We start from the raw sequence: 57671 nt of genomic DNA on the forward strand, positions 1-57671 counted from the left end.
GGATCACGGATTATCCAATTCAAAAATAATAGACAAAATGAGCCGAGATCGAAAGTCGGCTTTTTTGTCGTGTAAACTCGATATTTTTACTTATTTTTCCACTTAATAATTGCACAAAAACTAAAGGATTTTGCTTCTCTATTATCGAATACAATATGAATAACAGAGGCACGAGAAAGGGTGATCTTACCCGAAACTTGATGTCGATGTTTTCCAGTAAGATTCCCCAGTCCGTTTCGTGTTTAATGTTAAATAGGAGTATTCTATTTCATTGCTCACGAGCTACATCTTTAGTTCTTCATTTAACATTCACCTCTGTAAGTCAGTCAAGGCAATTCTACACCGCATCATCTCTATCTGAGGCTTCACAATCAAACAAGTTCAACTGCAATAAGACTCATCCGGTTACACATCTGTACAGCATGCTCCTAATCATGACAACAGTGTCCACACAACAGAATATCGATTATGGGCTCTGAAATGAATCAGAACGAATGCACGTGGAGGAGGCTGTAATGATGGCGAAAAAAGAAGTTGTAGCGATGCTACTTGCCGGAGGGCAAGGGAAGAGGTTAAAAGGATTAACGAAATCACTGGCTAAGCCGGCAGTATATTTTGGCGGTACGTACCGAATTATTGATTTTCCGCTAAGTAACTGCTCTAACTCGGGTATTGATACAGTGGGCGTATTAACTCAATATGAACCACTTGTCCTGCACTCCTATATTGGTATCGGCAGTGACTGGGATCTGGACCGTAAAAATGGCGGAGTATACGTACTTCCTCCCCATGAACGTGAAGACGGAAGCAGTTGGTACCGTGGTACAGCAGATGCCATCTTCCGTAACCTGAACTTTATTGAACAATTCGATCCTGAGCACGTGCTCATTCTGTCAGGGGATCATATCTATAAGATGGACTACGAAAAAATGCTCCAGTATCACAAAGATAAAGATGCGGATTGCACCATTTCGGTCATTGATGTCTCATTGGAAGAAGCCAGCCGATTCGGGGTGCTGAACACCAATGATGACTATAGCATCTATGAATTTGAAGAAAAACCTCCTGAACCCAAGAGCACACTCGCTTCCATGGGTATCTATCTCTTCAAGTGGGATGTACTGAAACGTTTCCTGATCCAGGATGAACAACAGGCGTCCACCTCCTATGACTTTGGTAAAGATATTATTCCTTTATTGCTTGAAAACGAAAAATCCTTATATGCATACCCATTTGAAGGTTACTGGAAAGACGTAGGTACCATTCGCAGTCTGTGGGAATCCAATATGGACCTGTTGGACGAAGACACACCGTTTAATCTGAATGATCCGGACTGGCGTATCTTTACACGTAATCCGAACCAACCTGCACAATACATCTCACCTTCGGCGAAGGTTCGCAATTGTATTATTAGTGAAGGCAGTATTGTGCACGGCGAGGTCAACCATTCCGTCCTCTTCTACGGGGTAGACGTTGGGGAGAACAGCGCTGTTATCGATTCGGTCATCATGCCAAGAGTGAAAATCGGGCAAAATGTGCGCATTTACCGAGCTATTATCGCAGAAGGATTGGTTATTCCTGATGGAACACAGATTTCGCCTGCACCGGAAGATGAGAGTGATATATTGCTCGTGGATCAGGAAGAACTGGAACGTCAGCTTCGCCAAGGAATAACCAGCAAGGCCTAATTGAAGTCAAAAGGACGGTGCATGCGATGAAACAATTGATCGGAGTTATTAACCTTGACCATGAACTTGAGGAATTGAAGGAATTGACGTACTTTCGCTGCGGAGCCGCGGTGCCTTATGCCGGGCGTTACCGTCTGATCGATTTTGTTCTATCCAACATGATGAATGCAGGAATTGAGAGTATTGGTGTATTTGTTAGACGAAAATATCGCTCGTTGATGGACCATCTTGGTGATGGGAAGCCTTGGGATCTGGATCGTAAGCATGGGGGCATGTTTATTTTGCCACCAGACTGGAACGATCCAACAGACACATCACAGGGGGATTTGCAGCATTTTCATAATAATTTGGACTTTTTCCACAGAGGTGCAGGACAGTATGTTGTGCATGCAGGTAGTCGCCATGTGACCAAAGCAGACCTTCAGGATGTCTACAGGTATCACATCAGCAAAGGAGCGGACGTTACACTGGTCTGCAAAAAAGTGGATCAACTGCTGCCTGAGCATGACGCCTGTGTCAAAGTTGACCATGACGGGGACGGTAATGTGGTGGACATTCACCAAAGCGCTAATCACCCGAATATATATACAGAAATTTTCATCATGGAAAAAGAATTGTTCTTGCGCCAGGTGCAGCGCTGCATTGATCATGGCGAGAGCCATTTCTTCCGGGATGTGATTCAAAAAAATCCGGATGGATTGAATATCGCTGCGTACGCATATGATGGCTATCACGCAGTCATCAATTCTATTGACAGTTATTATCGCAACAGTATGGATCTGCTGAACACAGGGCAATATGAACAACTGTTCAAGGAAGATCCGATCCAAACCAAAATCAAATATGAAGCGCCTGCCAAATACCTGGATACCGCGAATGTTAAACATTCGCTCCTTGCCAACGGTTGCATTGTGGGTGGAGAGGTGGAGGACAGTATTCTGTTCCGTGGTGTACAGGTGGCCAAAGGTGCCAAAATCAAAGGTTCCATTATCATGCAGAAATGTTACATTGGTGAAGGGACAGTGCTTGAGAACGTCATTTTGGATAAAGACGTGAAGTTGACCGGAGGACAGACGCTGATCGGTGACCGGTCGAATCCATACATTTTAGCGAAAAGCACTATTATCTAAAGCCCGCACGTAACCGATATCTTCTATAAATATATATAAAATAAAAATCCTGTAGGATGGATTTAAGGTTCGTAGACGAAAGTTGTTTGGTAAAGAGCGTAGCAGTAAGTGAAGGGGACGAAATCGATTCTGAAGAAGCGTAGCGGGCGCCTTTATCCCTGTATTTTCACATCTAAATAATAAATTCAAGAAAATACAGGGATAACAGCGATCAAAAGAACGATTCGTAACCGTAACGTGCGCATGCTCAAACCAAAATGTTGAGTGTATGAACCGCCATCATCCTGCAGGATTTCCCCGGGAGGAACCTACTTTTGTTTGACAACAAAGAAACGTTCAAGAGTATCTTTACACGGAATTTGGTCAGCAAATTGGGCAAACCGATTGAAGAAGCCACACAGGAAGACGTGTACCATGTACTGGGAAGCATGATCCGTGAATATGCAGGACAGGATTGGGCAGCGTCGAATCAGGGGTTCAAGCAGCGCCAGGATAAACAGGTCTATTACTTCTCGCTGGAATTCCTGATTGGACGTCTGCTCGGCAACAATCTGCTGAATGTAAACGAGTTGGAACTCGTCCGTGATAGTCTGGCGGAGCTGGGTTTTTCCTTGGAAGAGGTAGAAGAACAGGAGGCGGATGCAGGACTCGGTAACGGAGGTCTGGGACGACTCGCTGCCTGTTTCCTGGATTCACTCGCATCACTCGGATATGCAGGACATGGTTGTGGCATTCGGTACAAATACGGTTTGTTTGAGCAAAAAATCATCAATGGCAATCAGGTAGAGCTACCCGACAATTGGCTGGATAAGGGCAATGAATGGGAAGTCCGCCGTCCAGACAAAAAAGTGGAAGTGCAGTTCTGGGGCCGGGTAGAAGCTCACGAGCAAGATGGGGAATATCAATTTGTTACCAAAGATGCCGAAGCGGTTGTAGCCATTCCCTATGACGTGCCTGTCATCGGTTATGGTCAAACGCATGTGAACACATTGCGGCTATGGAGTGCTGAACCGAAGCGTGAGACTTCACTTGACACCCCATCGAACTACTACGGTTATCTGGATTATAGCCGTTCCGTTGAATCGATCTCCGAATTCCTGTATCCGGATGATTCCCAGTACGAGGGAAAGCTGCTGCGATTGAAGCAGCAATACTTCATGTGTTCAGCAGGCGTACAGAGTGCCTTGCGTACGTTTAACAAGCTGGAGCTACCGTATGATCGTTTGCCAGATAAAGTGGCCTTCCACATTAATGACACACATCCAACTTTGGTTATACCGGAACTGATGCGCATCCTGATTGATGTGAAGGGTTATGGCTGGGATGAAGCATGGGACATCACAACGCGTACTGTATCGTATACCAATCATACAACACTGAGTGAGGCGCTTGAGAAATGGCCTGTAGCCATGATCAGCAAGCTGCTGCCGCGGATCTACATGATCATTGAAGAGATCAATAAACGCTTCTGTGGCATGCTGCTGGATCGGCATCCTGGAGATCAGGATCGTATAGGGCATCTGGCGATTGTTGCGAATGATCAGGTTCGGATGGCGCATCTGGCCATTGTAGGCAGTCATAGCGTGAATGGTGTTGCTGCATTGCATACCGAGATTTTGAAAGAGCGCGAGATGGCTCCGTTCTATGCACTGTATCCAGAGCGTTTCAATAACAAAACCAATGGGATTACCCATCGCCGCTGGCTGATGCATGCCAATCCTAAACTGTCGGATCTGATTACGGATACCATCGGTAACGAATGGATTACAGAGCCGGGCAAGCTGGACCAGTTAGCTGGCTTTGCGGATAGTGCATCATTCCAGGAGCAGTTCCGTTTGATTAAGCGGGATAACAAAGAGCGGCTTGCTGCGTATATTCTGGACCATACCGGGACATCAGTGAACCCCGATTCCATTTTTGATGTACAGGTGAAGAGACTGCATGGGTACAAAAGGCAGCTGTTAAACATTCTGCATGTCATGCATCTGTATAATCGACTTAAGAATGATGCTTCATTTGATATGGTACCGCGTACGTTCATCTTTGGTGCCAAGGCAGCGCCGAGTTATTATTTTGCCAAGAAAATTATCAAGCTGATCAATACCGTCGCTGATACGGTGAATCGGGATGCGGCCGTGAATGACCGCTTGAAGGTATTTTTCCTCGAGAACTATTCCGTCTCTCTTGCAGAGAAAATCATTCCTGCTGCGGATGTTAGTGAACAGATCTCAACCGCAGGTAAGGAAGCGTCCGGTACGGGCAACATGAAGTTTATGATGAACGGTGCTTTGACGATTGGCACGATGGATGGAGCCAACGTGGAGATGGCAGAGCAAGTTGGAGAGGAAAATATGTTCATCTATGGTCTGCGTGCAGACGAAGTGCTTGAGTACTATCGTTCCGGCAGCTATCGTCCGAATGAGATTGTGCAGCATGATGAACGCATTCGCGAGGTCGTGGAGCAATTGGTGCATCCAGGTGCATTCTGTTATCGTGACGGGGAGTTCTGGGATATTTATGACTCACTGCTTGCCCATGGTGACGAATACTTTGTATTGCGTGATTTTGCTGCTTATGCAGACGCGCATGCTGCCATTGACCAGGCGTATCGGGATATTCCGGGCTGGACTCGAAAAGCGATATTAAATACGGCGCATTCCGGTATATTCTCCAGTGACCGTACCATTAGTGAGTATGCCACAGATATCTGGGGTATTCATCCCGTGTCCGGAAATTGGAAAGGTTGAGCATAGATTTCTAGACAAATAGGTCCCCTTGTTCACAAGAGTGATCTCTACTGGTTAATCAACCAGCAGAGTTAAACATCTCCTTGTGGAACAAGGGGATTTTGGCATACAGTGTTTCATAGTATCATTCAACTTGAAGAGAACCGCAACTCGCGTATCTTTCATCGAACAAGTTCGCACTCAAAATCAAAAAAAAGATCTGATTCTCAGTCATACTACATAAGAAATCGTTTGATATTTCGAATGAGATAGGGGACACGATGTTATGGATCATTACACACGAATTCAGCTTGCGATTGAGTATCTGGAGCAGCATTTGCAGGATGATTTTAATATCAGAGAGACGTCTGCTGCTGCGAGCTTTTCGGCGTTTCATTTTCAGCGTTTATTTCAGGCGATCACCGGATTCACTGTACTGGAATATGTGCGCAGACGAAGATTAACGGAAGCTGCCGGGATGCTGCGGGGCTCGTCGGAAGGCATATTGGATATTGCGATGAACTTTGGCTATCGATCTCAGGAGGCGTTTACCCGTGCATTTTCAGCCTACTTTGGAATGACACCCGCGAAGCTGCGCAAGTTGGAAGCGGATCAGTTGTCTCTTTTGAAGATGCAACAGAGCATTGATTTCAATGATTATCGAACTTCGCTTAATGGAACATTCCATATGAACACACCCCGTCTGGTCACACGGGAACCGAACTGGATTGCCGGCTATGAATATAAGACCAACCTGAATGACAATCAGCATTATGCTGAAATACCTGGATTTTATCACGATTTTGGTGTGGAACAGAGATTCATGGCGATCCCGGAGAGGACACGCCCTGATATGGCTTATGGTGTGGCTTGTCATTTCGAAGAGGATGGAGCATTTTCTTTTATTGTGGGTGAAGAGAGCAGTGGAGCATCTCAGGTGCTTGAACCCGGTTTTACCTCGATTGAAATTCCGGGAGGATTGTATGCAGAGTTCACCGTGGAAGGCTCAGGGCAGGATATCAGGAAAATGATCTATGGCAGTTGGCTGCCACAGTCGAACTATGAACGGAGGGAAGGACCAGACTTTGAAGTGACGGATGTCTGGAAATCAACTCCTGAACAATTGGACATGAAGATCTATATCCCGTTAAAATAGACCTACCGCTTCGCGGAAAACAAGGTCGGAGGATAGAGGGAATGAACGAAAAGTCGTGGCTCCACTCCAAGTGGATACCTGCAACGGTTGGTTTCATGGCAGTGTTATACGTATTGATTATGGGCAATTTACTGTTTGTCAGTGGACGAACGCAAGGCTTGTATTATCAATATAATCTCGTCCCCTTTGAGACCATTCGGCCACTTCTATTGGAGAGGGAGAGGTACCATACAGATGCCTGGGTCAAGAATTTGTTCGGCAATATCGTATTGTTCATTCCACTGGGCATCTGGATTCCCTGGTTGTTTCGGAGGTGTCGTTCGTTCCTGATCTTCACATCCACAGTTGTTTTGCTTCTGCTTGGTGTTGAAGTCATCCAATTGATTACACGTTTAGGTTCGTTCGATGTGGATGACATTATTCTGAACACAGTCGGTGCCTGGATTGGTTACGCCGGATTTAAGCTATTCTTATTATCACCAGGAAAGACTCGGAATTGAGCCGCAGATCGCGGTCCATGACCGAGTCTTTTTGCATAAGAACCCTTTCATATGTTTACAAGGGAATCATTTCGGATAAAACATATTAACGGCTTATTTATATCGTATACAGAGATTATATATATAAATTGAACTACATTTACACGAAACGGAGAGGACAGAAATAACCTGAAGAAGCGAACGCGTTCGCCTAAAAGCTTTCTGAAAGAAAGCTGCATCGGAAGCATAGGCTATACCTGGATTTTCCCCTTATTGGGGTAATTCATAAAATCTGGGGATAACAGCGATTGGATGGTTGTTCTCTCATCGGAGTGTCCAGTGTAAATATCCTTTAGTTCAATTTATATAGTACAAAGATGAAAGCGAGGTGGGCGATATCGTTTGGTGGAAAGAGAGTGTGGTATACCAGATTTACCCGAACAGCTTCAAGGATTTGGACGGAGACGGATATGGCGACTTGCAGGGGATATGTGAGAAGCTCGATTATTTAGAGAATTTGGGCGTGGATGTGATCTGGCTCTGTCCCATCTATGATTCACCAGGACATGATAACGGATACGATATACGTGATTATTACGCCATTCTGCGCAAGTATGGCACGATGGAGGATTTTGATCGACTCTTGGCAGAGGCACATAGGCGTGGTCTCAAGATCATGATGGATCTGGTGTTGAATCATACGTCGGATGAACATGCCTGGTTTGCCGAATCGCGGTCGTCAAAGATTAATCCGAAGCGGGATTATTATATTTGGCGTTCAGGCAAAAATGGCCAGGTGCCGAATAATTGGGAATCCTATTTTGGAGGTTCAGTGTGGAAGCATGATGCCGAAACGAATGAGTATTATCTTCATCTATACTCGGAACAGCAACCCGACCTCAACTGGAACAATGAACAGATGGCGGAAGAGATGTATGAGATGGTTCATTGGTGGCTGGAAAAAGGGGTAGACGGATTCCGTTTCGATGCAGTGGCGCATATCGCCAAGGCAGAGGGGCTGCCAAGTGCCCACAATCCGGACAATCTGCCAGTGGTTCCGGCATATCAGCTCTTTTCCAACCTGGAACAAGTCCATTCGATTCTGAAAAAGCTGAATAACATGATCCTGAAACCATACGGACCTATGACGGTTGGCGAGACTTCGGGACTTGGGCCTGAGCAAGCGCTGGCTTATGTGGGGACTGATCGTGATGAACTTAATATGGTATTCCAGTTTGAGCATATGTTCATCGATGCCAAATCTTCCGGAATTGGTAAGTGGAACTACAAGGAATGGAAATTGACTGATCTCAAAGAAATCATGAGCCGGTGGCAAACGGTTTTGCATGGTAGAGGCTGGAACGCCAATTATATGGGCAATCATGATCAGCCACGCCCGGTCTCCCGTTTTGGTGATGACGGTAAATATCGAGTGCGTTCTGCTCAGATGCTGGCCACGTGGATGCTTACACTTGAAGGAACACCTTATATCTACCAGGGAGAAGAGATCGGCATGACCAATGTCGCTTTTCCGAATATCGAGCAATACCGGGATATTGAGACGAAAAATTATTATAATCATTACATTGGTCAAGGTAAGTCGAAGCATGAAGTCATGCAGGCGATTTGGCTGAAGAGTCGCGATAATGCCCGTACGCCAATGCAATGGGATGATACGGAACACGCTGGATTTACCCAAGGTCAGCCCTGGATACAGGTGAATGATAATTATCCTGAGATTAACGTAGCTGATGCCGAAAGTGATCCACAATCCATTTTGCATTATTACAGAAAGCTGATTGCACTTCGCAAACAACATAAAGTGCTGATCTATGGCGCGTATGAACTACTGCTGCCGGATGATCCGGATATCTATGCCTATACACGAACGCTGGATGATGAGCAGATGTTGGTCATTCTGAATTTCCGTGGGCATGAGCCTGAGATGGAGTGGCCTGAAGGGTGGGATGCGGAGCATGCCAAGCTGATCATCAGCAATGTCAGCAGACGTTATTCTACCGATGAAGGTGCCATTCAGCTTCAACCATATGAAGCAAGGGTATATCGTAGGAAGCAGTGAGACGGAAGTTATCCATTTTTGCGTTGGTGAAGAGCTATGACTTATAATCAATAGTGGTTTCAAAATAATAAAAACTATGTCGGGAGGAATCCGAGTTGTTAAATATTACGTTCCATGGTCACTCCAGTGTACAGCTGGGCACAGAAGAAAAGTCACTGATCATTGATCCCTTCCTGCGTGGCAACGAGCTTGCCGTCACGAAGCCTGAAGATATCAAGACCGATGTTGTATTGTTGACACATGCACATATGGATCACATCCTCGATGCTGAACCTATCGCCAAAGCGAATAACGCCAAAGTTGTGGCTATTGTGGAATTGGCTACATATATGTCCTGGAAAGGTCTGGATACACTCGGCATGAATATGGGCGGAACGGTGGATCTTGGCTTTGCTCAAGCCAAAATGATTCAGGCGTTCCATACTTCCGGGATTGTGCTGGAAGAAGAACAACGGATTATGTATGCAGGTTTGCCTGCTGGATATATCATTACTATTGGTGGTAAAACGATTTTGCATGCAGGAGACACGAGTCTCTTCGGGGATATGAAAATGATTGGTGATCGTCATGACATTGATGTAGCTTTCTTGCCGATCGGTGGACATTTCACCATGGGACCTGAGGATGCACTGCAAGCGGCCGAATGGTTCAATGCCAAACTGACGATTCCGGTTCATTATGATACATTCCCGGTGATTCGTCAGGATGCGGAACACTTCGTGCAACAGCTGGCTGCAAAAGGGTTGGAAGGGCGTGTGTTGGCCCCGGGAGATTCTCTTACCCTGTAAACCACATTTAACCCCTGTTCAATAATAATTGTATTTTTGGATAAAGACGAATATCACGTCAAGATAACTGACGCGATATTCGTCTTTTTTCGGTTTCAGGTTCAATTTTCACCAATAGAGTTGGTACAAATGACAAAAACATTGAAATTCCATTGTTGAACTCTGGTGTGGAATGATATAAAAAGTTACACGGAAACCAAACGGAAATCCGAATTGACCGCAAACAGGGGGAGCGTTCATGTCATTTGTGAAATCACTATTTTTTCAAATTATTGTCGCGGTAATCATCGGGATTGGGGTAGGCATCCTGTGGCCGGATCTGGGCAGCTTGCTGCAACCGCTCGGAACAGGGTTCATCAAATTGATCAAAATGATCATCGCACCATTGATATTCATGGTGATTGTCACAGGCATTGCCAAGATCGGGGATCTGAAGTCGGTAGGTCGTATCGGACTGAAAGCCATCGTGTGGTTCGAGATTGCAACTACAGTGGCGTTGGTGCTTGGATTGGGGACAGCCAATCTGCTTCGCCCAGGTGCCGGAATGAACGTAGACCCTTCAACCATAGACGCGAGTGGCATTGAAGCGAAAACCAATGGCTCCGAGTTACCGCACACGGTCGACTTTATCATGAATATTATTCCGACAAGTGTTGTGGATGCCTTCGCACAGAATGCACTTCTGCAGGTACTGCTCGTAGCGTGCCTGTTCGGTGTTGCGCTAGCAGCAACGGAGAGTAAAGCAAAAGAAAATGTACTGACGCTGATTGAGAACTTGCTCGGCATTGTGTTCCGCATCATCGGTTATATCATGAAACTTGCACCGATTGGTGCATTTGGAGCCATGGCCTACACGGTAGGAGCCTATGGGGCTTCCACATTGTCGTCCTTTGGTCTGTTGATTCTGGCCTGTTACGGTGCAGCGCTGTTGTTTCTCATCATGTTGGCACTCGCTGCCTGGTGGATCACCGGGCTGAATTTCCTGCAATTTGTGAAGTATACCCGTGCTGAAGTTATGCTGGCGATTGGAACAGGATCATCGGAAGTGGTGATGCCACGAATGATGGACAAACTAACCAAGGCGGGATGCGATCGTGCGGTTGTGGGTCTTGTGGTGCCGACGGGGTACTCGTTCAATCTGGATGGCGCTTCAATCTACTTATCATTGGCAACGGTATTTGTTGCTCAAGCCGTAGGGATTGAACTGACATTGATGCAGCAGATTACGATTCTGCTGGTGTTAATGTTAAGTTCCAAAGGTATGGCAGGAGTACCTGGCTCCGCATTTCTGGCCCTGTCCGCAACGGCAGTAGCCGTCAATGCTTTTCCGGTAGCAGCGGTTGCTCTGCTGCTTGGTGCAGACCGTTTTATGGATACAATGCGTGTTTTCACAAACCTGATGGGCAACTGTGTTGCAGCATTCGTGGTTGCAAAATGGGAAGGTTTGTTGGATCAAAAGCGAATGCGTGCCGTGCTCTCTGGGGAGATCAGTGCTGCTGAACTGGAAAGAGAAGAACAAGCTGCGCTCTCCTTACTGAAGTTGAATCTGCAGGACAAACAAGGGAAAGCTTCCGTTTCACCAAAGATGTCATAAGAGGCGTGGCTCCGCTGTGGTGATGAAGTCAAGTGACAGCAACCCTATGATAACAATCCATTACAAAAGTAAAAAAACAGCAGAGTGCATTTAAAAAGTTTAACCAAGTTCAACCAAGATATACCGTCTGTTGCCCACACCACATGTAGGGAGAACAGACGGTTTTTTGTTGTACCAATACAGATATCATGGAGTTCACGAACGCTGATTCCAAAATAAATGTTACAGAGGAAAGGTTTATGGGGAATGTGTAGAAGAGGTGAAGAATAACCATATTATAGTTTCAACTTGTATATACATGTTTAGTTATGTAATATAGATATGAAGTTAACCGAGAACATCACATGAGAGCATTACAATTTATTGGAGGCGTTAACATGAGTTCTAACAATACAACTCCGTCATCTTGGTGGAAGACATCAACGGTGTATCAGGTATATCCGAAGAGTTTTAATGATACAACCGGATCGGGTACCGGAGATATTCGTGGATTAACCGAGAAGCTTGATTATTTGCAGCATCTGGGTATCGATATTGTGTGGTTGCAGCCGGTATATGTATCCCCGCAACATGATAATGGATATGACGTAGCGGACTATTACCGGATTAATCCGGATTATGGGACGATGGAGGATTTTGACGAGCTGTTGAAAGGTCTGAAGGCTCGCGATATGAAACTGATGATTGATATCGTGGTGAATCACTCTTCGACCGATCATGAGTGGTTCCAGCAATCCCGCTCTTCCAAGGATAATCCGTATCGGGATTATTATATTTGGAAAGATCCTGCCCCGGATGGCGGTGTGCCGAACAACTGGCAATCCAAGTTCGGTGGACCTGCTTGGCAGTATGATGAACAGACGGGACAATATTTCCTGACTTTATTTGATAAAACGCAGGCAGATCTGAATTGGGAGAATGAGGAAGTGCGCAAAGCAGTACGGGATATGATTAAGTTTTGGGCTGAAAAGGGTGTAGATGGTTTCCGTATGGACGTGATCAACCTAATCTCCAAAGATCAGCGTTTCCCGGATGACGATGGCAGCGTATCACCTGGTGATGGACGCAAGTACTACACGGATGGACCGCGTGTACATGAATATATCACCGAGATGTACGACGAAGTATTCGGACCTTACAACATGGTGACTGTCGGAGAAATGTCCTCCACAACACTGGAACATTGTATCCAATATTCGAACCCGGCTTCCCGGGAGTTTTCAATGACGTTCAACTTCCATCACCTGAAAGTGGATTATCCGAATGGTCAAAAGTGGGAACTGATGCCGTATGATTTTGAAGCGATGAAGCAGCTCTTCAGTGAGTGGCAGACAGGCATGCAGGCGGGTGGAGGATGGAACGCACTGTTCCTGAATAACCATGATCAGCCGCGAGCACTGTCCCGATTCGCTGATGATGGTGACTATCGTGCCGAGAGTGCCAAGATGCTCGCGACAACGATACACGGAATGCAAGGTACGCCTTATGTATACCAGGGTGAAGAGATCGGAATGCCGAATCCAGTCTGGAATGACGTTAGCGAGTTCCGCGATATCGAATCGACGAACATGTACCGCTTGCTTCAGGAAGAACGAGGGAAATCAGCGGAGGAAGCGTTCGAGATCGTGAAGGAGCGTTCCCGGGACAACTCCCGCACACCGATGCAGTGGAATGGAAGTCAGAACGCTGGCTTTACTACGGGAACACCTTGGCTGAAGGTGGATGAGCGGTATCCTTCCATTCACGTGGAACAGCAGCTTGCTGACCCGGATTCGATCTACTACCATTACCGCAGATTGATTGCCCTGCGTAAACAGGTAAACGTGCTGATCGACGGTCTGTATGAACGTTTGGACGATGCACACCCGGATGTATTCGCATACGCACGGACCAATGGAAGTGAAACCCTGATTGTGGTATCCAACTTCAGTAAACGGGACGTCACATTCTCGCTTCCGGAAGTGGTCTGGAATGATCATATTGCAGGCAAATCAGCTGAATTACTCATTGGTAATACAGAGGCGGCTCCTGCTCTGATGCAGGAAATCTTGCTCAGTCCGTATGCATCCTATATGTGGCTTGTACCACAACAGGACTAATCATATTTTATAAATAGGAAGTGACACTATGGCAATTGATAAAAAACAGGTTGAGGAGATCGTCCGGGCAGTCGGCGGCAAAGAGAATATTGAAGCTGCAACACACTGTGTTACACGACTCCGGTTTGCCTTGTATGATGAGAGTAAAGTAGATACCGAAAGCCTGGATCAGAATGATCTGGTTAAAGGACAATTCTCTTCCCAGGGACAATTCCAGGTCGTTATTGGGCCTGGTCTGGTGGATAAGGTCTATGATGAGATGATTCAGATTACCGGTGGAGATCGTTCTTCCAAGGATGATGTGAAGGCGGTTGCTGGTAAAAAGCAAAATCCAATTCAGCGAGCGATTAAAACACTCTCGGATATTTTCATTCCAATCTTGCCAGCGATCATCACGGCAGGTCTTTTGCTCGGGATTAATAACATTCTGACAGGTCCAGGCATTTTCTTTGATGGAAAATCACTGGTGGATGTCTACCCAGCCTGGAAGGATCTTGCGTCCATTATTAATACGATTGCAAGTACAGCCTTCACGTTCCTGCCGGCTCTCATTGGTTGGGCAGCTGTAAAAAGGTTCGGCGGCAGTCCGCTGCTCGGGATCGTGCTTGGTCTCATTCTGGTACATCCCGATCTGCTGAGTGCATACGGTTATGCTGATGCCGTGAATAATGGCACAGTACCAACATGGAATTTGTTTGGTTGGGAGATTGAGAAGATCGGTTACCAAGGGCAGGTTCTGCCGGTACTGGTATCGGCCTATCTGCTTGCCAAGATGGAAATTTTCCTGAACAAAAGAGTACATGATTCCATTAAACTGCTGGTCGTTGCACCAGTTACATTGCTGATTACCGGATTCCTGGCATTTACGATTATTGGACCGGTTACATTCGCCATTGCGAATGCAATTACATCCGGCTTGATCTATGTATACGATTCCTACGCGGCGCTGGGTGGTCTGATCTACGGTGGTCTATATGCTCTGCTCGTCATCACCGGTATGCATCACACATTCCTTGCGGTGGATGTTCAGCTCATTGGTAGCCAGGGTGGTACGTTCCTGTGGCCGATGCTGGCATTGTCCAATATCGCACAAGGTTCAGCGGCACTTGCGATGATGCTTGTCCTGCGTGAGAAGAAAATGAGAGGACTTGCGGCAACATCCTCGGTGTCGGCCTTCCTCGGGGTTACTGAGCCGGCGATCTTCGGAGTAAATATCCGTTACCGTTATCCGTTTATCTTCGGTATGGTCGGTTCCGCAATTGGTGGTGTGCTGCTGACGATCAATAATGTTCAGGCAACTTCCATCGGTGTAGGTGGTGTACCGGGCTTCCTGTCGATTTTCCCTAACAAGTGGGGCGTCTTCTTCATCGGCATGGCGATCGTCTTGGTGGTACCGTTTGTACTGACGGTCCTTTTTGGCAGAGCCAAACTGAGAAAAGAAGATCGTAATGCAAGCAACGGAACGGATGCTGAGCCTACAGCGGCTACATCGCAATCTGCTTCGGCGGTTACCTCTTCCACTGCCAAAACTGAACCAAACCAGCGCACACGTAGTGTAGCTCAAGTAGGGGACGAAGCAGTGAATACGCTGGAAATTATGGCACCATTAACAGGCCAGGCCGTGTCACTGGAGCAAGTACCTGATCCGGCTTTTGCCGAGAAACAGATGGGTGAAGGTGTAGCCATTGAGCCTTCCGGCAACCTGGTCGTAGCTCCGTTCGATGCTCAAGTCGCTCATGTGATCAAGAGTAAACATGCCGTGATTCTTGAACACGCGAGTGGACTACAAGTTCTGATCCATGTCGGGATTAATACTGTATCCCTCAAGGGTGAAGGTTTCAATATGCATGTCGAAGCTGGCGAGCATGTAAAAGCTGGGCAAAAGCTGTTGGAGTTTGATCGTAAGGTCATTGAAGATGCGGGATACCCGCTGATTACACCGATTATCATTCCAGATGGCCAAGATATGGTTGAACGGGTAGAAGTCACAACAGGTGATGTTACCTCTAATCAAAATGGTGTGTTGAAGGTCCATCTGAAAGGTTAATTAAATATAACAACATGAAGGGGCTGCGTGATGTGCAGCTCCTTTTTGTGAGTTATTTTCATTCTGATCATGGTAAACTGTATATAAAATGGAAGAATCACATTTTTGAAATACAGGTTCCTATATAAATTGAACTAAACATTTACACAAAACGGAGTGGACAGAAGGGACCTGAAGAAGCGGAGCTAAAAGCTTTCTGAAAGAAAGCTGCTTCGAAAGCATACAATTCGCCTGCAAGCTTTCTGCAAGAAAGCTACATCGGAAGCATATGCTATCCCCGGATTTACCCTTTATAAAAGGAATAAAAAAATCTGGGGATAACAGCGATCGGAAGGTTGTTCTGTCATCGGAGTGTGCAGTGTAAATATTCTTTAGCTCATTTTATATAGTATGTTTTCTAATAAAACAAGCTTCAGGCATGTTCGAGTGGTGGCGTTCATATGGTGGAGTAAGAGATCCTAGCGATCGATGAGGAGGAGAGCCATGACACGTATTGCGGTGATGGTCATTCATGGGCTGGGTATGCGGAAGGATGGGTACGCGGACAAGCTGATTACTTCTTTGCATAAGGAATTGGACAAGGTGATGGTCTTGCCTGGAGCCTCCAAACAGATGCTGGATATTGAGCCCGTATATTGGGCGGATGTATTTGAGGAGCGGGAAGAGATGTTGTTTCAACAGCTCGTCAGCTCTCCGGGATTGAATTACCAGACGCTGCGACGATTTGTCATCCATTACCTGGCTGACGCGGTTGCATATCAACCTGTGGAAAATCAAGGCCATAACTATGATGCCGTACATCGAACGTTGAATCAGGCGATGCATACCCTTGCACAGCGTAACGGACCCGAAGCTCCGCTCTGTGTAGTTGCCCATAGTTTGGGTGCCGTAATCGCGAGTAACTTCTTCTATGATCTGCAATATCCGTCCAGTCGTATTCCTGAGGTTGTGGATGTGAGCTCGGCGTTGGAGCGGGGGGATACGCTTACTAATTTTTACTCGTTTGGTACAACCCTGCCTTTATGGAGTTTGCGTTACCATGACTTTAGTTGCCCAATTCAGGTGCCCTCTGCCCAGGTGAATCAGTATTATGCCGGACTGGAAGGGGAGTGGGTGAACTTCTACGATCGGGATGATATTCTGGGTTATCCGTTACGCCCCATTGATCCGGCTTATGAGAAAGCGGTCAAAGAAGACATTGAGGTGAACTCTGGCGGCGTAGCTATGAGTTGGAACCCGCTAAGTCATGGGGGGTATTTTTCCAATCGAAGCATGAATCGGAGAATCGCGCAGGGGCTTGCACGAACCTGGACCTGGATAAATCGTTCATAATAAGAGGTAGTTCACAAAGTCCGCTTTTGATTACGAAGGATGCCTAATGGCATCATCAGCATCGAATATGGAATTCAGCCGAAATGTCCGTTTGCTCACGTAGCTCTATCTACGCTCCGCTACTCCATTTCTAGCTTCATCCAATCTTCTTGGTACTGAAAACCGATCTTTTTGAACATGTATTGTAAGTACTATAAGTATTGAAATGAGGAGGGAATACGTATGGAATGCAGGACAGGCTGTGCCGCATGTTGTATCGCGATTTCCATATCATCACCGATACCGGGCATGGCTCATGGCAAGCCAGCAGGTGTACGTTGTGTGCAGCTTACAGATGATAATCGCTGCGGAATTTTTGGCCAAAAAGAGCGACCTGCCGTATGCAGTGGATTGCAGGCTGAGGAAGAGATGTGCGGTAGCACCGATCAGGAAGCATTTGATATTCTAACCTGGTTGGAGCAAGAAACTGCACCGACCGTCATTGCACCGAAAGTCGTTTGATTGACTTGTTTTAATTAAATAGGATAATTATACTTAATATGGAAGAAGGTAGATCTGGAGAGGAGATGCGAATACAATGGGGCTTGTTAAACGTTTGTATTGGTTGTTGTAAATATGATCGGAGAGTTATGGATGGGCTTCTACCGACGTAACTCGGATTATTATGACCATCAGACTTCAGGGTCCAAGAGCAAGATGGGGTATTATGCATTTATTATTGGGGCAACGGTAGTTACGGTAGGCATTGTGGGCTGGATGTACAACCGAATTTATTCATAAGTCGTTATTTTGCTTATGCTCGAACATGCCTAATGTCGCTGAAGTAGTCTGTACAAATAAAAGAGAGTATCCGCAGGATGTGATATCAAGAGGGTACTCTCTTTGGCATGGGAACAATCAGGCTGTTATTGTCCAGTTCATGCTTCTCTTGCGAGAGAGGCAGCCGAAGGCTTGGGTTCTCTGAACATTACGTAGTACATCAATGATGAAATGACATATAAACTGCCTGTGATGCTGAATGTGATCGCGTAACCCCAGTACGTTCCGTACGTGGTGACCAGATGGGATTGAACAGGGCCCATGGTAGCCCATCCAATCATAAAAGCAGTCTGCATCAGTGAATTGGCGATCCCGCGGCGTTTGTCAGAGATCCGATCCACCAGGATGGCTGAATGAATGGGATTGGCTGCATTCATCAACGCTTGTCTGAATAAGAAACTCAGTGAAGCGATGAACAACAGGTTGGTGAAGCCTGTTAATAGAAGGAAGGGCAGCGACATGACCTGGAAAATGACTACGGCACGTACGCTCCCGACCCTTGCGGCCAGGGTAGGACCAATCAGCATGGATACTATCGTCATAATCTGACCAAGTGCAATCAGCAGACTCATGCCACTCAGAGATACCGAGAAGCGATTGGTGAAATACAGATTTAGGTATGGGACAACCAGTCCTGAACCTAATCCGATTAATAACTGGGTGACTACAAACTGACCAATCAGTCGGGAATCTTTTTTCTTGGTGACTGAATCATTTGTGCTTACGGTATTTGTCAAACGTTCTTTAAGATCTGCATTGGGTTGAGGATCAGATTGCGCCGAAGTGGTTGTCTGCGGGACGGCCTTGTCCTCGGTTACAAATAACAGTGGAATGAATGCAGCGAGTGTTGCTGCACCACCAACAAATAATACCGTCTGAAGTCCCGTCACTTTGGCGAGTCCTGCCGTATGTAACAAATCTGCGAATACACCGCCACCTAGGCTACCAAGCACCTGGGAAGCAAGCACAAGGGATGAATAATAACTGAACATCTTCAGCCGCTGGCTTTTCTTGACGTTTTCCGCTAGATAAGGAATGGCCAGTACTTGGAATACACCAGCGAAAAGGCCGGAAAATACCGCGAACCAGATCAGTCCTGTAGCTGAATAATCGAAGGAGCGTCCGATCAGGAAGATTCCGCTGAACAACGCCCCGGTAATGAGCAGCCGCTTGCGACTGAACAGATCACCACATAGACCGATAGGAACAAACATAATGGCTGTTGCGAGTGATTGAATACTTACGATCTGGCCGTTCATTGTATCATTATAACCCAGCCCCTGAATGTACAGATTGTACAAGACAGAGAACATGCCATTTCCGATCTGATACAGAATGCTTGCCAGGAAAAAAAGTTGAATATTGCGGGACCAGCCGCGAATTTCAGCATGAATCTGTTGTAAAACTCTCAAGTGGTTCCCTCCAGTCTGCCTGTGCAGTCATTCCAGTTTAACAGGAAAGGGGAATTTGCGGAAGAATTGACCACTGTTTATTTTGGTTCAGGGTTATCCAACACACGAGCAATGACGAATCCATCGTAACCTTTGCTTCCCACCGTTTGCAGTGCTGTAGCTTCAAGCCGGGGGTGATCCGCGATTAACTGCAGGAATGATCGAACGCCTTGAACTCTGGGGTCCGTGCTGTCCGTGCGAATCACTTCACCGTCTCTGACGATATTGTCACCAATAATAAGACTTCCCGGTCGAGTCAGTCTCAGGGCCCATCTCAGATAATCGGGATTACTCGGTTTGTCAGCATCGATGAAGATCATATCAAACGGTTCCCTGTATTCTTCCTGAACATCGGGAAGGGTGGTCAGGGCAGGACCAACTCTCAGATCAACTTTGTGCATAAGTCCTGCACGTGTGATATTGGTTCGCGCCAAGTCCGCATGGTGTGATTCCGATTCCAGGGAGACGATACGTCCGTGTTCCGGCAGCGCTCTTGCCATCCAGATGGTACTATATCCCCCGAGTGTGCCGATTTCAAGTACACGGGATGCGCCTTGGATTTGCAGCAGAAGCTGGAGTAACTTTCCTTGATTGGGTGTTACGTCATGAGCGGGCAGTCCAGCTTCGGCATTGGTTTGCAATGTTTGCTCCAGCAGGGAATCGGAGGGGATCAGCAGATCGTTCATGTAGTCATCGACTTGGGTCCAGGTATGCTGGAGATCGGTTGTATTTGTATTTTTCATCTTCAATGTTCCTTCCTTGGTTCTTGTATTGGATTTCATAATTCAACTATAGCTGGAGTAATTGTATAAATAAAATATATATTATAAATGTTAATATAAATTTAAGTTATGTATTTGATATGGAAGAGGTGTAACACATGAATCTGCATGGATTACGATTATTTCATGCCATCGTGAGATATGGCGGGGTCACTCGTGCCGCAGAGGAACTGAATATTAGTCAGCCTGCTGTATCTTCCCAGGTGAAAAAGTTTGAACGTGAATTGGGAATTCAGCTTTTTGTTTCGGAGGGGAGAAAACTGGTGCTTACGGATGCAGGGATACAGTTAACTGGTTATGCGGAACGGCTGTTCATGCTGGAGCAGGATGTCGAGAATTTTGTGCAGGATTTTCGGGAGGGTAAAAAAGGACTGATCCGTCTTACAGCAACCTATTTGCCTTCAAATTTTCTGTTGCCAGGCTGGATTGCGCGGTTCAAGCAAATGCACGAGGATGTGGAGATTGTTGTGAGCACAACCAACACCCGGGTGGCATTTGACCAGTTACTTCGCTATGAGGCAGAGATTGCAGTGTATGGTGGGAGTGGTATTACACATGTGGGTGTCCAATGGGACGAATTGTTTGACGATGAGATGTGGTTTGTTGTGCACCCAGACCATCCGTATGCAGGAAAAGAAATCAAGCTGCAAGAGATGATGGCAGAACCGTTCATCATGCGCGAAGAAGGCAGTGCTACACGTGAGCGACTCGTGTCCCTATGCACAACCAATAACCTGGCCGCTCCCCGCATTGCGCTTCAGTTCAACGGGCTGAATGAAACGATCAGTGCGGTGAAGGCAGGTTATGGAGCCAACTTTATATCTTCTTTGGTTGTGAAGGAAGATGTGCGGCAAGGTAAGCTAGCACGTGTGTTCGTTCGAGGAGTACAGCTGAGAAATACGGTTGCCGTATGTACACGAGCAGGGGAAGTGTTGTCACCTGCTGCACAGCATCTGGTCAAGTTTATTCGGCAAGAAGCTGCATTGATGAAATGAATAGTGCGATTGGAAAATGTGTTCAAAGGAAACAATCTACCACAAGCGAATCCTTTTTCGACTATTGGTCTTCACTTTGTTGTGAAGTTCCCCATGCGTGTAATCTGGCGTACAGGGTTACACCGCCAATGATCAGGACGGGAATCCAGACTGCGATCATGGGCACGCGGTGGAATAGCAGTGCGGCTGCAATGACACCGACCAAATAGATGACAACAGCACCTGCACGAAGGTAGGCGTCTGTAGACAGGGCTGTGACTAACGATCGAATATTAGCATGTCGCAGTCTTTTAAGGATGCTTACGGTGTCCTCAACCACAGCGGCCAAATTATTGGTTAGCACGGTTGTTGAGATGCCAGCAATGCCGATTCGACGTGCCGCAGTTGTTTGCATTCCCATGGCAACGGCCAGGATGACAATTAACAGGTAGGACAGTTGTTCTGAAAATGGGCTAATCATGGCGATTGCAAACAGAAGGAGCAATATGCTTTCAACTGTAAATACGGCGGTAACCTTAGTAGACCAGCCATTTTTGGTCTGCACAGGTCCAACCATATGTGCTGCAATGGCATTGCCCGCAATAAAACCAATGAGAGCAAGCAGTGACCGGAGCACAACAAATTCCTGAGCTCGGGCAATGGCAATACCCAATAAAACAATATTTCCTGTCATGTTGGCTGTCAGCACATGCCCCAGTCCCAGATATCCGATCAGATCCACCATTCCGGCAGACATACAGAGAAGCAGCATGGCGTATTTTTGGAGGGTACTTTGATTCATTCTATCCGTCCTTTCAAAAGAAACGTAGCCCATCCAGTATACAGCCATAACCCATGCTTCTTCAAAATGAAATTCATAGCGCTGGCTAAGGTGCAGCGAGCCAATCAAACATATTGTTTACCGCAGATTCATGTATTTTCTCGTGAAAATGATGATCCTGCCCGCCATAAGCGTGGAATGTGACGTTTGCACCTCGGCGCTTAAGCCAGTGATACATTCGGGTTCCATGGCTATAATTCACCTGTGTATCCGATGTACCATGCATGATCAGCACCGGACAAGATAGTTTGTTCGCTTTGGATAAGGGAGAACGGGCGAGGTACGCTTCCGGAGCTGCGCGGGGGGAACCACCTAATACCCGCTTCAATGTGCGCCTCAGATCGGTTCGCTCATGGTAAGTGCGTTCCACATCGGAAACACCGCTCCAAAGAACTAATTTATGTACTTTATCCGGTCCATCATTGTAGGCAGTTGCCGTATGTACAGCATTAATGGCCCCACGCGAGAACCCCATTAATGATATCCGTTTCGGGTCGACAAAAGGTAAACGCTGTATCAACCGATAAGCAGCATGCACATCTTCGGCATCTTTTCCGCCGTACTCGTCACGACCTTCACCACCTTCGTTGCCACGATAGGATGGGGCGAAAACGATATAACCTTGTTGTACAAACTGCTCAAGCCAAACGGTATTTACCCCGCCATAGCTGCCAAGTCCGCCGCGACAATAGATCAGCGCTGGCCACTGTTCCTGTGGGTGTGCGATATCAGGTATGTTTGCAGCAGGGTAGTCGCTGGCGAGTGGTTGCAGATGTAGAGAATTAAGTGTGGAAGTGAAGTCCGGAAAGGCAGATGAGACAGAGCGGGGATAAGAAGATTCATATGTCGTAATATGAGGTAATGAACAACCTCGTGGCAAGAATAAATAAGCTTTAACCCGAAGTGTATCGGATGAATACGTCACTTGATAGAGCAGGGTGATTCACCTCTTTTATTAGTCATGAACGGCAAATGAACGGCCCTTTGACAGGGATGCTTCTATATGATGCTCGTTTAATAATTTCCCATACCTTCCAAGCTAAATCGCCATCCCGAAGGTGAGAAATTCGTTTATTGGCTTCAGATGATTTATAATGGTTCAGGAGACATGTGGATTGACCGCTTGTCCTCATATTCATAAAACTAACTTTAGTGTGCAGAAAGAAAGGAAGAAAGCCATGATGAATGCTCCACATCCAATCGATCAATTCAAGAAATTTAAATATGAAATTACGAGATTTATGATGATCTATAAATTTGCTCTGGATCAAATGGAGACCAAAATTGAAGTATTGAAGGAAGAATTCCAGTCTCTGCATGATTACAGTCCAATTGAGCATACAAAGTCCAGACTGAAATCTCCTGAGAGCATTATGAACAAGATGTTCCGCAAAAATCATGAGTTAACGTTTGAGAGCATCAAGCAAAATATCAAGGATATCGCCGGGGTACGGATTACATGTTCCTTTATCTCGGACATTTATCGCATTAAGGATATGCTGTGCAACCAGAGCGATCTGCGTGTACTGGAGGTCAAAGACTACATCGAGAATCCGAAGCCAAATGGCTACCAAAGCCTTCACCTCCTGGTGGAAGTGCCTGTGTACATGTCCAATGGCGAGGAACGAGCATGTGTGGAGATTCAGATTCGTACGATTGCGATGGATTTCTGGGCGAGTCTAGAGCATAAGATTTTTTATAAATATAATAAGGATGTTCCCGAGCATTTGACGAGAGAGCTAAAGAGTGCGGCAGACTCCGCCAATGCACTGGATCAACAGATGGAACGACTTCACCGGGAAATTCAGGAGATTAAGGACGCCGAGAACGAGCGGGATGAAGAAGAACTGCGCCGTATCATTATTAACAACCAACAGTTCACACTGCCGTCCAACTTGCTCAAACTGCTGGGTAGCGGGGAGTAGTACTCGATGAAAAGTACAATAGCTTCATTGAACACGAATCCCACATCCCGTGTACGGATGGCTTTAATTCTGGGGACGCTGTCGGCCTTCGGGCCGTTGTCCCTGGATATGTATTTACCCGCATTACCTACACTGGCTGATGAGTTCGGTTCATCGACCTCCTATGCTCAACTCAGTCTGACGGCGTGTATGATTGGACTTGCGGTGGGGCAGCTGCTTGCCGGACCTCTAAGTGATGTACGTGGTCGGCGAACACCGCTCATTGCAGGACTTATGCTCTATACTATAGCTTCCATACTCTGCTTGGTTAGCCCTACGATGGGCTCTTTTGTTGTGCTGCGGTTCATTCAGGGTGTAGCTGGAGCGGCTGGGATTGTCATCTCGCGCGCAATCGTCAGAGACGTATATTCAGGCCCGGAACTTACACGGTTCTTTTCCCTGTTAATGCTGATTAACGGCGTAGCCCCAATTGCTGCACCGATCATTGGTGGACAATTGTTGACATATACGTCGTGGCGTGGCGTATTTATTTTGCTTAGCCTCATCGGTATATTGACGCTGTTGGCTGTTATTTTCGGCCTTGGAGAGACATTGCCCTCCAACCGCAGATCAAGCGGGGGATTGAAACAGACGTTGATTACGTTTCGTCAAATCGCAGGCGATCGTCAGTTTATGGGTTATGCGTTGACCCAGGGTTTCGTAGCGGCTGGTATGTTTGCCTACATATCCGGTTCACCGTTTGTACTTCAGAAAATATATGGGGTATCCCCGCAAATGTTTAGTATCTGCTTTGCCATCAACGGGCTTGGCATTATTCTGGCCAGTCAGGTTGCCGGCAGACTTGCAGGTAAGGTATCTGAAACCCGCCTGTTAATCGCGGGGCTGCTAACCGCGGCCCTGGGAGGCACATCACTGCTCATCGCCATTCTGGCGGGAGGTAATCTAATCTCTGTACTGATTCCGTTATTTTTGGTGGTATCCAGTGTTGGACTGGTCAATACTGCGTCCTTCGCTCTGGCGATGGCCAATCAGGAGAAGTCGGCAGGAAGTGCGTCTGCGCTTATTGGTGTGATGACGTTCCTGTTCGGTGGCATTGTCGCTCCGCTAGTTGGTCTCGGAGGAGAAGGTACAGCTGTGCCAATGGGAATCGTTATCGCGTGTGCGGATCTCGGTGCCTTGCTGATTTATTTCCTAATGGTCAGTCGGGGCAGGAAGCGTCAGATGGATCAGACGTTGAGTTAACGATACGGATTCTTTGATTAAAAGAACGAACAAGAGCCTCACTTGGAAGAAATCATACTTCCAAATGAGGCTCTTGCTGTCGCTAAGGACAAGTTTAGCAGAGCGCAAACAAAATCTGTGTATTGGACAGTATGCCTGGCGTGAGGAATGGATAGAAGTACCCCACTACAAAACCGAACAGATTGATGGCAGGCCACATCAGGTACACATCATTGTATGTGAAGACAAGGGACCATCGGTTATAGCAAAAGTTGGGCAGTGCACGTTCTTCGTTTTCTCGCGGTGCCGCTGCACCCGTCTGTGCAAATTGTACAGCTTGAGTGAGACTTTGCGGCTGTTGCTGGAGGAAGAGTGGAAGCAGACCCGGGCTGCTTTTGATCAGGTTATACAGAAAAAGCATCTCTGCGGGAGGCTGACCTACCGGACGCGGATAGGCGCTAAGCAGCGTTGGCAGATTGCCTTGTGCCAGTTGCGCAGGTACGCCCGGTGCTGTACCCGGAATGCCTCCAGGAATATATGGACCTGGTCCTCCGCCTGGAATGAATGGAGGATAGGAGCCTTGACCTCCAGGGGTACCCGGATACGTCTGACCACCCGGTATGCCGCCACCGCCACCTCCTGGGAATAGTGGAGGCAATTGAAAGGAGCGGTCTTCTCCATAACTTAGATAAGGACTATATTCGTAATACATGTATAGAACATCCTTCCTGTCGTCGTATTCTGCATTCAGCATATGGCGGCATCCGCCTATACGTGAATGCCGCCAAGAAGATTTTATATGCTTCGCTCGGACATAATCGAATTGACAATTGAACTGATAACAATTATCATTGTCAATGGAATTGGACAAATGTACATACGGGTATTATATGTATCAATAATAATATCATTGTTTTTGAACGTAGATATCTGTCCCAATACAGCCAATAAGGTTTCCATATTGAAAGGGGATAATAAAGTGTTTAAGAGAAATAAAAAGATGATCACACTTTTGATTACGGTGATGGTTATGTCCATCTGGTTAGCAGCATGTGGAGCGAAGCCGGCAGAGAACGGAGCAGCAGGAGAGAACGATACAACAACCGAGACAGAGACGCAAACAGAAGCCGCTACAGAGCGAACCATGACAGATGCAATGGGACACGAAGTGAAAATCCCGGCGAATCCGGAGCGTATTATCGCATCTTATCTAGAAGACAATCTGGTAACACTAGGTGTTAAGCCAGCAGCACAGTGGTCAGTAGCAAACGGCATTCAGGAATATTTGCAAAAAGATCTGAACGGTATTCCAACGATTGCCTTCGATCTTCCTTTTGAAGCGGTAGCAAGTTTCAACCCGGATCTGATTATTATTGGTTCTGAAAGTGTGGTTGAAGGAGAAAAATACGAACAGTACAGTAAGATTGCACCTACTTATGTACTTGGCGATGAGATCAATAGCGACTGGCGTAAAACATTGCTGAAAATCGGTGAGATATTGAATAAGAGTGATGAAGCACAAAAAGCGCTGGATGATTACGAAGTTAAAGCTACAGAAATTAAGGAAAAGATCAACAACGTTACAGGTGGAACGAAATCGGCAGCGGCCATTTGGTTGGTTAGTGGCAAGTTCTTTATTGTAAGTGACAATGTATCAAGTGGAGAAGTAATGTATAAAGAACTTGGCCTTCAAGAGCCTGAAGTTGTAAAAGAAATCTCTGCCAATGCAACAGGTAACTGGTCTTCCATCTCTTTGGAGAAGCTGGCGGAAATGGATGTAGACTACTTGTTCTTTGTGAATAGTGATGAAGGTACTGGGGCGGAAGCACTGAAAGATCCAGTGTGGCAAAGCATTCCGGCTGTGAAAAATGGTAATTTGTTTGAATTCACCCGGTCCAGCAGCTGGTTGTATAGTGGAGTTCAAGCGAACCTTCAAATTATGGAAGACATTCAGAACAGCATTGTTAAATAAGAATTAGTCGATATGAAAAAGCATATTCCTACTCTCTGGTGCAATGGGCCCAGGGAGTTTTTTTGTTAATTCGGCATTTTACGTTATATAATAAATATGAGTGTGTTAACGTGTTTTGAAGTGAAATGGACACTTATTACACGAGCAGGGAAGGGGATATTTACATATGTATACATTGGATCCACGCGAAATAACGGGAAGAGACAACTATAAACTGATGAGTGGTTCGGTGGTACCACGTCCTATTGCTTTTGTGACGACACGTTCAGATGAGAATGATGTGATCAATGCAGCGCCTTTCAGTTTTTTCAATGTGGTTAGTTCGGACCCACCGCTGTTATCCATATCCGTTGCACGTAAAGACAGCAGGATGAAAGATACTGCACGTAATGTGCTTGCTCATAAAGAGTTGGTCGTGCATATATGTGATGAAGCAATCATAGCAGAAGTAAATGAGACAGCAGCTATCCTTGAACCTCATGAAAGTGAGCTTGAGCGGACGAAACTGACTACAGTACCAAGTACAAAGGTCACCGTGCCGGGAATAAAGGAAGCCCTTATTCGAATGGAGTGTGAGCTGTATCAGCACATTCCCATTACCAACGATGATGGCAAACCGATGAGTGATTTGCTACTGGTACGCATAGTACAGTATCATTTCAGCGAACAAGTCTATAATCCGGACAAGGGGTATATCCTGATGGATCATTTGAAACCAGTCAGCCGACTTGCGGGTAATGATTATGCCAAGCTCGGAGAGAGATTTACCATAATACGCCCTGAATAGGTATGAAGGATCTTATATGTAATTTGTGAAAGGCTTTAATTCTGCAGATAAAGGCGGACAACACATGCGAAACTCGCATAGGTTGTCCGCCTTTCGTTGTGATATGAACATAAATGGGACAGGGATTGAATAGACTTGTACTATAACCTGCACATTTTTATATGAACCTATTTGATATATAGGTCGTTTAACAAGCCCACTTTTGATGAGAAAGAAAAGATTATATAGGGGGTTAAGCTGATGAACCAGCTTGAGGAAACTACAGGGGCAAGTATTATGGGAATAGGAACGGCTTGGCCAGTCCACCGTATTGAGCAAAAGGATGTGTCTGCCCGTCTCGCACAGGCGCTGGAACATGAGCCGGATGCGAGACGATGGGCGAAACGGATCTTTAATCAGTGCGGTGTGGAAACTCGTTATACGTGTGAACCGAATCTGCTTGAGCCTGTTGATTCTTGCCGATACTTACCTTTCACGAGTAGGGAGGAAGTTCCGACTACATCCGAGCGCATGGGCAAATACAAAGCTGCTGCTGTTCCCCTTGGTCTGGAGGCGGCCGGACAAGCGCTTCAGGATGCGGACGTATCCTCCTCGGAAATTACACATCTCATTACGGTGAGTTGCACGGGCCAATTCCTGCCCGGACTTGATGTTCGGCTGATCCAGCAGCTTGAACTGTCACCGCAGATTAACCGGATTCCGCTGGTGTTTCAAGGATGTGCAGCGGGTCTGAAGGCGATACAACTGGCGAATTCCATTGTAACGACCGATCAGAAGGCCATGGTTCTCATCGTGTGTGTGGAGCTGTGCACGCTTCATTTTCAGCCATCTTCCAAACGGGACGACCTGTATGCTGCATCGTTCTTCGGTGATGGTGCATCTGCCTGTGTTATTGGTGCGTCCGGAACAGACCGTAATGAATGTTTTCGACTAGGGCGTGGGTACTCAACGCTGCTCCCGGATTGTGCAGAAGAAATGATCTGGGAAGTGGGCAATACAGGCTTTGACCTCTATCTGTCACCACAGATTCCAAAGCTGCTTGGTCTGCATCTTGGGCCAGAGGTTGAGCGACTTCTCGAGGGGGGGAGTTTACCTGAAATATGGGCGATCCATCCGGGAGGCAGAGGCATCGTGGATGCCGTTCAGAAGCTGTATCAGTTGACAGATGAGCAGGTCTCATACAGTCGTAACATCCTGCGGGATTATGGCAACCTGTCGTCTGTGACAATTCTCTTTGTACTTCAAGCCATCCGCGAGGATTACAGACAAAAAGAAGATTACTCGAGTGGAATAGCGCTTGCCTTTGGACCCGGACTGACCGCAGAATTACTCCCTTTTACATACATTCCTGTGCCCATGGCGAACAGAACACCTGTGAAGCAAGGCATCCATTAGTTCGCGAATCCGAGTGAAGGAGACATACACCGCAAGTGGCTGGATGTGCGTACGATTTTACCGATGAACGTAATCGAATGACTAATCTGATCGCAGAGGAGCTTAGGTATGGCTTATCGCAGACTTGCTGCCTTCATCAGCCGATATCCACGGTTCATTATTCTCTGCTGGGTATTTATCATCGGGATGTCAGCGGTCTGGGCGTGGAGGTTGCCTGACATTGTCCAGGATCACGGATTGAGACGGGTTCACGGGGATGCGCAAGCCGTAGAGCTTGTTCTGGAGGACGAATTCGCTTCTCCTGCGAATCCGGTTATTCTGGTTTTTGAGAAAAAGGATAATACCTCGCCGTTAGCGTTCCGACAGTGGATCAGGGAGCGTCTGACACAGGTTCAAGTGTTGCCTGCGGTAAGCTCTGTCACGTTCCCGCTGGATGCTGGCGAAAGGGTGACGCTGCAAAATCACAGGGCATATGCCCTTGTGAAGATGGATGTGCCCCCACATCAGATGGGTCCTCCAATTGAGCAGTTGCGCGCCTTGCTGGCAACAGACGGTCCAGGTACGGTCCAATTGACCGGCAAGACCGTCGTACAACAGGATGTGAATCATCTGAGTTTTCGTGACCTGGAACGGGCAGAGATGGTGGGGCTGCCGATTGCCCTAATCGTTCTGTGCTTCGCTTTCAGGGGGTTATATGCCGCATTGATTGCTGTCATGATGGGCATCAGTGCTGTGATTACAGCGATGGGAGCCACAACGCTCCTTGGTTATCATCTGGAATTGTCCAACTTTATCATTAACGTTATTCCCATGGTGGGCATGGCACTCAGTATAGATTTTGCCCTGATCATCCTGAGCAGGTACAGGGAAGAAGTTCAGCGGGCCTATAAAGATGAAGGTGCAGCTAATATTCCGGGAAGAAGCCTGGTTATGCAGAGCGAGATTCTTCAAAGAACATTACGTACAGCAGGCAGAGCAGTGTTGTTCTCGGCAGCTTGCGTACTCCTCGGGCTGCTGGGTCTGCTCTGGATCAGGCTGCCAATGTTTCTGAGTGTCTCCTTGGGGGCCGTCACTGTTCTGCTTCTATCACTATTGTTAAATGTTACACTGCTGCCAGCTCTACTGTCACTGTTCGCGGATCGCGTCTTCAGGCAAAATTCAATTCATTCGTTACCTAGAGGTTCAGTGTGGCACAGATGGTCAGCAATGGTCATGAAACGTCCAGTCAGCATGGCAATTGGAGGTACGATCGTGCTGCTCCTGTGTGTCTATCCAGTGACCCGGCTGGAACTGTCTGTCCCGGATGCCTCTTCACTGCCAGCCAGAATGGAGTCCCGCCAGGCAGCAGAGCTGTTGCAGCATGATTATGGGCAAAAGAATACCTCCACCATCGAGATCGTGATTGGTGCACAGCAGGAACGGTTAACTACCTCACACTGGCAGACGGCCCACAACAAAGCACGTCAATTACTTCAGGACTCGGACGTATTGAGCATTGTTTCACCATGGGGCCTATTACAGCCTAATCAGAATGGCTCACCAAACCTGTTTACAATTCCATCGTCGTCGCCTTCCATAGAAGGCAAGGAGTCAACAAGGACGGCATGGCTGCGTTCAACGGTCTCTGATTATTCCATACGATTGGTAGCCACCGTGCATGGGGAGCCTGGATCGGAGCAGGTCGCAGATTGGCTGGAACGGATGAGGAATAGCGATCATGCACTAGGTTCCAACAATGTAAAACTGCGTTATGGTGGGGAAGCTGCCAAGCAGGTTGAAATCATGCAGGAAGTTACACATCAACTGCCTAAAGTGCTGGTATTTGTAGTCGTCACCAATTATCTTGTATTACTGGCGGCATTCCGATCTCTACTCATTCCAATCAAAGCGATTGTGATGAATCTGCTCAGCTTAGCCGCTTCATTTGGCATTTTGGTATGGGTGTTTAATGAAGGACATCTGGGCATGGAGCAATCAGACATTGCTATTATGATCCCTGTATTCATTGCAGGATTGGTGTTTGGCATATCCATGGATTATGGGGTATTTATGTTAAGTCGTATTCAGGAGGTGTACAGACGAACAGGAGACAGTGATGGAGCTGTCCAACAAGGACTGGCTTCTACCGGTCGTCTGGTCACTTCCGCAGCGGCAATTCTACTTGCGGTGACCGTGCCGTTTGCTTTTGCTGAAGTTGCAGGTGTGAGGCAATTAGGGATTGGAATCACGGCAGCGGTATTGATTGACGTTACATTGATCCGCCTAATATTGGTACCTGCGTTGATGAGATTAATGGGCAGGTGGAACTGGTGGCTGCCAGGTCAGATCAAATGAAGGGTATTTCCGTAACCTGTCTTCAGGTTGGAGATATCCTTTTTGGCTAGAAATCGTATGATTCTATTCAAAACAGGCAAACATGTTCAATTCATGGGAGACATCAATGTTCTATAATGGATGGGATTCATTCCATATGACAGTCTTCTATCTACGTTATCTTTACGAAAAACAGGAGGGACACAGGCCCATGTCGGATATTGAAGCCTATTTACAACAACAAACGAATCTCCGTGGACGTTCCGCATATCAGGCAGATCAACCCCTGGAGTTATGGCGCAGCCAGTTATGTACCCGCGTGAAAGAGCGGCTGGGCGGTTTTCCAACCAGGGACGCAGCATTGAATCCTGTCTTACTGGAGCGCATCCCATGTGACGGGTATATCCGGGAGCGGGTTGAGATCACGACCTATGCCGGGCTCCGTATGCCTGTGTATGTATTGATTCCAGGGGATGGAAGCACTACCGAGGTGAGAAGACCTGCTATCGTTGCTTGTCATGGGCATGGCTATGGTAGCCGAGAGATCTCTGGTATGGAACCGGATGGTTCACCACGGACTGGAGAGCCCGGATTACACAAGGATTTTGCAGTAGCGCTTGTGAAGCGTGGATATGTGGTTGCGGCTCCAGAGCTGCTCGGGTTCGGTGATCGAAGACTGGCAGAGGACCGCGATGCGCCACCAGGGGTAAGCTCCTGTACGAAGATTGCGGCGCATCTGCTCATGGTGGGGAAGACTCTCGCCGGGCACAGGGTATATGAAATAACTAGAGTACTGGATTATCTATTGACCCGACCGGAAGTGGATACGGAGCGAATTGGAAGCATGGGTATCTCGGGTGGTGGTCTGGTTACGGCATTTTCAGCCGCATTGGATGAACGCTTCCATGCAGCTGTAGTAAGTGGCTATGCAAGTACATTCCAGGGCAGCATACTGGATCGCAACCATTGTCTGGACAATTATGTGCCAGGTATCCTGCGTGAAGCGGAGTTGCCCGATCTCATCGGCTTGATTGTACCTAGACCACTCTTTATTGAAGCTGGAAGTGATGATCGGGTATTTCCGCTCGATGCAGCAAGAGAAGCCTATAAGCGATTGACATACATCTATGAACAAGCGGGGGCATCAGAAGCACTGGATGCGGATTTCTTTACAGGTGGACATGAGATTAGCGGAGCGAAGGCCTATGACTGGCTTGATCGAGTTCTGTGAAGTTGTGGATCATGCACCAATCTAATATGGATTCGAGAGGAGAATTCAGTGATGAAATGGTCAACATTGGTAAAGTTTCTGCTCTGTTTTATTCTGTTTGCAAGTACGTTGAGCATCGGTCTGGGAAGCAGTGGAGGGCAAGTTGCCAAGGCAGCAACGGACAATTACAGATTTGATTTTGGTTCGAGTCCGGTTGAGAGCGGTTACACAGGCGTGTCCGCAGGAGATGCCTACACGGCTACCAAAGGGTATGGGTTCAATACACCAGCCAATATGCGAAATGTGTCTGCTTCTGGAAGCGGAGTAATGAGTGACGCCGTACAGTTTCTGACGTTTGGCACGAAGAGCAACAACACCTTCAATGTGAACTTGTCCAATGGCCTATATGAGGTCAAAGTGGTTCTGGGCAATACAGCCAGAGCAAGTGTGGCGGCAGAAGGGGTGTACCAGATCATCAACATGACGGGCAACGGGGCGACGGATCAATTTCAAATTCCGATAACTGATGGGCAACTCAATCTGCTCATTACGGAAGGAAAAGCAGGTACTGCATTTACACTCAGCGCACTCGAGATTCGGAAGATATCCAATCAGACCGTAACCAACCGCACGATTTACATCGGTGGTGACTCAACAGTTTGTAATTACTATCCGCTTGGCAGCAGTGTACAAGGAGGGTGGGGGCAGCTGTTACCGTCTTATGTGAACAACGCTACGTTCCAGGTTCGTAATATGGCATCAAGTGGTCAGTTTGCGAGAGGATTCCGCGACGATGGTCAGATGGAGGCGATTCTGAAGTATATCAAGCCGGGAGATTATTTTATTTTGCAATTCGGGATTAACGATACCAATGCCAAGAACAATACAACGGAGGCGCAGTTTAAAGAGATTATGCGGGATATGGTGCGTCAGGCGAAGAACAAAGGAGCAACGGTTATCCTCTCCACGCCACAAGGCCGGGCAACAGACTTTAATACAGCCAATGTACATCAAGCGGAGAACCGCTGGTATAATCAATCGACTCGTGCACTGGCTCAGGAAGAGGGGGTCACACTGGTTGAACTGAATAAGTTGAGTTCTGCTTATTTCACGTCCATTGGTCCGGCGGCAACACTCGCTCTGTATATGACGGGGGATAGTCTGCATCCGAATCGTCAAGGTGCTGCACAGCTTGCACGCATTGTGGCTGCGGATCTGAAAAGACAGGGATTGAGTGGATTCTAATGATGAATATTATCTGCCTGCATGATCCGGATATGATATGAATTGCGTATGATAAATTAAAAAATACCCCCGTGAACAGCCCGCGAAAAGGGCGGCTGATCCTTGGGGGTATTCGCTATTTCTGAGATGGAGGATCACTCCATCATGTCTTTGGCTTCATGGTTCACCTTTTTACCTTTTAACAAGGGTTCCAGTTCATCTTGTACACTCTGCTCCCACAGTGGTACATCTGTGCGATAGGCGGCCCGTCCGTTCAGATGTCCGGCGACCGGAGCCGTGATGAATACAAACAGGATACCTAACAACAAACGGGCACTGATATAGTTATCGAAGTACCAGAAGTAGAAAAACGTAGCGCTTAGTACACAGAACACGCCAAGCGTCATACTTTTGGTTGCGGCATGGGCTCGTAGATATACATCGGGCAGACGAATAAGTCCGAACGCACTGAGGGCGCTAAGCAATGCACCAAGCAGTACGAGTAAACCTATGGCTGTTTCAGCGGTTACCTTAACGATCTCCATCATTTTTGAATACCGCCCCCCGTTCAATATAACGTGCAAATGCCACTGTACTTAGAAAAGCCAGAATACCAATCAGTAAGATGATATCCAGATATGCCTGAGTTTGCAGCATCATCGAAAGAACGGCGACGATGGCAATTACATTGATACCGATGGTGTCCAATGCTGTGATCCGATCAGCCATGGATGGTCCCCGAAGCACCCTATACAAGCACCCTAGTATGGCTAAGGAGAGAATGAGCAATGAGATGAACAACAGTGAGGATAACATTAACGCGTCACCTCCATAATTGCTTTTTCGAATGTGTTTTGAATATTATCTCTCATTTTCTGTTCATCCTTGATATCTAGCGCGTGGATAAACAGTTTGCGTTGGTTACCCGAGATCTCAAGTGGCAGAGAACCCGGTGTTAATGAAATAAGTAGGCAGAGCAGGGTGACCTCCCAATCCGAGGACAATTGAGTTTTATACGTAAAAATACCGGGCCTTATGTCGAGCTTGGGCTTGATAATCTGGCGTATAACCTCAATGCTGGCTCGCACCAGTTCCTTGAACAGTAATGTAATCAGTTTGCAGATGGCCCAGACTCGAACAATATAGAAGCGCTGGGGGAAGAATCTCCGCATCCCCCCGATGAGAAGTAGTCCGAGCAGGTAACCTATGAGAAAACCAACACCATTCCAGGCGTTGTTCAAAAACATCCATACAAAGGCAATGATAAGATTAAGTACAATCTGAAAGGCCATGGACATCTACTCCTTCAATACGGCATCAATATAAATATTGGGATGCAGTAGAATATCGCCTGCGCGGGAGGTCAATTGGAACATGCCTTCAGCCCCCACACCCATTACGATGATGAATACAAACAGAATTCCGGCAGGAATCAGCAGGCCGTTCACCGCGTAAGGCCGTCTTGCAACACCGGCAGGCGGTTCGCCCCAGAATGCTTGTATGAAGATGCGCAGTACCGAATATAACATTAACAAGCTGGAGAGCACCGCAATGCCGGTCAGACCATACAAGCCTGCCTGCAAGCCACCTTCGAAGAGAAGCAACTTCCCCGGAAAACCACTGAATGGAGGCAAGCCCGCCAAGGCAAGTGCGCTAATGAAGAACATCCAGCCGAGCAGCGGATAGCGATGGATCAACCCGCCCATGTTGTCCAGTTTGGATGTTCCGGCAACTGCGATCAAGGCACCCCCGAGCAGGAAGAGCAATGTTTTGATTAACATGTCATGAAGCATGTAGAAGAGCAGACCTTCCAGCGCTGGACGACTGGCTGAAGCCATACCAAAAGCGACAAAACCTACACCTGCAACCACGTTGTAGATGAGAATTTTGTTCACATCGCGGTACGAGATTGCACCGATAACACCAAGAACCATCGTAGCACCAGCCATCCATCCGATCAGGGCATGGAAGAAATCAGGATCATGATAGAAGATCAGTGTGAATGTTCGCACAATGGCGTACAAGCCAACCTTGGTAAGCAATCCTGCGAACAATGCAGTGACGACAGCAGGTGGTGCCGCATAAGAGCCCGACAGCCAGAAGAACAGGAACAGTCCGGCCTTGATGCTGAATACAATCAGGAAGAGAACAGCAATTAAGGTAATGACACCGCTCTGTCCCACTTCAGCAATTTTTACGGACAAGTCTGCCATGTTCAGTGTGCCAGTAATGGAGTAAAGGAAGCCAATGGAAGCGACAAACAGGGCTGACGAAACGATGTTAATCAAGACATATTTGATCGTTTCACGAAGCTGTCTTTCCGTACTACCCAATACAATCAGTGCATAGGAAGAGATCAGCATCAGCTCAAAGCAAACAAACAAATTGAACAAATCTCCGGTTAGGAATGAACCGTTAACTCCCGCGATCAGAAAATGAAAGAACGGATAGAAGTGATGTTCTTCTCTCTCCTTGTTTACACTGCGGAATGCATACAGCAGACAAGCCAGCGCAATGATGGAAGCAGCAACCACAAGCAACGCAGACACCATATCAGCAACTAGCACAATACCATAGGGAGGTGCCCATCCGCCCATATTAAGCGTGAGCACTCCAGTTTGAGTTACACGAGTAATAAGTATCGTTGAGACCGCTGCTGTAAACAAAAGCCCGATGACACTAATGATCCGCTGGATATTTGTTTTTCGGAAAAAGAGCAAAGCCAGAACACCTGTGATTAAAGGCAACAGAATCGGCAGAACGACGAGATTATTCATATGGGCGCCCCCTTACTTCTTCCATATCGTCTGTTTTTAATTTCAGATAAGAACGATAAGAAAGAACAAAGAAGAACGCAGTGAGTCCAAAATTAATTACAATAGAAGTTAGTATTAACGCCTGAGGAAGAGGGTCGACATAGCGCTCGGCCATCTCCCCAAGCAGGGGTGGTGCCCCGGTTTTGAGACGTGACATGGTGATCAAGAGCAGATGTACACCATGGGTTAGTATGGACATGCCAAGTACGATACGGAGTAGGCTCCGCGACAAGATTAAAAAGACAGCAACCGCAAACAGAATGCCAACGGCTACACACATCAATATTTCCATATCAGCGATCCTCCCCGATCTGTAGAATGATGGTCATGGTGACACCCAGGACAGCGAGATACACGCCAAGATCAAACAGCATGGCCGTGGCGAGTTCTGTCTCTCCTAGCAAAGGGAGTTCGAAATAACCGAAGGTTTGGCTTAGGAACGGAACTCCGAATATAAATGAACCTGCACCTGTCAGTAACGCGATACCCAATCCGATTCCTGTTAGAACACGGAAGTCAACGGGTAACGCTTTGCGTATCGTATCGGTACTGAATGCCAGGGCAATCAATACGAGCGCTGCCGCTGTAACCAAGCCACCGATAAAACCTCCACCCGGATTGTGATGTCCTGCGAAGAACAGGTGCATGGCAAACGTCAGAATGATGAACACAACGACCTTGGTGGTCGTTTGCAGCAATACATCATTACTCTGCAAAGGTACAGTATCCCACGAGGATGAGCTCCGTTCACGGTTACCATACTTTTTCGTATTATCCGCTTCATCATCCAGAGCAGGTTCAGACTCCTGACTTTCGTCCTTCTTACGGAACTTCAAGCGGGCTCCGAGATCTTTGGCTTCGAGGTTCAGATTAATCATGGAGTAGATGGATAATGAAGCAACGCCGAGCACCATAATCTCCAGTAACGTATCGAATCCACGGAAATCAACCAATAACACGTTCACGACATTTTTACCACCAGCAGAGTCATACGCTTCTTGCAGGAAGAAGGTAGAAATGCTGTCCAGTGATGCTGTTCCGCTTGCAGCTAGAGCAACAAAGGTCATCACAACGCCGACTGCAATCGCTACGATCATATTTACCGTGAGATAACTACGGCTTGATTTGCCACGTTTCAATTCAGGCAGATGGTAGAAGCAGAGCAGGAACAATGCAACGGATACCGTCTCGACAATCATCTGTGTCAAGGCCAGATCCGGCGCCCGAAAGAGCACAAACAGCAGGGTTACGATGTAACCAACCGCACCGGTCATAATGACTGCCGACAGTCTGTTTTTGGCAAAAGGAATCGAAACCGCCGCACCGATGAGTGTGACCAGCAGAACGACCTCATAAAATGAGAAAGGTGCATTGCCCTGCAGATTCCAGGTAATATTTTCACCTGAACGGAAGAAGGCATAAACCAACAAGGCAACCGTGAATGAGAAAATGTAAACCAAATAATTACGAACCGAGCCATTCATATAGGCTTCCGTCCATTTGCGTGCATAATGCTGAAGATTATCCAGTACAACATGGTACATATTGTTAATGGTTAATCCTTGCGGATAATGCTCATAAATATTCCTCCATCGTGGCAACAGCTTGTAGAGAGTGATTCCGAGAATCACAACTCCGATCGTCATAATCAGTTCCGGAGTCCATCCATGCCACAGGGAAAAATGTACATCGAAGCGTTCAGTTCCATCTAAGAGGGATGGAAGTACGGCTGCCATGGCCGGTTCAATCAGTGATCCGGCCAGCAGATTCGGGAAGAGTCCGAATACAACGACAAGAACACCTAGAACAACGGGCGGAATGAGCATACCAACGGGCGCTTCGTGCAGCTTCTCGGCAGGGATCTCGCTTTGGCTACGACCGAGGAATGTTTTGAACACGATAATCAGCGCATAGATCAGGGTAAACACACTTGCAAGCCAAGCCAATACCGGCAATAGAATACTCCAGGAACCAAGTCCAAAGATTCGCAGATGCGTGACTTCGACCATCGCCTGGAAGAATAACTCCTTGCTCAGGAATCCGTTGAATGGCGGTATACCCGCCATAGCAAGTGATCCGATCAATGCTACGGTGAATGTAATTGGCATGAATGAAGCAAGTCCACCGAGCTTTCGGATGTCACGTGTACCCGTTTCATGATCAACAATGCCTACGACCATGAACAGAGCGGCCTTGAAGGTCGCGTGATTAAACAGGTGAAGCAGCGCAGCGGTTATTGCCACGGTGTACATCGCAGAGGATTCGCCATATCCGAAGAAGAGAGCAGCAGATCCCACCCCTAAGAGGGACATGATCAGACCAAGTTGAGAGATGGTTGAATAGGCGAGAATCGCTTTGAGATCGTTTTTTTTCACCGCCAGGAATGATCCATAACACAAAGTCAGGAGACCAACGCCGGTAACAAGCCAGAACCAGAGCCCCTGTCCACCGAAGATCGGTGTAAACCGGGCCACAACATACAGTCCGGCCTTGACCATCGTGGCGGAATGCAGATAGGCGCTGACAGGTGTCGGAGCTTCCATGGCATCCGGCAACCAGATATGGAACGGGAATTGGGCTGACTTGGTGAAAGCACCAATTAAGATCAAGACAAGTGCGGGCAGGAATAGTGCGCTTTCCTGAAACTGACCCAATCCTGCAATGGTTGCACGAATACTGAACGTTCCGGTAATGAGATACATCATCATGAATCCGGTAAGCATGGCGAAACCGCCAAATACCGTAATCAGGAAAGATTTTTGTGCTCCTGAAGTGGAAGCTTTGCGTTTGTAATGAAATGCAATCAACAGGAAAGACGTAATACTGGTCAATTCCCAGAACCCGTAGAGCACGATCATATTATCAGACAGCACCACGCCCAACATGGCTCCCATGAACATCAACAGATAAAGGTAGAAGCGGTTTAGCGCCTCTTTCATATCCATGTAGAAGATGGAGTAGAGAACAACGAGGACACCGATTCCGGTGATTAGCAGTGTCAGCATGAGGCTCAGACCGTCCAGATAGAGGTTAAATCCAATGTCCAGTGAAGGAATCCATGGAATATTTCCGGATACAGTATCGCGCTGTGACACAGCGGGTATGAGACTCGCAAAGTATACAAATAATAGTGCCGGGACGATGAGGACCGGCCATCCCAAATGAATTTTACGGAAGAAACGATGCAGCATGGCAAGGAGAATGCCAGCGGCAAAAGGCAGAATAACAGCAACATGAAGCAGGCTCAACATTACACCCCCAATGTTTAGTATTTCGACTACTCTCTCTGTGACATACAGGCGCATAATCCTCAAAGGGATATGCTTGCTCTCTATATTCATAACCCAAGTATGTATATACAGAATCGTGTCTATTCTTTGAATGGAAGAAACACGGTGAAGATTTCCGTAATTATTGTATGGGCTTGTATAATAAAAAAACACACAAGTTCCGATAAATATGAAAACGATTAGGTGACATCCCGTGTACCCTTTGCAGCATACTAATGTTGAAAAGCAAGATGGTTTCACCGTGTAATGGAGGAAATGATGTCATTCAAGATTAGAACTGTGCTTACTGTCATCTTCGCTGTGTTATCCCTGCTGGTTACCTTGACGATTGGATCTGTTTTTAGCAAAAAATCATTCGTTGCTGTGGAGACCGAGATTGGTCATTCACTTACAGGTACGGCCTCACAAGCTTCGGACAAACTGGATCGGTTTATGTCCGCGCGCGCCGGTGAACTGGATCTTCTGGGCAAAATGGCTTCGCTAGAAGATGGGTTTCAGCCTGATGAGATTCAGATGTTGCTGGATCAGCTACAAGATAGCTTTCCCTCATTCTCATGGGTTGGATTCATGAACCCGAAGGGAAAAGTGCTAGCCGCGACAGATGGTATATTGCTTGGAGAAAATTTATCAGAGCGACCTGTGTATCAGGAGGGGATCAAGGGTAAATTCATTGGAGATGTGCATAACGCAGTACTTCTTGCCAAGCTGTTACCAAATCCAACGGGAGAGCCGTTGCAATTTGTCGATATCAGTTTTCCACTGAAGGATAACAAAGGACATATTAGGGGTGTGCTCGCTGCACATTTAAGCTGGGCATGGGCGAAGGAAGTCGAAGAATCCGTGCTTTCCCCATTGAAAAGAGAAGAAAAGGACATTGAGTTCTTTATCGTAAGCAAAAAGGAACATACAGTGTTGCTGGGGCCAAAGGAATGGATTGGTAAACCTTTGGCATTGCCTGGCGTCGAAGAGGCCCAGCGCAACCAAAGCAGTTGGTCCATTGAAGAGTGGCCTGATGGTAAGGAATATGTAACAGGGTTTGCCTACAGCCAGGGTCATCTGGATTATCCCGGATTAGGCTGGACTGTGGTTATTCGTCAAGTCAAGTCGACAGCGTTTGCATCTGTTTTTGACCTGATGCGGTTTAATGTGTGGGCTGGTCTTGCGGTTACTGCGCTGTTTGCACTGATTGGCTGGTTTGTCTCACGTCTGATCTCTGCCCCGCTTGTACGTCTCACTAGAGTGGCCAATCGACTCCGGGCAGGTGAAGAGATTGAGATTCCTGAAAATAAGGGGATTAAGGAGATTGAAGTGTTGTCCCGCTCGCTTCGCGATATGCTGACCTCTCTGATGAATAAAGACTCAGAGCTGGTTGTAATGCAGAATCTGGCACATTTTGATCAGTTAACAAGTCTGCCGAATCGTACTGCCCTTGAAGTGTATCTGGAGGAGTCTCTGGAGACCGAAAGTGAAAATCACACGCTGACTTTTCTCTATCTGGATCTGGATGGATTCAAACGAGTCAACGATACACTTGGACATCAGGTTGGAGATGTTCTTTTACAAAAAGTGGCCCAACGTCTGTCCTCTCTTGGTCAGGAGAAGGGCATAACGGTTCGATTGGGCGGAGATGAATTCCTCATTGTACTTCAGTCGGTCGGAAGTCATCCGAGGGAAGAAGCCTGCGCTTATGCAGAAGCCATCATTCAAAGTCTGAACAAGCCGTTTATTATTGAATACGAGCGAATTCGAATTGGATGTAGCATCGGAGGGGCTGAATATCCAACCAACAGCAACAACCCATCTGAGATTATCCGAATGGCGGATGAAGCATTGTATGAGTCCAAACGTGCAGGCAAGAACAGAATGACATTTTATTCCGAGTTGAAGCAGAATCAATAGCGTATAATAACAGGAGCTGGGTTATCCCAATCACCTTACTGCGGATCATCATATAGACAAGGAGGGGTGAAATGTCTGGTAAATATACATCGGTACCTTACGGTTATGAGCCACCTGCGGCCAGCCATAAAGGGACACTGACTTTTTATGACTCGTTTGAACGTGTGACTGATGAGCAACTCGAACGTGCCGTTGCAACGATGGATACTCGTTCATTCTTACAGCTCGTGCTGTATCCTTTACACGAGAGTACATTTAAGCGAATGAGCAAGGATACAATCCAGGCATATTACAAAAGAGAAGACCGTCTGCATGATTGGCGGCGGGAGCATCCCAATTCACGTATACGTGTGGAGGGGCTTGAGGGCAAGAGAAAGAAATATACGCCTGTGGATAGTGCACTGCGACATATCACTGCGGAATATCCCGCTCCTCATTTTTTGTATATGACAACTGAGATGGCAAATATGTTTGCTTCGTTTGACTCTTTCAAGGATTGGATCAAAGAGCTGCGTCTCATCATTGATGGGTCATCCGGTGATCTTCATCCCAGGCTGGAGCAAAATCGTCACCGCTGGGAATGGGCGGAATGAGCACATTAAACGTATGAAGAGGATCAGCCTGCTGATGTTATGCAAACCCAAAAAAAGTTGTGTTGTACAAACCGGGATTCCGGAGTACAGCACAACTTTTTTTTTATTTATATTTTCTCTACGAATGCGAAGTCAGTTCAAGTGATGTTACGGTTTTATTTTTACCTGTTCGTTTGGCGGCATACAAACAGGCATCCACTTCTTCAAACAATTTGTCTTTGCTTAGATTAGGACTGTAGCTTTTGAGACCGATACTTACCGTGATGGGAGCTCCTTCAAGTTCCAGATGGCCCATCAGGGCAATCTTCTGACGAATCTGTTCCACCAAGGCATAGGCCTGCTTGAAAGATTGCTCAAACATCAATAAGGCGAACTCTTCGCCCCCGTACCGTGCGGCAATATCACTGGAGGTAATGGTTTCCTGAATGATCAGGGACACCTTCTCCAGAATGATGTCTCCAACCCGATGACCATAAGTATCATTAATGGATTTGAAGTCATCAATATCAATCAAAGCCAGATGCAGACTCATGCCGCTGTTGGCATACTCGAATGCCTTTTCGTAATAATCCTTGAATGAGCTTTGATTATAAAGGTTGGTTAAACCATCTGTTTTGGACTGTTTGGTCATAATGGCATTTCGCACAATAAGGTCCTGCTTGGCAAGCATACTGGCCTGAAGATCGTCCAAAACCTCAACGCCGCTAGTCACGATAACCTGTGCTACATATGTACCTAAGATTAGAAAAGCAGGAATGGATACCATATCAAATGAAGACAGGTACAACCGGTAGGCCGGATCGAACAACACCAGAAGGTAACCAGTCATCTGCATCAGAAAGACAATCCAGACTCTTTTTTTATTGAAGAACAGCACCGAAGCGAAGATGGGCAACAGGCAGATGGCTAATATAATCCGAATATCATAATTGACATGAATAATCGTCCAGGCAATAACGGTGCTGGCGATAGACATGGTATAGAAGGAATAGGAACTGAAGCGTCGATCAACCCAGCTTGCGAACAAAATGCAAGAACTGCTGATGGCCGTAGGCCAGAACAGGACATTCATCAAGAAATCTCGAGGTGTGCGATCATACTCCAGAAACAGGAAACAGCCAACCTGAATGGCAAAATGTGCAATGATGACAACCCAGTAGGCATAAAGCATTTTCTGAATCCATTTGGAATGCTTGAACTCGTATTCGGTTGGAATGTGGCTGCTATTGTATGTATGGAACCTTTTCATATATCACCGCTGACTGCATCATAATGGTACGACAGAATGACTCTCGTATATGATGATTATAAATCACAATGGACAAAACGCAAATCATTATATTCTAAGCATGAGAACTAAGCTTACATTATATCACATAGAAAGGCAGAAACTTTCCGAAAAAGGGACATACAAATTTCGGTGAGAGCATCATAGACTGTTAAAAGGCTCCGAATCACAGGATTGTTATTTTGCTGAAGGGGAGGTGAAATCCATTCCTCTTGTCGTTCGTTCTACCGTCAACGCTACGGGAGCGATTACGTTTACAGGTAATACGCTTGGACTGAGTCGTTCGGAAACAGCAGGGGTACCCGGAACACAGGACAGTATTGGAGCTTTTACCACAACCAACACCAGCGTCCAGTACGGCACATATCCACTGGGAACCACAAGCTCGTACCAGAGTAACAGTTCCGCTGCCATCCTTGTTCTTCCTGCGGGTAGTACCGTCCTGTATGCAGAATTAATCTGGGGCGGAAGTTATATCAACGGAACGGTCAATCTGAGCTCAGCGATCAACAATCCGGTAACGTTCATCACCCCCGCAGGTTCATTCAGTGTTACACCTGACCCGGTGACTTACAACCAGTTTGACCTGGGTAACAATGCCGCGGGTTATGTACGTTCAGCCAACGTGACGACACTTGTGCAAAATGGGGGAGCAGGTACATATATCACCGGAGCAGTCGTGGGAACGATTGTGATTACGAATGATGCTACAGCCAATCATGCCGGATGGACGCTTGGCGTTATTTATCAGAATCCTAATCTCCCTTTTCGCAACATGTCTTTGCGTGCAGGCGGCGTACTTGTGCAATCCACTTCACCACCAGTAGTAACAACACTGACAGGATTCGCAACCCCTCTCTCCGGTGTGCTCGGGGGAAGGGCGCTGTTTAGTGCCCAGGAAGGTGATGCGAATCGAACAGGTGATCAGGCCTTATTCGGGCCGACCTCTGCGACTTCAGTGGCCTTATCCGGGCCGAACAATCTGGCTGCGAATTTTTTTGCATCCCAAATCAACGGTGACACGGGAGCACTTAACACAACGGGCACTTTCGGAACTCGAAATCAGACGAATGGTGCTCCGGGTTCCAACATTGTCGGTGGTCGTCAAGGCTGGGATATCACCAATGTGGATGTGTCTGCCAGACTGATTAACAATCAATCCTCGGCAGTGCTTACGCTAACGACTTCAGGCGATGCGTACATTGTGAACGCCAATGCAATACAAGTTGATATCAACGCACCCAAAATTACGGTGGCCAAGGCATCGACTGCCTCCGGAGCAGTAGCGGGAGATAGTGTTCTTTATACCGTTACCGTCAGCAATGCAGGCACAGCCAGTGCGGCCAGTGTTGTGTTATCCGATTCACTGCCTGCAGGGCTTACCTTCATTCCAGGTAGCGTCACGGTTGCCGGGATACCCCGTCCAACACTTGATGTAACAGCTGGTATTCCTCTGGGTTCGTTAAATCTGTCCAGTAGTGTCGTTATAACCTATCGTGCACTAATCGCTCAGGACGCAAGCATCTTGCAATTGGTAAATTCGGCAAATGCAGCTTTTACTTTTCAAAGCGTTGCAGGCGGTGCAGTTATCACAGGAGTCATTCCGTCAAATAATTCTACTTTACCTGTGTATTCACCGAACCTGTCCATTGTGAAATCAGCAAGCACAACGAACGCTACGGTTGGAGATCAGGTGACGTACACGCTACAGGTAACGAATGGGGGAAACGTAGGCGCCAACGTGACGATTACCGATAATATTCCAAGTGGCAGTACCTATGTTCCGGGCAGTTTCCGCGTGAACGGAACTGTCATCGCAGGTGCCAATCCGGTTACTGGTGTTAATTTGGGCAGTCTTGCAGCGGGAAGCTTAACCACGATAACCTTTCAAGTGTCGGTCACGAATCTTCCTACACCGCCTACGTTGGTGGATCAGGCTACGGCTTCCTATTCGTTCCTTTCCCCTGACGGGCGAACCATAACGGGTTCGCTAGCATCAAACACACTGACGATTCCGGTAACCTTACCGAACGTATCCGTTGTGAAGAATGCAACGGTTACAGACGTTGCTGTTGGAGAGACGTTTACCTATTCTGTGGTTACGACAAATGGCGGGATCCAAACGATAAATAACGCCGTCCTAACCGATAGTCTTCCGACAGGTCTGACTTTTGTCCCCGGAAGTGTTGTAGTCAGGGGGGTTAACGTAACGGCAGCCAATCCGGCCAGTGGTATAGCGCTGGGTACCTTAACAGCAGGAAGCTCGGCAACTGTCACATTTCAGGTCAATGTGCAGTCTTTGCCTACTGCGGGTTCGTTCGTCAATCGGGCGGTCGTATCATATAGTTCAGGCGCGTTCACTGGAATCTCTAACTCCAATTCCATCACAACACCTGTATACCAGCCTGTGATTACGATCAATAAATCGGCGAATGAGACCAATGCGACGTTGGGTGATCAGCTTGTGTTTACACTGCTCGTGTCCAATAGCGGGAACATTGCAGCACAAGTAAGCGTGACTGATACGATTCCATCAGGGCTCACGTTCATTCCTGATTCGGTAACCGTGAATGGTTCCGCGCGTCCAGGGGTCAGTCCTTTAACCGGGATCACGCTGGGGAGTCTTCTGCCTGGAGGGAGCGCCACAGTGGTGTTTCGTACGTCACTTACGACACTCCCGACACCGCCAACATTGGAGAATCAGGGAACGGGAAATTACACCTATCAGCTCCCGAGTGGGCGTAATCTGGCAGGAAGCGCACTTTCCAATATCGTTCGTATTCCCGCTTCCGCACCCAACATATCCATTGCCAAAACAGTCAATACAACAGATGCCACTGTAGGAGATGTACTTACCTATACAGTTGTAACCACGAATTCCGGCAGTGGGGCAGTTCAGAACCTGATTCTATCAGATATGCCTTCTACCGGTTCTGAATTTGTATCTGGTAGTGTCACGATTAATGGGGCGGCTGCAAGAAATGCAAACCCGGTTTCGGGCATTGCTTTGGGAACGTTGAACAGCTCCAGTAACGTAACTGTGACCTATCAGACAAGAGTGACCTCTGTTCCTGCCTCGGGTTCGGTCAGCAACCGGGCAAGTACAGCTTTTACGTCCGGCAGTTTTAATGGTGTTTCCTCATCTGTGACCGTAAATACTCCAGTATTTCAACCTGTTGTTCAAGTCTTGAAATCGGCTAGCACAACGAGCCTGACTGTAGGAGACACCTTTAATTACACCCTCCAGATTACGAATTCTGGCAATATTGCCGCAACGGTTACTTTAACAGATCCGGTTCCTGCCGGAGCAATATTCAATACGAACAGTGTCATCATTAATGGTTCTCCAGCACCCGGCATCAGTCCGAACTCCGGCATCAGTCTTGGAGTACTGGCATCGGGGGCAAGCGCGACAGTCACTTTCCTTGCAACAGTCACAAGTCTGCCAGATGCAAGGCAGCTAATCAATCAAGCCCTCGCATCCTATAGCTATGCTCTTCCTAGCGGGAGGAATATTTCAGGTTTTGCATCATCAAACACAATCACCATTCCTGTATCCCTGCCGAATGTAAGCATTGTAAACAGTGACAATGTGGATTACGCCGTATCTGGAGATGTCATCAGGTATACTTCAGTCATTCGTAACAACGGAACGGTGGCAGTGAACAACGTGGTATACACAAACCCTCTACCTTCGAACACCCCATTTATACCCGGAAGTGTCATTGTGAACGGGACTTCATTCCCGCTCTCCAATCCGACCGCCGGCATTCCAATCGGTACATTGGCCCCAGGGGCTGAAGTAACCGTAACTTTTGAGGTGAGGATAACTATGCCGATCCCTTCACAGATTAACAATCAGTCGACGGTCAGTTTCACATCCGGTTCATTTTCGGGTTCATCATCGTCCAATACCACACAGACTCCGGTCATACAGCCACAGATTTCCCTTGTCAAAACAGCGAATACAGTCAATGCAACTGTAGGTGATACGGTAGTATATACTGTGACGGTGAGCAATACAGGTAATTTGCAAGCCAATGTAACGCTGACGGATACCATTCCGGCAGCGACAACTATTGTTCCCAACAGTGTGGTGGTTTCTGGAGTGCCACAGCCGGGAGCAACACCTGGAGCAGGTATCCCGGTTGGTATTGTTGCAGCGGGAGCAACAGCTGTGGTTACGTTTGCCGTAGTCGTGAATTCACTTCCATCGCCTCAGCAGCTCAGCAATTTTGCAACGTCATCCTTTACATTTACACCCCCTGACGGGAGAACGTTGACGGGTACAGCCACTTCCAATACATTGACTTTCCCAGTATCATCGCCTAATGTCGCTGTGGTCAAAAGTACTACATCGACTGCTGCTGCCGTGGGCGATACTGTTAGCTATTCCATCCTGGTTACGAATAGCGGGATAGCTCCGGTAAGCAATATCCAGTTTTCAGATCCAATTCCGGCTGGGGCGACATTCAACACAGGCAGTGTTACCGTGAATGGGGGAGTCCTACCTAATGCTGATCCGGCAGGTGGGATATCACTTGCTACACTGGGACCTGGGACATCCGCGACAGTGACGTTCAGTGTCAGGGTCAACGAGATTCCGCCAGGAGGACAGTTGAGTAATCGTTCGACGGTCAGTTTTACTTCTGGAGCTTTCTCAAGTACGACATTTTCGAATACAGTGGTTACTCCGGTTTTCCAGCCAATTCTTTCGGCACAGAAGACAGCAAGTACTCAGAATGCTACCGTCGGTGATACCGTCAGCTATACGATTACCGTGAGTAATCAGGGGAACTACGGTGCCCAGATCAATCTGTCGGATAACCTTCCGGCCGGTACCATTCTTGTTCCGAATAGTGTCATTGTGAACGGTCAACCTCTACCTGCTGCAAATCCGGCAGCGGGTATTCCCGTAGGAACTGTAGCTGCCGGAGCTACAACTACAATTACGTTTTCCGTAGTTATTGATACACTGCCAACTCCACAGCAACTCGTGAATCAGGCTTCGGTTGCGTTATCCTTTACACTGCCGGACGGACGGAACATTACAGGCAACGTGTTATCCAATGTGCTTACCATCTCCGTTTCCGCGCCGGATGTGGAAGTGGTCAAATCCACCACATCCACAGCTGTTTCCGTCGGTGATACCGTCACTTACAGCATCGCTGTAACCAATAACGGAATTGCAAGTGTAAGCAATGTGATTTTTACAGATGCCGTGCCAGCAAGCACCCTTCTTACTGCAGGAAGTGTATCTGTTGACGGTGTTCTACGCCCGGGTGCGAACCCTTCAACCGGAATAACGCTGGGCTCCATTGCACCGGGCGTGACGGTGACGGTTGTATTCAGCGTGCAGGTGACATCACTTCCGGCAAGTGCCGTTTTGAACAACCAGTCAACGGTGAGTTTTACATCCGGTGCATTCTCTGCCACCACATTCTCCAATACCATTACAACGCCGGTGTACCAACCTATTTTGGCTGCTGTCAAAACAGGAGATCAAGCTGTAGCAACTGTCGGGGATACGGTGGTTTATAGCATTACCATTACCAATACCGGAAACTACGGAGCATCCGTCACGTTAACGGATACCATTCCGGCTGGAACCGAACTTGTACCGAATAGTGTCATTATTAATGGAGCTTCAGCACCAGGTGCTGATCCGGCTTCAGGTATTCCCCTGGGGGTTGTTGCCACAACAACCACGATTATATTCTCTGTTGTGATTGTGACATTACCTTTGAGTCAATCCATCACCAATCAGGCATCTGCGACATTTGCGTATACATTACCTGATGGAAGGACACTTGGAGGCACAATTACGTCCAACGCACTCAACATTCAAGTATCTGCTCCAAATGTCAGTGTTGTGAAAACCACTGCGGTCATTGACGCTGTGGTAGGCGATACGATTGTATACGAGATGGTTGTAAGCAATAACGGGATTGACCCGGTTAACAACATTGTGATCACAGATCCGATTAGCCCGGCTACCACATTTGTGACAGGCAGTGTTCTGGTGGATGGTGTCCCACGCGCCTTGGCCAACCCTGCACTTGGAATTGCTCTGGGGACACTAGCACCGGGCGCAACTATAGCCGTTTCATACGCGGTTCGGGTCAATTCACTTCCAACACCACCACAAGTGAGTAGCCAATCTTCTGTAAGTTTCACATCCGGTGTTTTCTCTGGAGCTACGTATTCGAATACAGTTGTAACACCTATTTATCAGCCGATAGTGTCTTTAAGCAAAACAGCGAGTACCTCAAATGCAACGATTGGTGACACCATCATCTATTCTTTCACCATCAACAATAGTGGGAATCTTGCAGCCAACTTGACCTTGACGGACAACATACCTGCTGGAGCTGTACTGCTCCCTAACAGTGTTCTGATTGATGGTGTTCCACGGCCAGGAGCTGACCCGGAATCAGGAATTGTGGTTGGTACGATACCCCCAGGTGGATCAGTGAACGTAACGGTTACACTTGAAATTACGGTAGATTCATTGCCTCAGAATCAGCAGTTGATCAATCAAGCCACTGCCAGCTATACCTTTAGTCCTCCGGATGGCCGTGTGTTGACGGGAACTGTATCTTCCAACGTGCTGGTGATCCCTGTATCTGCACCAAATGTTGTTGTTGCCAAAAGCACAAGTGCCATTGATGCAGTTGTTGGCGATGTAATCACATATACGGTTGTTGTAACCAATAGCGGCATTGAAGTGGTGAATAATGTTGTCATGGTTGACCCTGTACCGGCAGGAACGGTATTTGTGACGGGGAGTGTGACCGTGGATGGTGTAGCGAGACCTACCGGAAATCCGAATACAGGAATTACACTTGGTTCCATTGCTGCCGGTGCTTCCGTTACTGTTACATTCCGAGTAGAGGTCGTTGTGATATGAGTCCTAACTCAGGTCCGTTGTCCCACTGGCTTCAGAATCAGTCGCTGGTTCGATTCAGCTCGGGTACGACTGAACTGGAACAGGTGGCTTATTCCAATACAGTTACTACTCCATGGGTCGGGCCTAGGTTGGAAGTGAAAAAGCAATGCAATGTAGCTATCGCTACACTGGGCCAGTCCCTGACTTATATGATCGAGATTGTTAACACAGGCAATTGTACGGCTACAGTTCATGTTGTGGATTCATTGTCTGCTGAAACATCCCTTCTTCCTAATAGTGTATTACGAGATGCAATTCCACTACCGGGGGCATCACCAGAGAACGGGCTGCCTGCAGCAGAGATCGCACCGGGAGCAACGCTGAGATATCATTTTCAAGTCGTGATTTTGCGGATACCGGCTGGCTTAAAGCTGCTCAATCAAGCTGAGGTTAACTATGCATTTGTGGCATCTGAAGGCAGAACAGTCAGAGGTGTGGAGAGATCCAACACGGTGGAGGTGAATATGGTCTCGTCCAGGCTTGAAGTCAGCCTGCAAGCCGAGCGGGACCAAACCTTCTCAGGGGATATTATCATGTACACCGTCATCGTAAGCAATCCGGGTTTTGTTGCAGCGACGGGTGCGCAGGTAACGATCGCTTTGCCGCAAGGTATTGTTTTTATACCTGCCAGTGTCATAGTAGATGAGATGTTTGCGCCACAAGTAACGCCTGATACGGGTGTAGAACTTGGAGAGATTTTGCCCGGAAGCTCCGTTAGGATACAATATCGGGTTCAGGTTGTGGGGGGAAGCGATGCGAACGGAATATCAAGTGTGGCTGTACTGACTTACATCTCCGCAGGGCAGCGCGAGACGGTTTACTCCAATCAGGTTACTTTGGAAGTGATACAGCCCCGGATTTCTGTGGTGAAAACGGTGCTCCCGGTAACGGCCACATGGGGTGATACCGTGCAATATAATATTACCGTCTCCAACGCAAGCAGCTACGCGGTAGATGGAACCCTCATGGATATATTGCCAACAGGTATGACATTTGTCGAAGGAAGTCTGGGCTGGAATGGAGTTAAACGTCCCGGAACTAATCTGGCTAAAGGTCTCAATCTGGGGACATTGACTGCCCGGTCTAATCTGAATATTCAGTTCGAAGCGAAACTTGCAGAACGAGGTGAATCGATACCTGATGACTATAAGTATGTGAATCATGCCAGCCTGATATATACCTTTCGCTTGCCGGATTCACGATCAGTGCAGCGGATGATTACATCCAATGAAGCTGTGATTGAATTAAAAGCACCGTTCATTCAGGCTTATGTTCAAGTAAAACCCACGTTGGTCGAGCAGGGAGATACAGTGACTTTTGAGGTACGTGTGATGAATACGGGTAATGTGCCGGCACGCGTGCAGTTGGGAGGCATTTTGCCTGAGGGCTCCAAATGGCTTGGGCAAGCTGAGGGTCAGATCCAGTGGGACATTCCGGAATACTCCACGCCTAGAGTTCTCCATGTGGGTGAGATTAAGCCTGGAGAGGAGAAGAACAACTCCTATGTAGTGCAGCTGGCATCCGACAAGACGGGTACGCTGCAAGGAGCCTTGATCGCTAGGTATACGTATGAATGGAATGGACAAAAAAAGGCAGGCGAATCCCGATCGAATGAGTACAGTATCATTGTGGAGTATGGAGAAGAATAAGGAGAATGTGGTTAAAGTTAAAATGCCTGAGGATTTTGCTGATTCTTGGATGCCATGACATTACACGAACGTAAATGAATGGTATACTAATTGAATATGAACTCGGCAATCAACCCGTGGAATCGGGACGTCGGAGTAGAGGAGGCAGCCACATTGGCAAAAGCAAAAGTAGCAAAAAGACCTACACGGGATGAGTTTGAACTTGAAGAGTTGGGAAATCAACTGGTTGAAGCCTTTCGTGAACGTTCGGAAGTACTATTGACCGTATGGGGCAAAGAAGACCAGGTGCAAGGCGTCATTGTCAAAATGGACTCGCGTACAAGACTCGTGCATGTAGAGTATACCGAAGAAGAGTTCACGGCGAAGGTGCCTTTCATGGATATCATGCGGGTGCAGTCTCCCAGATACTGAACGAAAAAAACAGCAATCTGAATAATTAGGGCATCCGCCCTGTCAAAGTCGTACTTCCTGCATAAGATAACCCATACCTGTTGCAGAGGAGGTACGGTCAATGAGCGAAGTATTAGGTGGAGAAACAAGAGGCTACGGATACGGAGGTTTCACTTCTGTAGGTGCCATTCTGGTTCTGTTCATCCTGTTGGTTATCATCTCCAAAGCGTTCTTGGTATAATTGCATATTTCTAAAGAATGAAAGAAGCTCTGCCATCACGGCAGAGCTTTTTTTTCGTTCAGATATTGGATGGTTGTTTGCGGCTGAACAAGCCATAGAGAATTACAATAAGAACCGGGTACAGTACCGCCCATCCGGTAAAAGGGAATACGATCGCTGTGGCTACAAAGGAAATCCAGCTGATGGTCACGCCGGTGCGACTTCCTTTCAATAATCGGATTCCTGCTGCACAGCCCCCAAGATATGTGAGGATAAAGGTTGCATTGGGAAGCTGAATCAGTGTTGTAAGTGATACGATGCCGCTGGCATAGACACTTAGCACCAGAATGAAGCAGATCCCGAGGAATCCAATTGCTGCTACGGGTGTGTGGAATCGCTTGGACAGATGAGCCATCCAACGCGGTGCAGCACCTTGTCTCGCGAGTGCATAACCAACTCTTGAAGCTGCCCCGGCATAGGCAATGACGGTTGCTGTACAGATAAATATGCCAGTCAGTCCAGCGATCCAGGCACCCCAGATACCAAGGGGTTGACTAATGATCCATACGAGGGACACATCGGCCCCGCCATGCAGATAACTTTGCGTGCCTACGGTAGCCAGGGCTGTCAGGAAGTAGAGTACACCTACAATAATCGCAGCGATAGTCACACCTGTAATGGCTGCTTTTCGAGGATCGGTGAATTCTTCGGAAAGATGGGATACCGCTTCCCAGCCAATAAAACACCAGAACAGAATCGCTCCGGCTTGACCAATGCTGACCCAGCCATGCGGCATGAATGGGGTGTAATGGATGGAGTCCATGTTGGGAAGAGCCAGTAGAAAGGCCATCACCAGCACAGCAACAATAGCGATGACGACACCAATCTGTACTTTACCAGCAACTTGCATACCAACGATATTAATGATCAATCCAATCGCCAACATTATGGCGGCAATAGCAATTCTGATATGTTCACCTAGCCCCAACGCTGCCGTCATATATCCTGCACCCGTCAGAGCTGCGACAGGAGCTCCTATGGGTACCGACATCAAAAAGAACCAGCCAATGATTGTTCCGGCACGTTGTCCGAAAGCAAGGGTGACAAAATGGGATACACCACCTGCATCGGGATATCGGGCAGATAGTAGTCCCATGGATAAAGCGAGTGGCAGAATTAGCAGGACCATGCCGCCCCAAGCCAATAGCGAAGCTGGACCGGCCAGTTCAGCAGCCAGTCCGGGTACAATCAGGACACCTGAACCGAGTACTGCACTTACATAGAGCGCAACGGCTTGCGGCATGCCGATTGTTTTTTTGAGCTGTGAAGAGGTGTTCATGTTCTTGTATTAGCCTACCTTCCAGATTGGAATTATTCTGATAATGACTATGTAATTATATAGGAGGACAACCATTCAGTCATTGGCGAATTTTGTAGAAAATCGGTGTAAGTCCTGCTGGCGTTATGTTAGAATATAACCATCCCTAGAGAAAGAAAGAGGTGTTTGGATAATGAGCCAAGAGTTAACAGCATCTTTAAATGAACAGATGAATTTCGAGTTTTATTCCGCTCATGTATATCTGGCTATGGCAGCCTATTGTTCCAGCAAGAGTCTGGATGGATTTGCGAACTTCTTCATCGTGCAAGCCGAAGAGGAGCGATTCCATGGTATGAAAATATACAAATTCCTGAATGATCGTGGACACCGTGCTACATTAGCCGCTTTGCCAGAACCGAAGAATGAATATGCTTCGATGCTGGATGTCTTTGAGCATGGTTATGCTCATGAACAGCAGAACACGAAAAAATTCTACAATCTGGCTGACATCGCCTTGAACGAACGTGAACATGCGACAATGTATTTCCTGAAATGGTTCATTGATGAGCAAGTGGAAGAGGAAGCCTTGTTCGACAACATTATTCAGAAGCTGCGCCGCATTGAAAAAGACAGCAATGCCTTCTATATGCTGGATGCCGAATTTGGCAAACGTTCATTCACTGCTCCCGCTGAATAAATGCACGTAGGGAGTCGAGAAGATTCCAAGAACAAAAGACTTTTACATACGGCGTAAGGAAATCACCCTCAAAGCATTAGGAGTTAGGTCTCCATGCAAAGGATGACCGGTTGATGCCATATGCTGAAGAAGACGAAAGAAGCTTGCACTTGTGCAGGCTTTTTTTGCATGTATAGTTATTTTATTTTTGTATTGATTTGCTTGAATTGGAGCAAAAGTCTATCAAAATCTTGAATGTGGGTAATAAAGGATATGTCACAATTGATCTATCCTGACGGGATCTTTATTTTGCTCAAATCTATCAAATTCGTATTAAATTTTAGGTTTATCTGACAAAAGTGTAACTCTACCGTAGCCTTTGAAGCGAGAACAGGAGTCTATTCCTTTGATAGTATTAAGATTATCGCCAAGGGATGAAGGTAGAACAACATGGACACCCGGGGAAATATAACACACAAGGGAGATTTTTTAATGATGTTACATATTCGCAAATCTATCATGGTCACACTTGCTATTTTACTAATCATTCCACTTTTATTGCCGCAGTCGGTATCTGCCCAATCCGCTTCATCGAAGGATCGTGCAAGCAAAGCAAATGCCAAAATCATATATCTGACTTTTGATGATGGGCCAACCGCTCATACGGGTCAGTTACTGGATATTCTGGATCAGTATAATGCGAAGGCTACGTTTTTCATGCTGGGTCCTCAGATGGAGAAATTTCAGAAGGCTACCAAACGAATTGTAGCTGACGGGCATGGATTGGGTCTGCATGGTGTGAGTCATGTTCCAAGCAAATTCTATAAATCCGCATATAGCGGTTTGAAAGAGATGCAACAGGCCAATGTAAGTCTGAACAAGGTTGCTGGAGTTAAAACAAGTCTCGTTCGGACGCCATATGGTAGTAAACCATATCTCAAACCGGCATTCCGTAACGTGCTGCTGGGTCAGGGTGGATTCCATCTATGGGATTGGAATGTGGATTCGGAAGACTGGAAGTACAAGCAAGATCACCAGAGAGTCTATAACAGTGTAATGAAGCAGATCCACACCGTACAAAAGAGTGGAACAACGCCGGTTGTGCTGATGCACGACCAGGAAGCAACGCTGAAAGTATTACCGCAAGTATTAAAAACATTAAAGGCAGAAGGGTATCGTTTTGAAGTATTAAGCAAGAAGGTGCAGCCGGTTAACTTCTGGAACGACAAACGTTAATATTTTCAATTTTCCGATTCGATCGGACGATAGATAGAGCCTGATAACAGATTGGTTAAAACGAAGGAGGTACACATCATGAAGAAACAATCATTATGGATGACCATTCCGGTAACGACAGCCGTTTTACTTGCACTGGCAGGATGTGGCGGACCGGATTCGAATACAACATCAGAGAGTAGTACTTCACCAACGACAACAGTAGGTGAGCAAACCGAGACCGGCAGCGGTGGTGCTGATTTCTCTAATGAAAATGAAACAGGAACCAAAGAGAACACGGGTACAGTGAATAGTGTAGAACCATCAGGAGCGCAGTCGGGCGGAAACCATACTGCCACAGGTCAATCCGGTGTGAATGATGTGATCAAGCAAGTTCGCAACCAGTTGAAGATGGAAGAGAATGCAGCGTTACCCACTTCGTTCCCCTTGGATAAAGGCGCATATTTGGGTGCGGCAATACCGTCCAATACGGCTGATGCATTCAAAGTGAACTTCTACGCGTCCACGCAATCCGTTGCCGTTAATGATCCATCTTTAACGGCTTCCGGCAGTAAGGTACCTTTACTGGCTTCCTATGAAGTGAAAACGTATAAGGACCCTGAGCAGGAAAGTATTTTCCCAGAGACAGACCTGAAAGATATTCCAGCAGATATGGCTGTGGATCTGGGACATGGCATCAAAGGCATGGCTGAAGGTGCCGCAGGCAGTCAATATCTGACTTGGCAAGAAGGCAGATGGACGCTGCAAATTCGTTCCGTCTCCGAAGATGAAATGAATAACCCCGGCATAGCGAAGAAAATGGTGGAGTACCTGGAATCACATACATTGCCTGTACCCAAAGATAAAGGGTATATCAAGGTTGAATATCCAAGTGGTGGAAAGTCTGTTCATGTAACGGTCTCATGGCAGGACGGTCATAAAATTCATCAGCTTAAGACTGATCAAGTACCACTGGAAGCTCTTGGCATGACTGTATCTGTGAAATCTTGAGGATTTAATGGATATTCTGAGTTGTAGAAGAGACGCGTATTGGATGGTTGTAATAAACTAAAAGAGCTTGGTCCAGATTGGTTTCTGGGCCAAGCTCTTTTAGTTGTAGCATGTTATGGCAACGTGTGAAAAATTATTGCGGCTTATGCAGTCGGGGTACATACTTATTTTTGTTTCAATGGGTTAAAGCGGTACTTTCATTTGAACCACCCTTTTTCCTTAGAGCGAGTGATGGCCTCAATGCGGTTACTGGCATTTAACTTGTTGAGAATAATGGAAATATAGTTACGCACCGTCCCCGTTGTGATGAATAGATGCCCGGCG

The 57671-nt window shown here is 47.1% G+C and carries 45 protein-coding genes (1 of these 45 running past the window's edge); 31 read left to right on the forward strand and 14 right to left on the reverse strand.

Going from position 1 to position 57671, the window contains the following annotated elements; translation table 11 throughout:
- Positions 1–518 precede the first annotated feature (518 nt).
- The 13 genes from NLBNIHML_RS30065 (at position 519) to NLBNIHML_RS30125 (ending at position 17899) form a co-directional block, all read left to right on the forward strand.
- On the forward strand, positions 519–1688 hold the full coding sequence (locus NLBNIHML_RS30065; protein WP_339243038.1) for a glucose-1-phosphate adenylyltransferase: 1170 nt from the start codon (positions 519–521) through the stop codon (positions 1686–1688).
- A gap of 26 nt (positions 1689–1714) precedes the next feature.
- On the forward strand, positions 1715–2818 hold the full coding sequence (glgD, locus tag NLBNIHML_RS30070; RefSeq protein WP_339242018.1) for a glucose-1-phosphate adenylyltransferase subunit GlgD: 1104 nt from the start codon (positions 1715–1717) through the stop codon (positions 2816–2818).
- A 314-nt stretch (positions 2819–3132) separates the two neighbouring features.
- Complete coding sequence (locus NLBNIHML_RS30075; RefSeq protein WP_494353416.1) at positions 3133–5565, forward strand: glycogen/starch/alpha-glucan phosphorylase; 2433 nt, start codon at positions 3133–3135, stop codon at positions 5563–5565.
- A gap of 265 nt (positions 5566–5830) precedes the next feature.
- Positions 5831–6700: an effector binding domain-containing protein gene (locus NLBNIHML_RS30080; protein ID WP_494353417.1), complete on the forward strand. Its 870-nt coding sequence runs from the start codon at positions 5831–5833 to the stop codon at positions 6698–6700.
- Positions 6701–6741: 41 nt separating this feature from the next.
- Complete coding sequence (locus NLBNIHML_RS30085; RefSeq protein ID WP_494353418.1) at positions 6742–7200, forward strand: VanZ family protein; 459 nt, start codon at positions 6742–6744, stop codon at positions 7198–7200.
- A gap of 367 nt (positions 7201–7567) precedes the next feature.
- Entirely contained in the window at positions 7568–9259 is a 1692-nt protein-coding gene (locus tag NLBNIHML_RS30090) for a glycoside hydrolase family 13 protein (RefSeq protein ID WP_494353419.1), read from the forward strand.
- 95 nt (positions 9260–9354) lie between these two features.
- Entirely contained in the window at positions 9355–10047 is a 693-nt protein-coding gene (locus tag NLBNIHML_RS30095) for a metal-dependent hydrolase (RefSeq protein ID WP_339242027.1), read from the forward strand.
- Positions 10048–10285: 238 nt separating this feature from the next.
- Positions 10286–11641 (forward strand): C4-dicarboxylate transporter DctA, encoded by a 1356-nt coding sequence (dctA, locus tag NLBNIHML_RS30100; RefSeq protein ID WP_494353420.1) that lies wholly within the window; start codon positions 10286–10288, stop codon positions 11639–11641.
- A gap of 377 nt (positions 11642–12018) precedes the next feature.
- On the forward strand, positions 12019–13740 hold the full coding sequence (treC, locus tag NLBNIHML_RS30105) for an alpha,alpha-phosphotrehalase (RefSeq protein ID WP_494353421.1): 1722 nt from the start codon (positions 12019–12021) through the stop codon (positions 13738–13740).
- Between the two features lie 28 nt (positions 13741–13768).
- The gene (treP, locus tag NLBNIHML_RS30110) at positions 13769–15787 is read left to right on the forward strand and encodes a PTS system trehalose-specific EIIBC component (RefSeq protein ID WP_494353422.1); all 2019 of its coding nucleotides are present in this window, start codon (positions 13769–13771) and stop codon (positions 15785–15787) included.
- A gap of 483 nt (positions 15788–16270) precedes the next feature.
- On the forward strand, positions 16271–17119 hold the full coding sequence (locus NLBNIHML_RS30115) for a chemotaxis protein (RefSeq protein ID WP_494353423.1): 849 nt from the start codon (positions 16271–16273) through the stop codon (positions 17117–17119).
- A gap of 222 nt (positions 17120–17341) precedes the next feature.
- Complete coding sequence (locus tag NLBNIHML_RS30120) at positions 17342–17620, forward strand: YkgJ family cysteine cluster protein (RefSeq protein ID WP_339242037.1); 279 nt, start codon at positions 17342–17344, stop codon at positions 17618–17620.
- A 132-nt stretch (positions 17621–17752) separates the two neighbouring features.
- Entirely contained in the window at positions 17753–17899 is a 147-nt protein-coding gene (locus NLBNIHML_RS30125; RefSeq protein ID WP_494353424.1) for a hypothetical protein, read from the forward strand.
- 137 nt (positions 17900–18036) lie between these two features.
- On the opposite strand, the gene NLBNIHML_RS30130 is transcribed toward NLBNIHML_RS30125, so the two are convergent.
- Both NLBNIHML_RS30130 and NLBNIHML_RS30135 read right to left on the reverse strand, forming a co-directional pair.
- Positions 18037–19350, reverse strand: coding sequence for an MFS transporter (locus NLBNIHML_RS30130; RefSeq protein ID WP_339242041.1), 1314 nt, complete (start codon positions 19348–19350; stop codon positions 18037–18039).
- Between the two features lie 77 nt (positions 19351–19427).
- Positions 19428–20132 carry an O-methyltransferase gene (locus tag NLBNIHML_RS30135; protein ID WP_494353425.1) on the reverse strand — a complete coding sequence of 235 codons (705 nt, stop codon included), beginning with the start codon at positions 20130–20132 and terminating at the stop codon, positions 19428–19430.
- A 137-nt stretch (positions 20133–20269) separates the two neighbouring features.
- On the opposite strand from NLBNIHML_RS30135, the gene NLBNIHML_RS30140 reads away from it, so the two are divergent.
- The gene (locus tag NLBNIHML_RS30140) at positions 20270–21166 is read left to right on the forward strand and encodes a LysR family transcriptional regulator (protein ID WP_494353426.1); all 897 of its coding nucleotides are present in this window, start codon (positions 20270–20272) and stop codon (positions 21164–21166) included.
- A 61-nt stretch (positions 21167–21227) separates the two neighbouring features.
- On the opposite strand, the gene NLBNIHML_RS30145 is transcribed toward NLBNIHML_RS30140, so the two are convergent.
- Both NLBNIHML_RS30145 and NLBNIHML_RS30150 read right to left on the reverse strand, forming a co-directional pair.
- Positions 21228–21947 carry a YoaK family protein gene (locus NLBNIHML_RS30145; protein ID WP_494353427.1) on the reverse strand — a complete coding sequence of 240 codons (720 nt, stop codon included), beginning with the start codon at positions 21945–21947 and terminating at the stop codon, positions 21228–21230.
- A gap of 85 nt (positions 21948–22032) precedes the next feature.
- The gene (locus NLBNIHML_RS30150; RefSeq protein WP_494353428.1) at positions 22033–22866 is read right to left on the reverse strand and encodes an alpha/beta hydrolase family protein; all 834 of its coding nucleotides are present in this window, start codon (positions 22864–22866) and stop codon (positions 22033–22035) included.
- Between the two features lie 301 nt (positions 22867–23167).
- Here NLBNIHML_RS30150 and NLBNIHML_RS30155 point away from each other — a divergent pair, with 301 nt between their 5' ends.
- Positions 23168–23911, forward strand: a complete 744-nt coding sequence (locus NLBNIHML_RS30155; protein ID WP_062834047.1) for a GTP pyrophosphokinase — start codon at positions 23168–23170, stop codon at positions 23909–23911.
- A 6-nt stretch (positions 23912–23917) separates the two neighbouring features.
- Positions 23918–25153, forward strand: coding sequence for a multidrug effflux MFS transporter (locus NLBNIHML_RS30160; RefSeq protein ID WP_339242052.1), 1236 nt, complete (start codon positions 23918–23920; stop codon positions 25151–25153).
- A gap of 94 nt (positions 25154–25247) precedes the next feature.
- On the opposite strand, the gene NLBNIHML_RS30165 is transcribed toward NLBNIHML_RS30160, so the two are convergent.
- Complete coding sequence (locus NLBNIHML_RS30165; RefSeq protein ID WP_339260746.1) at positions 25248–25844, reverse strand: hypothetical protein; 597 nt, start codon at positions 25842–25844, stop codon at positions 25248–25250.
- Between the two features lie 267 nt (positions 25845–26111).
- Between NLBNIHML_RS30165 and NLBNIHML_RS30170 the strand changes: the two genes are divergently transcribed.
- The 6 genes from NLBNIHML_RS30170 to NLBNIHML_RS30195 all read left to right on the forward strand — a co-directional run bounded on the left by NLBNIHML_RS30170 (position 26112) and on the right by NLBNIHML_RS30195 (position 34054).
- On the forward strand, positions 26112–27104 hold the full coding sequence (locus NLBNIHML_RS30170; RefSeq protein WP_339260747.1) for an iron-hydroxamate ABC transporter substrate-binding protein: 993 nt from the start codon (positions 26112–26114) through the stop codon (positions 27102–27104).
- A gap of 166 nt (positions 27105–27270) precedes the next feature.
- On the forward strand, positions 27271–27891 hold the full coding sequence (locus NLBNIHML_RS30175; RefSeq protein ID WP_494353429.1) for a flavin reductase family protein: 621 nt from the start codon (positions 27271–27273) through the stop codon (positions 27889–27891).
- Positions 27892–28131: 240 nt separating this feature from the next.
- The gene (locus tag NLBNIHML_RS30180; RefSeq protein WP_494353430.1) at positions 28132–29286 is read left to right on the forward strand and encodes a type III polyketide synthase; all 1155 of its coding nucleotides are present in this window, start codon (positions 28132–28134) and stop codon (positions 29284–29286) included.
- Between the two features lie 108 nt (positions 29287–29394).
- A complete protein-coding gene (locus NLBNIHML_RS30185) occupies positions 29395–31620 on the forward strand; it encodes an MMPL family transporter (RefSeq protein WP_494353431.1) in 2226 nt (741 codons plus the stop codon).
- A 190-nt stretch (positions 31621–31810) separates the two neighbouring features.
- Positions 31811–32830 carry a dienelactone hydrolase family protein gene (locus NLBNIHML_RS30190; protein ID WP_494353432.1) on the forward strand — a complete coding sequence of 340 codons (1020 nt, stop codon included), beginning with the start codon at positions 31811–31813 and terminating at the stop codon, positions 32828–32830.
- A gap of 51 nt (positions 32831–32881) precedes the next feature.
- Entirely contained in the window at positions 32882–34054 is a 1173-nt protein-coding gene (locus NLBNIHML_RS30195; RefSeq protein ID WP_494353433.1) for a rhamnogalacturonan acetylesterase, read from the forward strand.
- A 134-nt stretch (positions 34055–34188) separates the two neighbouring features.
- On the opposite strand, the gene mnhG is transcribed toward NLBNIHML_RS30195, so the two are convergent.
- Genes mnhG through NLBNIHML_RS30225 form a run of 6 tightly spaced genes read right to left on the reverse strand, consistent with a single transcriptional unit; the run spans position 34189 to position 40097 of the window.
- Entirely contained in the window at positions 34189–34581 is a 393-nt protein-coding gene (gene mnhG, locus NLBNIHML_RS30200) for a monovalent cation/H(+) antiporter subunit G (protein WP_076249568.1), read from the reverse strand.
- The gene (locus tag NLBNIHML_RS30205) at positions 34565–34849 is read right to left on the reverse strand and encodes a Na(+)/H(+) antiporter subunit F1 (protein WP_017688855.1); all 285 of its coding nucleotides are present in this window, start codon (positions 34847–34849) and stop codon (positions 34565–34567) included. The genes mnhG and NLBNIHML_RS30205 overlap by 17 nt, the downstream gene beginning before the upstream one ends.
- Positions 34849–35325 (reverse strand): Na+/H+ antiporter subunit E, encoded by a 477-nt coding sequence (locus NLBNIHML_RS30210; RefSeq protein WP_339242068.1) that lies wholly within the window; start codon positions 35323–35325, stop codon positions 34849–34851. Before NLBNIHML_RS30210 ends, NLBNIHML_RS30205 begins: the two co-directional genes overlap by 1 nt.
- A 6-nt stretch (positions 35326–35331) precedes the next feature.
- Positions 35332–36810 carry a Na+/H+ antiporter subunit D gene (locus NLBNIHML_RS30215; protein WP_339242070.1) on the reverse strand — a complete coding sequence of 493 codons (1479 nt, stop codon included), beginning with the start codon at positions 36808–36810 and terminating at the stop codon, positions 35332–35334.
- A complete protein-coding gene (locus NLBNIHML_RS30220) occupies positions 36803–37141 on the reverse strand; it encodes a Na(+)/H(+) antiporter subunit C (RefSeq protein ID WP_036670645.1) in 339 nt (112 codons plus the stop codon). The genes NLBNIHML_RS30215 and NLBNIHML_RS30220 overlap by 8 nt, the downstream gene beginning before the upstream one ends.
- Before the next feature lies 1 nt (position 37142).
- Complete coding sequence (locus tag NLBNIHML_RS30225; protein ID WP_339243040.1) at positions 37143–40097, reverse strand: Na+/H+ antiporter subunit A; 2955 nt, start codon at positions 40095–40097, stop codon at positions 37143–37145.
- A 297-nt stretch (positions 40098–40394) separates the two neighbouring features.
- Here NLBNIHML_RS30225 and NLBNIHML_RS30230 point away from each other — a divergent pair, with 297 nt between their 5' ends.
- Both NLBNIHML_RS30230 and NLBNIHML_RS30235 read left to right on the forward strand, forming a co-directional pair.
- Positions 40395–42038 carry a sensor domain-containing diguanylate cyclase gene (locus NLBNIHML_RS30230; RefSeq protein ID WP_339242072.1) on the forward strand — a complete coding sequence of 548 codons (1644 nt, stop codon included), beginning with the start codon at positions 40395–40397 and terminating at the stop codon, positions 42036–42038.
- A 71-nt stretch (positions 42039–42109) separates the two neighbouring features.
- The gene (locus tag NLBNIHML_RS30235) at positions 42110–42631 is read left to right on the forward strand and encodes a hypothetical protein (RefSeq protein WP_339242074.1); all 522 of its coding nucleotides are present in this window, start codon (positions 42110–42112) and stop codon (positions 42629–42631) included.
- A gap of 118 nt (positions 42632–42749) precedes the next feature.
- Here the strand turns inward: NLBNIHML_RS30235 and NLBNIHML_RS30240 are convergent, their stop codons facing one another.
- On the reverse strand, positions 42750–43880 hold the full coding sequence (locus NLBNIHML_RS30240) for a GGDEF domain-containing protein (protein ID WP_494353434.1): 1131 nt from the start codon (positions 43878–43880) through the stop codon (positions 42750–42752).
- A 244-nt stretch (positions 43881–44124) separates the two neighbouring features.
- Here NLBNIHML_RS30240 and NLBNIHML_RS30245 point away from each other — a divergent pair, with 244 nt between their 5' ends.
- From NLBNIHML_RS30245 to NLBNIHML_RS30260, 4 genes are all read left to right on the forward strand, one after another.
- Positions 44125–50829 (forward strand): DUF7507 domain-containing protein, encoded by a 6705-nt coding sequence (locus NLBNIHML_RS30245; protein ID WP_494354779.1) that lies wholly within the window; start codon positions 44125–44127, stop codon positions 50827–50829.
- Positions 50826–52517: a COG1361 family protein gene (locus NLBNIHML_RS30250; RefSeq protein WP_494353435.1), complete on the forward strand. Its 1692-nt coding sequence runs from the start codon at positions 50826–50828 to the stop codon at positions 52515–52517. Before NLBNIHML_RS30245 ends, NLBNIHML_RS30250 begins: the two co-directional genes overlap by 4 nt.
- A 153-nt stretch (positions 52518–52670) precedes the next feature.
- Complete coding sequence (locus NLBNIHML_RS30255) at positions 52671–52928, forward strand: YolD-like family protein (protein WP_339242081.1); 258 nt, start codon at positions 52671–52673, stop codon at positions 52926–52928.
- 100 nt (positions 52929–53028) lie between these two features.
- A complete protein-coding gene (locus tag NLBNIHML_RS30260) occupies positions 53029–53148 on the forward strand; it encodes a hypothetical protein (protein WP_017688846.1) in 120 nt (39 codons plus the stop codon).
- Between the two features lie 58 nt (positions 53149–53206).
- On the opposite strand, the gene NLBNIHML_RS30265 is transcribed toward NLBNIHML_RS30260, so the two are convergent.
- Complete coding sequence (locus NLBNIHML_RS30265; RefSeq protein WP_494353436.1) at positions 53207–54466, reverse strand: amino acid permease; 1260 nt, start codon at positions 54464–54466, stop codon at positions 53207–53209.
- Positions 54467–54638: 172 nt separating this feature from the next.
- Here NLBNIHML_RS30265 and NLBNIHML_RS30270 point away from each other — a divergent pair, with 172 nt between their 5' ends.
- From NLBNIHML_RS30270 to NLBNIHML_RS30280, 3 genes are all read left to right on the forward strand, one after another.
- Positions 54639–55142 carry a ferritin gene (locus NLBNIHML_RS30270; RefSeq protein WP_339242083.1) on the forward strand — a complete coding sequence of 168 codons (504 nt, stop codon included), beginning with the start codon at positions 54639–54641 and terminating at the stop codon, positions 55140–55142.
- 471 nt (positions 55143–55613) lie between these two features.
- Positions 55614–56357 carry a polysaccharide deacetylase family protein gene (locus NLBNIHML_RS30275; RefSeq protein ID WP_494353437.1) on the forward strand — a complete coding sequence of 248 codons (744 nt, stop codon included), beginning with the start codon at positions 55614–55616 and terminating at the stop codon, positions 56355–56357.
- 78 nt (positions 56358–56435) lie between these two features.
- Complete coding sequence (locus tag NLBNIHML_RS30280) at positions 56436–57347, forward strand: hypothetical protein (protein WP_494353438.1); 912 nt, start codon at positions 56436–56438, stop codon at positions 57345–57347.
- A 197-nt stretch (positions 57348–57544) separates the two neighbouring features.
- On the opposite strand, the gene NLBNIHML_RS30285 is transcribed toward NLBNIHML_RS30280, so the two are convergent.
- Positions 57545–57671 carry the end of a response regulator transcription factor gene (locus NLBNIHML_RS30285; RefSeq protein WP_307537205.1) on the reverse strand. Its footprint extends 473 nt past the window's final position, so 127 of the gene's 600 nt are visible here — the last part of the coding sequence; the start codon falls outside the window, past its right edge; the stop codon is at positions 57545–57547.

This window comes from Paenibacillus sp. JNU01 (assembly GCF_059130585.1).

Bases quoted from the DNA above. Each gene is read 5' to 3' on its own strand.
- NLBNIHML_RS30065 (WP_339243038.1), top strand. From the start codon at position 519: ATGGCGAAAAAAGAAGTTGTAGCGATGCTACTTGCCGGAGGGCAAGGG.
- glgD (WP_339242018.1), top strand. From the start codon at position 1,715: ATGAAACAATTGATCGGAGTTATTAACCTTGACCATGAACTTGAGGAA.
- NLBNIHML_RS30080 (WP_494353417.1), top strand. From the start codon at position 5,831: ATGGATCATTACACACGAATTCAGCTTGCGATTGAGTATCTGGAGCAG.
- NLBNIHML_RS30085 (WP_494353418.1), top strand. From the start codon at position 6,742: ATGAACGAAAAGTCGTGGCTCCACTCCAAGTGGATACCTGCAACGGTT.
- dctA (WP_494353420.1), top strand. From the start codon at position 10,286: ATGTCATTTGTGAAATCACTATTTTTTCAAATTATTGTCGCGGTAATC.
- treC (WP_494353421.1), top strand. From the start codon at position 12,019: ATGAGTTCTAACAATACAACTCCGTCATCTTGGTGGAAGACATCAACG.
- treP (WP_494353422.1), top strand. From the start codon at position 13,769: ATGGCAATTGATAAAAAACAGGTTGAGGAGATCGTCCGGGCAGTCGGC.
- NLBNIHML_RS30115 (WP_494353423.1), top strand. From the start codon at position 16,271: ATGACACGTATTGCGGTGATGGTCATTCATGGGCTGGGTATGCGGAAG.
- NLBNIHML_RS30120 (WP_339242037.1), top strand. From the start codon at position 17,342: ATGGAATGCAGGACAGGCTGTGCCGCATGTTGTATCGCGATTTCCATA.
- NLBNIHML_RS30125 (WP_494353424.1), top strand. From the start codon at position 17,753: ATGGGCTTCTACCGACGTAACTCGGATTATTATGACCATCAGACTTCA.
- NLBNIHML_RS30135 (WP_494353425.1), bottom strand. From the start codon at position 20,132: ATGAAAAATACAAATACAACCGATCTCCAGCATACCTGGACCCAAGTC.
- NLBNIHML_RS30140 (WP_494353426.1), top strand. From the start codon at position 20,270: ATGAATCTGCATGGATTACGATTATTTCATGCCATCGTGAGATATGGC.
- NLBNIHML_RS30145 (WP_494353427.1), bottom strand. From the start codon at position 21,947: ATGAATCAAAGTACCCTCCAAAAATACGCCATGCTGCTTCTCTGTATG.
- NLBNIHML_RS30155 (WP_062834047.1), top strand. From the start codon at position 23,168: ATGAATGCTCCACATCCAATCGATCAATTCAAGAAATTTAAATATGAA.
- NLBNIHML_RS30160 (WP_339242052.1), top strand. From the start codon at position 23,918: ATGAAAAGTACAATAGCTTCATTGAACACGAATCCCACATCCCGTGTA.
- NLBNIHML_RS30165 (WP_339260746.1), bottom strand. From the start codon at position 25,844: ATGTATTACGAATATAGTCCTTATCTAAGTTATGGAGAAGACCGCTCC.
- NLBNIHML_RS30175 (WP_494353429.1), top strand. From the start codon at position 27,271: ATGTATACATTGGATCCACGCGAAATAACGGGAAGAGACAACTATAAA.
- NLBNIHML_RS30180 (WP_494353430.1), top strand. From the start codon at position 28,132: ATGAACCAGCTTGAGGAAACTACAGGGGCAAGTATTATGGGAATAGGA.
- NLBNIHML_RS30185 (WP_494353431.1), top strand. From the start codon at position 29,395: ATGGCTTATCGCAGACTTGCTGCCTTCATCAGCCGATATCCACGGTTC.
- NLBNIHML_RS30190 (WP_494353432.1), top strand. From the start codon at position 31,811: ATGTCGGATATTGAAGCCTATTTACAACAACAAACGAATCTCCGTGGA.
- NLBNIHML_RS30195 (WP_494353433.1), top strand. From the start codon at position 32,882: ATGAAATGGTCAACATTGGTAAAGTTTCTGCTCTGTTTTATTCTGTTT.
- mnhG (WP_076249568.1), bottom strand. From the start codon at position 34,581: ATGATGGAGATCGTTAAGGTAACCGCTGAAACAGCCATAGGTTTACTC.
- NLBNIHML_RS30205 (WP_017688855.1), bottom strand. From the start codon at position 34,849: ATGTTATCCTCACTGTTGTTCATCTCATTGCTCATTCTCTCCTTAGCC.
- NLBNIHML_RS30210 (WP_339242068.1), bottom strand. From the start codon at position 35,325: ATGGCCTTTCAGATTGTACTTAATCTTATCATTGCCTTTGTATGGATG.
- NLBNIHML_RS30215 (WP_339242070.1), bottom strand. From the start codon at position 36,810: ATGAATAATCTCGTCGTTCTGCCGATTCTGTTGCCTTTAATCACAGGT.
- NLBNIHML_RS30220 (WP_036670645.1), bottom strand. From the start codon at position 37,141: ATGGAAATATTGATGTGTGTAGCCGTTGGCATTCTGTTTGCGGTTGCT.
- NLBNIHML_RS30230 (WP_339242072.1), top strand. From the start codon at position 40,395: ATGATGTCATTCAAGATTAGAACTGTGCTTACTGTCATCTTCGCTGTG.
- NLBNIHML_RS30235 (WP_339242074.1), top strand. From the start codon at position 42,110: ATGTCTGGTAAATATACATCGGTACCTTACGGTTATGAGCCACCTGCG.
- NLBNIHML_RS30240 (WP_494353434.1), bottom strand. From the start codon at position 43,880: ATGAAAAGGTTCCATACATACAATAGCAGCCACATTCCAACCGAATAC.
- NLBNIHML_RS30250 (WP_494353435.1), top strand. From the start codon at position 50,826: ATGAGTCCTAACTCAGGTCCGTTGTCCCACTGGCTTCAGAATCAGTCG.
- NLBNIHML_RS30260 (WP_017688846.1), top strand. From the start codon at position 53,029: ATGAGCGAAGTATTAGGTGGAGAAACAAGAGGCTACGGATACGGAGGT.
- NLBNIHML_RS30265 (WP_494353436.1), bottom strand. From the start codon at position 54,466: ATGAACACCTCTTCACAGCTCAAAAAAACAATCGGCATGCCGCAAGCC.
- NLBNIHML_RS30270 (WP_339242083.1), top strand. From the start codon at position 54,639: ATGAGCCAAGAGTTAACAGCATCTTTAAATGAACAGATGAATTTCGAG.
- NLBNIHML_RS30275 (WP_494353437.1), top strand. From the start codon at position 55,614: ATGATGTTACATATTCGCAAATCTATCATGGTCACACTTGCTATTTTA.
- NLBNIHML_RS30280 (WP_494353438.1), top strand. From the start codon at position 56,436: ATGAAGAAACAATCATTATGGATGACCATTCCGGTAACGACAGCCGTT.